The following is a 47,933-nucleotide window of genomic DNA, read 5'->3' as shown; positions in this document are numbered from 1 at the left end:
CCCATACGATTCAAGATTAAAAAACAACCAAATCCAAAAGCGAAAAACCGTACCCAATAAGAGTAATTCTACAGCCTCAACGCCCTATTAAGGGGCTTTTTATAGTTTGCTAAAATGTGTAGCGAAGCGAAACCGAGCAAACTGTAAAAAGTCCCGCTTGAATAGCTTGTTATGTAGTTTTTTGCTTATAGGTTAATAACACTTTACCTAACAAAAATGATATTGGAATAACTAAAATATTACCTACAGTTGAAATCATTAACCAACCCAACAACATTTCAGGTTCGTAGCTATTGTTATAATAAAAACCGAAAATATAATACACCAACAATGCAATATATGTGATTACCCCAGAACCGAATATACGAGTAAACTTGCTACGTTTGTGAGTAACGAACCCAGCAAAAATAGATATTATGATCAATTCGATAATCAAGTGCTAAACCTTTGTAGCTACATAACGCCACGCTAAGCGGCAAAAAATTGTTGGCTAAAATTAGCGAGGAACGAGCAAAAGCCAACTGTTTTTTGTCCGTTCTTTAGCGCCTTGTTATAAGCACGAGGAATTCCGTTTATTTATTGCTATTGCAGCATAAATCAATCTATAAATTTTAAACAAAAAACCTATAAAAAACTGAAAGGTGATTGCAAGAAACGGCATCATTATAATAGCGTACCCATATAAATGGCCTTCTTGTTCGTCACTTTCAAATATACCAACATAGATAGTCATAAGGGTAATAAGACTAATAAATGAATATATAATAGATTGCAACTTCCGTCCTTTCCTCCACGCCTTAACAGGTAAAATAAAAAGAATAAAAATTGCGGCAATAATAAATATAGTGAAACCAATCATAGTGCTTTGGTGTTACCCATAAAAAGTAGACACTGGTTATGCGCAAATGCGCTCATATTCAGCAGGACTGACATAGCCCAATGCTGAATGCCTACGTAAACGGTTATAAAAAACCTCAATGTATTCAAATATACCCGATCTGGCTTCATCAATCGAGCGGTATTGTTCAGCGTAAATTAGCTCTACTTTCAAGCGACTATAGAATGATTCCATCACCGCGTTATCCCAACAGTTACCTTGGCGAACTCATACTCACCACACCACCTTTACTGCGAATTAAGTCTTGGTATTTTACCGCACGATATTGCACACCTCTATCGGAATGAATAATTAAACCAGGCGCTATATTTCGGCGGACAAAAGCCATCTGTAAGGCATCAGTATTAAGTTGTTCAGTCATCGTCACATCTAGCGACCAACCAATAATACTACGAGAGAATAAATCCATGACTGTCGCTAAATAGAGCCATTGGTCTTTCACCCAAATATACGTGATATCGGTTACCCATTTTTGATTAGGCTTATCAACAGCGAACTGTCGCTTTAACACATTTTTCGCGACGTTAATCATCGCAGGGCTATGGCGGCTGTACTTAAACGCTTTGCCGTTACGCGCTCTCAAACCTTCACTATGCATGATGTTAGCCACATAGTTTTTTGAGCAACTAATGCCTAAAGCGGCTAACTCTTTAGCGATACGAGGCGCACCATAACGTGCTTTAAAGTTGGCATAGACATCAAGTACATTCGCCGTTATCAACTTACGCTTTAACTTCCATCGACTATCAGGGCTACTTAACCAGCGATAAAAACCTGAACGTGACACTTTTAAGGCCCGACACATTAACACTACAGTGAATCGTTGTTTGAACTCATTAATCAGCGCGTACTTTACTCTTGGTGCTTCGCAAAGTACGCAGTAGCCTTTTTAGGAACGCGTTTTCTTGTTCTAAATCATGTAGTTTTCGCTTGAGCTTACGGACTTCATCGGTTTCCTTCTTGGAATAATCGACACCATTAAGCGAGTTGAATTGTTTATCTGAGAGACGATTAAACTGACGACGCCAGTTATAGATTTGTTGTGCACTAATACCTAACTCTCGCCCAACAGAGGCTGCGGTATTGCCTTTTTGTTCGGCTCGACGCACAGCTTCTTTACGAAATTCTTCAGTATATGCTTGGGTTTGTTTCTTAGTCATGTGTCACCTCAATGTTAGACATAATCTAACTATAGAAGGTGTCCACTAATTATGGGTAACACTGACACATAACAGCTTTTTAGAAGGACGATGGCCTTGTTTTCTATCGCTAAAATCAGGCCATCGTCCCGTTTAATACCATCAAAATAATATAAGAATGACTAAAATACAAATACTTGTTGTACGGCCGAGTCTTAGTGTGGAATAGCCTGCCCATAAAACAAGTTTCGTCAGCACCTTGCAAAAAGCCGTTTTCAAACTACGAATCAATGGGTCGGAATCAATGGGGTCGTAGTCGTTGATTTACATATAAGAAACCGATAGAAATGGGAATAAGTGGAGGCGTTGCTTGCCCCTGAATCACATTTTATACCTGTTTCATTGCATTCAATGCCATTCAGGGGGGAAATCTTAGTCGGACGACATCAAGTACGAACTGTTTTATACATGGCGATGATGTTAACAATACAATCTAACGCCATTTTTAAATACACAATATGAGCAGTTAATCTCAGCCAAGAAACCAAAAGCTTAAAATAGCTATTGACCCCATAGTCTCTGATTACGGCTTTAACTCTAAGACCATCAGCTTTGCATTATGACCATAGCTTGGACAAATGACTGCATTAGGGATATTTATAAACCCGAATTTACTCCAGAAACCACCTGAATTTTGCACCGCGACCAAGAGTATTTTATTGAACCCTTGTGTTTTGGCTATATCAACGAGGTTTGTCACCAACTTCTTTGCTACCCCTTTGCCTCTTGATTCTCTTGCTAAAGCTAGGTCATGTAAGTACAAATTTAAACTAGCTGTTATAGCGCATTCTTCATGTAATTTAGGAGGTATTTCACTGGGCCACGGGTGTGCTAATAAGTAGGCAGAAATGGTGTCGCCTTCTTTATACACTGCACAAGTTGTGGGTGATAAAAGCCACTTACTTTTGAGAATATTGACATCTTCGGGCTCAATTTCTACATAAGCCTCTGCTTGAATTTTTAAAATATCAACCCAAGCGTTTTCAGTTATTGAATTAATAGACATACTTCTTCCTCTGAGATATAACACCGCCATCATCCGACAACCAGAGCCCTTTTCGGCCAAACTGGCACTTCCGCCAAGCACAAAAAGCGAGTCGGAAGGAGGTCAGCTTGATGGCTTTGCTATGGTTTTATTGTGTATTTATTACGACTACCCAAGTATTGACAGTAATCCAAAAGCCAACAAAGTACACGCGATGAGTGATAATAGTGACCCACTACGTACCATAATCTTAACCGTCAATTCGCTCGTCACGGTTGCTGAAAACCCCGCACCAGCAATTGGAAGGGCTTTACTTGCCCCTGTTACAGATGCAACCGTTATTCCCAGCCAAATAAGTATGAATCCCAATGCTGATCCATACGCCACAAAGGCTTCTAAAAATAAAGGCAGCACAACCAGCGACCAAATAATACCAAAGATTGCCAGCGCCATCCCACACTGAACCGCAGTCATATGACCAGAAAGCGCCATACGAGAATTTTTTACCGCTGGTATCAACGCACCTTGTATTAAACCAACAAGGAAAAAGACGACACCAATAAAGATGAGCTGTGCACCTATTTGTGTAAGTTCAATCATAATGTTCCTTCTGGATGCATAACGCTAGGTGCTGTGACACGAGGTGCTTTACAGACGTTGCCAATGTAAAGCGCGGAATTTTGTTCATGTTGGCTTTTAAAGTTTTGTAAGGTATTCATTGTTAATCCCCATTGAAAAAACATATGGTAAACAACGAAATACTAAAATTCATTCACCTAGATTCATTTTTTAATTTACTCAATGTCTGAGGAGCCACACCGAGATAAGAGGCAATATGATATGACTTAACTTGACTAAATATATAAGGGTATTCGTTAAGTAAACGATCATATCTTTGGGTAGCAGTCTCTGACATGAGAGAAAGCACTCGTTTGTATGTTGCAGAATAATAGGTGTCATGTATCCATATTCTCGCTAAACGCTCCCATTTTTTTTCTTGTGATATAAACTTATTAAGCGCTTCCAGAGACGTTACATAAAAAACTGAATCTTCAAGAGTTTCAAAGTTAAGCATTGACCCTGTTTTTTCAGAAAAGCTCACACTATCGTCCATAAAGTTGTTTAAACCATGCTTACTTTTTCCACGAAAATAGAGTTGCCAAGTGTGCTCTTTGCCATTCATGTCACTTAAATACGACCTGGCTAAACCACTTTTAATAAACCATATCTCACTAAACACGTCGCCTGCGTGATGTACAGTCGTTCCTTTTTTGACATGTTTTATGTCAAATATTCCGCAGGCATAAGCCCACTCATCATCATTGACAGGAATATAATACTCAATCATTTTTCTAAAATATTTCATAGAATTACAGTTGTTGGTTTTTTAATATAACGCCGCAAATAATGAGCTAACAATAATTGGCTAAAATAAGCGACGAAGGAGCATATTCCTTTTAAAGCATTTGTTAGATAACCTACTTATCCCAAGCTTCCAGCCCCATATGCTCTTTAACTTTTTCATTTAACTTTGCATAGTCTTTAAATAATTTGGCAAATGGAGGTTCTTTTCCAGCGAAGTAACCTATCTGTGCTACATATACAGATTCATTATCCTGTGTCACATACCTTGTCACCCAAGCTGGATGAGCATGATGGTTTATCGTAGTAAAAGCGATATTTGCACGTTGAGCATCATCAGAAAAAACGACCAAATTCTGTTCTTTATAAATTCTTTTAGTTTCACCGAACTCCGTACTGATTAAATTGAAGTAATTTTGCCATTGTTCAACTGAGATTTTTGCGCGAGGAAAAGGCTTTATATCTGCGGTATTTCCGCTCAATGAAACAAATAACAAAACTAGAAATATACACTTATTCATCTGACTACCTAACGAGCCTGTAGAGTTACTCGTTTTAATTTATTTTTTATTGATGCCTCAACCTTAGCCGAGTTCCTATTTTGATTCAATTGTTTACTGACTTTCTACTTTGATCGTCATTATTTTATCAAGGGATGCTTTATCGCTCTTAACGGCGGGTTCCAGTGGCTTTATTTGGGTTAAAGATGTCCACTCCTTCTTAATATATCCCACAATCAATAGAGCAGTAGTCGTTGATTCAAAATGAGTCCCGATGACCAATTATCTGGAGCAATTTGGAACAGCGAAGCTGATTGACGAAAGGCAGGAAACTAGATGTCATATCAGCATGATGGCAGGCGACATGACGTGCTTCACTCTAGGTATTAACTCACTTAAATTCGAGTGAAAAACAGTGAACCTTTTAGGGTACACCACAGCTAAATGTATTAATAAATATACTCATAAATCGTAGACGAAATATCGGAGCTATATGATTACACCCTGTATTTGTATTAATACATTGGTATTAATACAAATGTATTGAATTAATTGATTTACCTAATCCTTTCTATAAAGTAGTCAGCGCTGGTGCAGCTAGGCACCAGAAATTTAATTAATGTATGCTTAAAGGAGTTATGTTGTGAATTACATTAAAACAATGGTTCGTTCTGTATTATCTATTTCTGTTTTAACCGCATGTTTAAGTCAAGCGAGTGATTTGTCTTATACCTTTACAGATATTGGGTCGTTAGGTGGGCCACAAACCGCTGCATTTGACATCAATAACGCAGGGCAGATTGTAGGTTGGTCAACGCGAAGCAAACAAAAAGCGTGTGTCAAAATATCAGGCGATCCGGTGACATGTCGTTTTGCATTTGTTTATCAAGCTGGCATGATGACTGATTTAGGATCATCTCACCCAGATTCCATCGAAAGTACGGCTGTTGCCATTAATAAGCACGGTGACATCGTTGGCAATGAGCATTTTATCGGTAATATTAATGGGATGCGTCACTCAAGCTATCACGCTTTTTTTGTTGAGCAAGGCCAAGTTGTCCCTTTGCCATTTAGCTCAACCAAACAGTCACCTTCAAGTCAAGCGTTTGATATTAATGATCATGGCTATATTGTAGGTTGGATTGAAAACAATGATGATAAAGATGTCATGGTTGAGTGGCAAAATACACACAGTGACGCGCAAATAAAACACGAGCATAAAGCGTTTTTTCGCAGAGCCTCTGCCACCAATAATTTAGGTGATGTGGTTGGTATGGAATATGAACGCTATTCTTACAAACCAAATCGCGCCTTTATTCAAACAAGTAAAGGTGTGTCGTTATTATTAAAATCAGATTCTATTTGGACTGAAGCCAATGAGATCAACGATTATGGTATGATCGCAGGCGCTCAAGCCCCAAAAGCATTTAGACCTTCTCAAGCGACAATTTGGTATCCGTCGATCACCGGTGGTCTTGCAGCTCATGTGGTCGGTGGTATCGGCGACAGTGAACGAGAACTCTCTGCATTTAAAGATATAAACAAACGAGGAACAGCCGTTGGTATGTCATCAAACCCTGACCGAGGTTCATTGGCCATCGTGTATTATAAAGGCGAGCTCATCGATTTAAATACAGTCACAGATGTACCAGGAACATTACTTGAAGCCACGGCAATCAATGATCATGGTGATATTGTGGGCTTATACCGTGATGTAAATAATCACACGCGTGGCTTTGTACTTAAGCAACGATGATCACTTCATTTAGTTAGGCCATAAATATGGGCTAACTGACGAATTTGCTATACACCTTCATATTATAAAAGTATGGAGGTGTTATAAAAGATACACCGTCAATCCTGTATAATTTTGCAACTGCTAAATAAGGTATGATCTAAACTCTTTGCTTAGCCAGATGATTAATAATTAACCTCAGGTTGGGATAAGGGTTTTGGAATAGGAAATATTTTGTAAACAAACTTACGTACAATCCAATGATGATATTTTATTCAATATCAAGGCGCTTTTATGCAGTAATAGCGGGCTATTACAAATGAACGCAACGCCGAGAGTGAGAAAAATAGCTTTATTGGGCAAATTCGCTCATCCAGAGCTGAGGTTAATTAGTAACACTCAGCCTGTGTTACCTTTTTTAACGCCTCTAAATCTACCCCGACGTTTTGTAAAACCCTGATTGCCGTTCCATACTGCATAGATAATACCACTTCAATCACATGGATACTCTTAAGCGGTGTTTTCCTCATTTTGTTATTCTCGTAGAGCTTTTTCATAACCATTTGGCCTGAAGGCTTAGTATCATATAGTGCAATGCTAGGGTTAGTCTCTTTGGGCGTATCACTTGCAAGGTTTATCACTTCGCTCTCAACCCCCATACTCGCTAACACACTATTATGTTGCGCTTTCAATGCTTCTTTTACATCAATATGATTAACGCCTAGTTTTGCCAATACTTTTTGCGCCGAGCCATCTTGTAAATCTAAGCTCGCCAACAAAAAGTGTTCTGCCCCCGGTTTGTTTTCTCCATATTGTTGCGCATATTGCTCAGCGCCTAGACATAATTGACTGATCGTTTTCATATCTTGAATTTTCATTTTTATATTTCTAAAAAAAGAACTGATCATGCTACGTCTCCTTTTTATTGATAAATGCGGCATGGCGTTTGTGTGCCGCTTGCCGCGTTATATCCAGTGCTTGTGCTATCTGCGCCCATGTCCAGCCCTGCGCTACCGCCTCTTCTACAGCTCGTCGTTCGAGCTGATCGGCAAGTAACCGCAAAGACGTTACGGCAGCCAGTGCCTCTTCAGGGTTGTTTGGGTTAGGAAGAGATTTTATATCTGTCATGTGTCAAATTTAATTGACAAGTATTATTTTGTCAAATCTAATTGACACAATGAATGAGGTAACTTTTATCATCACCATACTCAGCGAAACAATTTATAACAGTCTTCATGTAACTGCGATGAGAAATCAAACTTGAGTTAGGGTTTAATAAAGGTTGTTACTTCACAGCATACACATAACTCATGTGAATTAACTGTTTTGTATTTTCTAACATGCCCGCTATTTGAATGTCTCCTCAAAACACCCGCTCTCGAAACAAGCTACATGTATAGCGCATATACTCTCCATCATTTACGTTTTCCACTCGAAGATAACCATTATTTTTAAGCTAATAACCGCCTTAAGCACAATGAATTTACAGTTTGATAAATTTTATTTATTAAACTGTAAGATTATTTCAAATTTTTCTTTTCTAACTTCTTAGATACGTAAATAACATCAATGCATCGTTGATAAGCGCCGATTTATGGCTTTTAGCTAAATAGATCGCGTATATATCTCGGCTATAATCCAACGCGCCTGTTACATGGAATAACCGCCCTTTTCTAATTTGTTCAAAGCACATTTGTCTTGGCAGATATGCACACCCTCCTGCATCAAGAATAAAATTGAGTGCAATACGGGGTTGACTCATATTGTGACGTATAACCGCAGTATCGCCATACTCCCGTGTGAATTGACTGTTTACAGCTTCCCCATAATCGACCATCACCATGTTTTCTATTTTTATTATATCTGCATCTCGCTCTGTCGAGACCAGCTGTAATGGCACCGTCGCGACTTTTTCAGTCACAATATCTTCAATGTAAGGAGGCTCAAACAAGAAGGCAATATCTATAAGCCGGCTTGTGATTTGTCGCCGTAACTCTAGTGGAGAATATGTATGAGTATATAAGTGTACATCATCTAAGTTACGATGAATTTTTTGTAACCAATCTTGAAGCACAATATCCCAAATTGACATCATTGAGCCAACAAAAAGTTGTTGAGATGCGGCTTCAGCCACACCCACTTCTTGTTTGATTTTTTGCCACATAATGACCATTTCATTAGCATGCTTTACTAACTTATGCCCTTCAGCCGTTAACTTAAGCCGCTTTTGCGTCCGGTCAAATAAGAGTACCCCTAAGCTTTCTTCCAACTGCTTTATACGACTGCTTACAGCTGCTTGGGTAAGAAACAGGTTCTCAGACGCAACCCTAACATGCAGCGTTTGGCTCACTTCTAAAAATGTCGTTAATAGTTCTATTTTCATATTTTTAATAAAATTATTTTATCAAACTATGCTTTTTATTTTGATTCTCTTTTTGATCTTTTTCAACTAATTTTCGCTCCACACTACGAAGGAGTTAAAAATGAAAATTGCTATTTTATCTAGAAATGAAAACTTGTACTCAACTCGCCGTTTAAAAGAAGCTGCTTTATCGCGAGGTCATGAAGTCGATGTTATTGATACATTACATTGCTATATGGATATCACCAGCAGTCGACCTGCAGTGCGCTATCACGGCGAAGAGCTACCACAATATGATGCAACTATTCCACGGATTGGCGCATCGATTACTTTCTATGGTACTGCCGTCGCTCGGCAGTTTGAAATGATGGGAACATTTAACGTCAATGAGTCTGTTGCAATAAGCCGCTCTCGAGATAAATTACGGTCTTTACAACTTCTTTCTCGTAAAGGTATTGGCCTGCCTCGTACCGGTTTCGCAAGTAAACCTGACGATATAAAAGATCTCATCAAAAATGTAGGGGGCGCACCTTTAGTGATTAAGTTGCTTGAGGGAACCCAAGGTATTGGTGTGGTATTAGCTGATACCGCAAAAGCAGCAGAAAGTATCATTGAGGCATTTATGGGACTAAAAGCAAACATTCTAGTCCAAGAATTTATCAAAGAAGCAGGCGGTGCTGATATTCGATGCCTCGTTATCGGAGGCCGAGTAGTTGCAGCTATGAAACGCCAAGGTGCTGAAGGCGAATTTAGGTCAAACTTGCATCGAGGTGGTAGCGCACAACTGGTAAAGCTAACCAAAGAAGAACGGGAAACTGCAGTTAACGCGGCAAAAGTGATGGGATTGAATTTCTGTGGAGTCGATTTACTTCGCTCAAATAGTGGCCCCATGGTGATGGAAGTTAATTCCTCCCCAGGACTGGAAGGTATTGAGCTTGCTACAGGTTACGACGTTGCCAGTAAATTGATTGAATTTATCGAAAAAAATGCAAAATTCAATACCAATAAAACCAAAGGCAAAGGCTAACTAAGCCAAAATACATGAGATGAACATGAACGAACTAAAAATTGGTGAACACATTATCCGACCAGGAGAAACGCGTAAAGTGAATCTGCCTGTAGCAAAGCTTTATACCGGTGCAGATGTAAACTTACCCGTATATATAATTAGAGGAAAAAAAACAGGGCCCACTATATTTATTAGTGCAGCGGTACACGGAGATGAACTAAACGGTATAGAGATCATAAGGCGCCTCATCAATATTAAAGGGTTTAAAGTCTCAACAGGTACCATCATTGCTGTTCCAATGGTTAATGTGTATGGCGTTGTAAACCAAAGTCGATACATGCCAGATAGACGAGATTTGAATCGCGCTTTTCCAGGATCTTCAAAAGGATCGCTTGCAGGACGTGTGGCTAACATCTTTCTAAAAGAGATTGTTGCCCAGTGCGACTACGGTATTGATTTACATACTGGTGCAATAAACAGATCCAACCTACCACAAATAAGAGCGCAGCTGTCAGACCCCCATACTTTGGAGCTGGCTAAGGCATTCGGGGTGCCCGTTGTATTAAACTCAGACATCATAGAAGGCTCGCTTCGAGATGCAGCAGTGGCCACTGGAACTAAGGTTTTACTCTATGAAGGTGGAGAAGCATTACGCTTTGATGAGTTCTCTATAAGAGCAGGGATCAAAGGTATCCTAAACGTCTTACGCTACCTGGGTATGATCTCTAAAAAACAGAAAATGAGAGTGAAACAAACACCATTTATTGCCAATAATAGTAACTGGGTACGTGCTTCAAGCAGTGGCATTGTCACACACCATTATCAACTTGGCGATCAGGTGAAAAAAGCGCAAATTCTAGCCACCATCGGAGGGCCTTTCGGGGAAACGTTAGGTGAAGTCATCGCCACTAAAAGCGGTGTTATAATTGGAAAACAAAATATTCCATTGGTACAAGAAGGTGAAGCAATGTACCACATTGCGTATTTTTCAGAGGACGACGAACATATTGCAGATCATATCGAAACAATAGAAGAACAATTGATAAACAACCTTTCGATAAATGAGGAAATTTTATGAGTACTAGACCCATTATTGGTCACGTTGAGAGTATTAACTTACCTGAACTAGGCATTGAACAGCTTCTTGTTCGAGTTGACACGGGCGCACAAACATCATCATTACATGTAGATAATATCCAAAAAACATATATTGATAATAAGCCTGCCGTGTCATTTGATATACACCCTGAGATCCACAACGTACAGAAGAAGGTGGGATGCCAAGCTATACTTCATGATATTCGACAAGTTAAATCTTCTAACGGAGGCCGAGAGCAGCGTTATGTCATTCAAACGTTAGCAATTCTTGGATCACATTCATGGAATATTGAAATAACACTAACGGATCGTTCTGATATGACCTACCTAATGCTATTAGGTCGTCAGGCATTGGCCAATCATTTTTACATAGATGCGGCTAATGCCTTTTTAATGTCGAATAAATAATGCTTTCAAAAAAAGGTCATTAATATGCTAGAAACAATCAGTCACTGGTTAAGCTACCCTTTATTTACATTTAATGAACGGGCTATAACATTAATTGAAGTACTCACAATACCACTGTGGCTAATCATCAGTTGTTGGGTGGCCCATATAGCGATTTCTAAACTTGGAAACAAGCTAAAGCACACGAATAAAGACCCAAACATTGTGCACTTAATACAGCGAGTTTTATATATAGTGGTGTTTGCCGTTATATTTATCACCACTTTATCGATGCTTAATATTCCGGTTACCGCTTTTGCGTTCTTATCTGGGGCAATTGCTATCGGCTTTGGCTTCGGTGCGCAAAATATCATTAATAATTTTATTAGTGGTTGGATCTTAATGGGTGAAAAACCAATACGCATAGGTGATTTTCTCGAAGTAGAGGGTGTGAAAGGCATCGTTGAGGAAATTAACACCCGCTCCACGCGTGTAAGGCGAGTCGATGGTGTTCACATGCTTATTCCAAATAGTAAATTACTAGAAAATACAGTAACTAATTGGACTCTCAAAGACAAACTCGTTCGCGGTACAGTGTCTGTCGGTGTTGCCTACGGCAGTAACTGTCAAAAAGTAAAAAATATTATCTTAGATGCCGCCCGAGCTCAGCCTGATATATTATTAACCACAGGGAAAGAACCAACGGTATTCTTTCAAGATTTTGCAGATAATGCTCTCGTGTTTGAGGTCTATTTTTGGGTGAACTCACAAGTAGAAGGTGGGCTACGCCTTGTTGCCAGCAACATACGCTTTGAATTAGATAAAGCTTTTAATGAGCATGGTATTGTTATCGCATTTCCTCAGCGCGATGTACATATTGATGGCGTTATAAAGCTGAAACGTCAATAATGGTAATGTATTATGGAGTTAGAAGATGAAAGACAATACGACTCAATTTGAGCATTTACTTGGTGTACAAGGTTCTCATTTTAAATGGGTCCATTTACTCATAGATAACGATACCCCGACTGAAGTTTTGCAGACATTAAGTATTCCCAATGCAATTCAAGATAGTCTAGTTGCGCAAGAAACGCGTCCAAAATGCTTAAATATTGAAGGCGGTGTTTTTATTTGCCTCCGTGCCATCAATTTTAATCAGCAAGCGCAACCTGATGATATGGTTTCCTTACGAATTTGGATGACCAAAGATATGGTTATTTCAATTGACAAGCAAGCGCGTAGCTTACGATCAATCAGTGAGATCAATGATGCTGTCAATTATGGCGTCGTGTTTAAACACCCTGCCGATTGGTTCCATATGTTGTTAGAAAAGATCTCTGATAAAATAAGCGATCAAATAGAAACACTAGACATTGGGTTAGATTTAATTGAAGAGCAAGCCTGTTTATCGATGGATGATGTTCATCGCCAAAATGCCATTGATATTCGTAAAAAAGCGGCACAAATGAAGCGCTTTATTGCTCCGCAAAGAGACGCTTTGGAAGTATTTAGTCGATCTAGTGAATTTATCAATAAGACCCATCGTTTTAAAATAAAAGAGCAAGCAAATAACATACTAAGATACCTAGATTCGTTGGAAATAATACGCGAAAGAACAGTGCTAATTCAAGACGAATATAGGCACACAACAGCCGAACGTCAGAGTGAACGTATGTATGTGTTATCACTCGTGACAGCAATATTTCTACCTTTGTCATTTTTAACTGGTGTGTTTGGCATGAATGTCGGTGGTCTACCAGGCATTGATAATTTACATGCCTTTAAAATATTAATGATCACAATGTCATGTATCGCAGTAGTCATATTTTTACTCATGCGATACAAAAAGTGGTTTTAACCGAACTAAAGTCATCGCTAAATTACTTTAAGAATAGGTAGAATTTAATGGAATACAGCACTAACTCCCATCTGCTATCACTCTGATCTCTCTTTGCCTACTCATTGAATTATGTGTGCAAGAGCCGCGCGATGGCATTCGATTGAACGTCGCTGCAGGTTCATTACCAATGGCTATTTCAACTTCAAAGTGAAATGGCTGGGTATTTTCTGGCGCGTAATTTTCTTTTGAGAAAAAATAGCAAGGATCGCCACCGGCTCCCCAACGCACTCCTTTTTTTATCAAATATGACGCGCCGGGTATATCTGTCCATTGACGTCCGGGCTGCAAATATTGGTATCTCTGCCTAACCTCTATCGTTCTGCCCATCATCAGTGGTCGTCGCACTATGTAATCGGGGTTAAAGGTTGAATGATCATCCCGGATCACTGTGCCCTGAGAGCCATTAGGTGGCTGTACAAAGCTTTGCTGAACACGACTTAATAATTGATTAAAGGGCGGATCATACGCTCTTGCTGTTGGATACCATATGTGTTCACGCGTTAGACAATGACTGAATGTGTTATCATCCCCATTGGTACTTTCAAAACTAAATTGATGTTTAAACATATATCGGGCGTTATCAATACGAGTCATGCCGTGAGTCTGGTGACGAAATTGCCACCATTGTAATTCAAAACCAGAAAATCGCATTGTGTAGTTTGTCGGTCGTGCATAACTATCGATATTTAATAACGTCCCTATGTACATCAAAGCTAGCCGATATCTTTGTAATTTATCCACAGGTAAAATGTGAATTTGCGCTTCAATATTCATTGCGGTGCGGTTATTGATATTGCGTATATCAGGGCTATTTTGCGCATTACCCCCTAGCAGTATGATGATGTTGTTCAGTGAAGAGACTGATTGTCGAAAGCCTCCATGCGCTCCCTCAACCAATGTCATAAAGTTTCTCATTGAAATATTTGGCATAATTAGCTGTCCATAATTCAGTAGCCCACAAATGTGAAGCCGATCACATTTGTTACAATAATTTAACTTACAAACTAAATGAGAATAAAATATGAAGCAACTAAAATAGTTTTAAAAAAACCTAAATAGCCTGAAATTCCTACACAACTCAATAAGAAAAGTAAAAATATTTATAAATCACAATAAAATTTATGTGCTTTGTCCTTTTTTCATTAACATAGCCACTTTTTCAATGCCATGCGCTGGAGTCCACGTTTTAAAGACTATAAAACCCTGTTTACGATATAAATTAATGGCTGGCGTATTCACTGCAGCCGTTTCTACAATGGCTTCAGGTCGCTGATATGTACTAATAATAAAATTCAGTAACTTATGAGCAATGCCTTTGCGGAAAAATTGGGGGGAAACCGTTAAACTCTCAATGCTTAATAATGTGTCGGTTACCGAAATTTCAATCACGGCGGCAAGCACATTGGCTTCAAAATAACCATAAAATAACGTCGTTGCCGATTCTATGTTTTGTACACTACGAGACAGTGGCGGGAAATGTATCGTGCCAATCAGCGCCGCTTCAATTTTATAAGAATCTTGAAAAACACCGTATATTTGGCTCGCGACTGAGTGTTGCGAATGATTAAGCTGTTCTATCATTAAATTTCATGAACCTTCTAACCTGGGCTGCTTTACCTCTGTATTCCAACCTGACGCTACTCTTAATTTAAACAAAGTGATAAAACGCCATCGTTAGTATACAGTCCTTCATTTTTAACTTAAGTGATATTAACGGGATCCAAAGCTGTATTCCTCAAACCCCTTTGTCAAAATATGACTTTGATACAAACATGGCAGTGATGAAAACAAAAAAGCATAGCTTGCACTATGCTTTTTATCATACAACTCACTGGAAAAATGGTACGCTGCTTATAAGCGAATACCACCATCAATTTCTATCACACGGCCTGTGAAAAAGTCATTTTCAATAATGTACTTCGCAGTATGCGCAATTTCTTGCGCCTCACCAAGTCGACCGACAGGCTTCATTTTAACCAGTCGCTCTTTCGCTTCTGGTTTCATCGCATCAGTCATTTGCGTACGAATAACGCCTGGAGCAATTGCACCTACACGTATACCAAAACGGCCCAGTTCTTTTGCCCACGTTGTAGTCAATGCTACTACGCCAGTTTTAGCGGCAGAATAGTTAGTTTGGCCCATATTACCGGCACGTGCCACACTCGACATATTGACAATTACACCGCCCTCACCGCCTTCAACCATTTTCACTGCCGCTTCTCGACCACACAAGAAAACACCCGTCAGGTTCACATCAATCACTGATTGAAATTGCGATAAAGACATTTTATCAATAATCTTGCCTTCTTTTGCTTTAAGTAATAAACCGTCACGTAAAATGCCAGCATTATTAATCAAAACGTCAATACGACCAAAATCATTTGCGATACTGTTAAATACGTTTTCAACATCCGCTTCAACACTGACATTGGCCACGTAAGTGCTAACCGTTGTACCTAACTTGCTTAACTCAGCAGATGCCGACGCCAAAACGTCTTCTTGCATATCGATCAGTGCCAAATTTGCGCCTAGCTCAGCCATTTGTGTGGCCATCGCAAACCCTAAGCCTTGCGCACCACCTGTGATCACTACCGTTTTATCTCTAATATCCATAATGAATCTTATTTTTCGCTAAAAAGTTTAAAAATCGCGCTAAAATCTTCTGAGCCTTTGCCTTGATTTTGCATCAAGTTGTACAAATTCTTCGCAAGTGCGCCCATCGGCGTTGCCGAATTGGTCTGTTGTGCAGCTTGCTGTGCTAAGCCTAAGTCTTTAGCCATTAAGTCAACCATAAAGCCCGGCTTATAATCATTAGAGCTCGGGGCATTCTCAAGTACATCTGGACATGGATTATATAATTCTAATGTCCAATTTCGACCAGAACTGTTGAGCATGATCTCACTCAGTACTTTGGGGTCTAAACCATGATCAATCCCCATCTGCAATGCTTCACTGGTCCCTGCCATTAATATACTTAGCAGCATATTATTACAGATCTTCGCGACTTGACCCGCGCCAATTTCACCCGCATGAAAAATATTTTTACCCATATCAGGGAGCACTTTATTGGCGCCATCAAAATCGTTTTGGCTACCACCAACAATAAAGGTCAGTGTCCCAGCCGCAGCACCTGCGACTCCGCCCGACACTGGGGCATCAACAAAACTCACGTCAGCATCACCCAGTGCCTTACCTACAAACTGCGCAGACTCCGCGTCTATGGTTGAACAATCGATAACCAGTGTGTCGGTGCTTAAATGATTAATTAACCCATTCTCACCACAATAGATAGCACGCACATGCTTGCCAGCTGGCAGCATACTGATCACATAATCTGCACCATCACATACCTGTGTTACATCACTTGCTGTGGATGCGCCTTGCTCCGCAAGATGTGCCATTGCATCATCACTTAAATCAAATACCGTTACCGTATGTCCTGCTTTTACTAAATTGCAGGCCATTGGGCCACCCATGTTTCCTAAGCCAATAAATCCAATCTTTGCCATATTGTTCTGCTCCCTACATATTTGCTAACGGGTGTGCGTCGTCACTCCAACGCGCGCTCGTAAATGCTGATACAATCTCATCTGATACTGAACTTATTGCATCAAACTGCCATTGTGGCGCACCATCTTTATCAATGAGTAATGCGCGAACTCCTTCTTGAAACTCACCCGCTTCACCCGCTTGTACAGACATGCGCAGCTCAAGTAAAAAACATTCTTTTAAAGATTTGCCTTTACCAAGCTTGAGCTGCTCACTCACCAACACCGCACTTAATGGTGAGCCATGTTTTAACGACTTTTGCGCTCGACTTAACCATTTATTATCATCGCTTGGAATTGATAAAATATAGTCAACTTGCGCTTGCAGATCATGACAATTATTCACGTGCGAAATTTGCTCTATATTCGCCTGAATCTCACTTTTTGGGGGCTCACCTGAAATGTTAGTCAATTCGGTTAGCATATTTGTTAGCATGTTATGGTTTGAACTGGTAGTTGTCCCCCACTCTATTCCCAATAAGCCAGCCAATAACTCACCATACTTTTCAGCATCAATAAAGTGATCTGCCAAACCAACAAATTGTGCATCAGCAGCATTGATCGATGCACCCGTTAGTCCTAAAAACAACCCAACACCTTCTGGCATTTTATTCAAAAAGTAGCTACCGCCGACATCTGGGTATAAGCCTATGGTGATCTCCGGCATTGCAATGCGTGCTGTTTCAGTCACTACCCTATGACTTGCGCCTGCCATTAACCCTAATCCACCACCCATGGTGATGCCATTGCCCCACAATAAAATTGGCTTTTCATAAGTATGAATTTGGTAATCTAAGCGGTACTCTTCGCTGAAAAATGTTTCAATGTAAGTATTTTTATCATTGGCAGCCATTGCATTATAAAGGCTCACCACATCACCGCCGGCGCAGAATGCTTTCTCTCCTTCGCCTTTCATAACAACCATAGCTATTTGGTCATCTTGTGCCCAAACATCTAATTGTTTCGCTAACAAACGGATCATGTCTAAATTAAGTGCATTTAAAGCTTTCGGTACGTTCAGCGTCGCAAAAGCCACTTGCATACCGTTGTCGCTTTGCGCAAGTTCAAATACAACGGGCGCATCAGCTTGATTTAATAACTGCAGCTTTGCCATTAGCCATTCACCCAATTTGCTTTACGCTTTTCTAAAAATGCATTAACGCCTTCTTTTTGATCTTGCGTATCAAATAAAGTAACAAATAACTCTCGTTCTAACGGTAACGCACTATTAATGGTCCCTGTACGCCCTTTTTGGATCAATGCTTTACATGCTGTCACAGCAACAGGGCTCTGATCAGCTACTTTGGTAGCCAAAGCAATGGCAGCTTCTAAAGACGTACCTGTCGCCACAACTTCTTCTAATAACCCTATCTCAAGTGCTTTGTCTGCTTTAAGGCGCTCGCCACATAAAATAATGCGTTTTGCCCAGCCTTCACCCACTAACCACGACAGGTTTTGTGTGCCACCTGCACAAGGTAATAAGCCCACTTTCGCTTCTGGCAATGCCATTTGTGCTTGCTCTTCACCAATGCGAATATCACATGCCAGTGCGACTTCTAAACCTCCACCCATTGCAAATCCGTTAATCGCGGCAATCGATACCCCCCTAAAGTCACTCAAAGTTTCAAACGCTTCGCCGAATACACGAGACATATCCGCCGCAACACCTTTGTCACCACTTGCAAACACATTTAAATCAGCGCCTGCTGAGAAAAACTTCTCACCTTCACCTGTAATAACCAGCGCGTAAATATTTTTGTCTTGATTAAGATCTATAACCAGTTCTTTTAAGCCCACTAATGTGTCACGAGTCCAAGTGTTCGCTGGGGGGTTGCTCATCGTGATTACGGCTGTATTACCTTGCTTTTCAAGTTTAAGTTGTGCTGTCATGGGAACTCCTTACAATACGCTCGCGGCGCCTTGGGCTAAAATTCGACGTGCTATAATGACACGCATGATTTCATTAGTACCTTCGAGAATTTGGTGTACACGAACATCACGTACGTGTCGCTCTAGTGGGTATTCTTTTATATAACCATAACCACCATGGATCTGTAATGCATCATCACACACTTTAAAGCCAACATCAGTTGCAAAGCGTTTTGCCATGGCACAGTATGTGGTTTTTTCACTATCATTAGTGTCTAACTTAAAGGCTGCCAAACGTACCATTTGACGCGCAGCGACAAGCTCGGTATTCATATCAGCGATTTTAAATTGCAATGCTTGAAATGCTGCTAACGGCTTACCGAACTGCTCTCGTTCTTGCATATATTCTTTTGCCGTATTCAATGCTTGTTGTGCCGTACCAATGGAACAGGTCGCAATATTGATACGCCCACCATCTAAGCCTTGCATAGCGAATGTAAACCCTTCCCCTTCTTGACCGAGTAAATAGCTCGCAGGAATACGTACATTTTCAAAGCTAACTAATCGAGTAGGTTGCGCATTCCAGCCCATTTTCTCTTCGGCTTTACCATATTCAACACCAGCTGCATCAGCAGGTACTAAAAATGCAGAAATGCCTTTAGGACCGGCTTCACCAGTGCGGGCCATTACCACCAACACATCGGTTTCGCCCGCACCTGAGATAAACATTTTTGAACCATTGAGTACGTATTCATCACCGTCTAACACTGCTTTAGTTTTAAGTGATGCCGCATCTGAACCAGCTCCTGGTTCTGTCAAACAATATGATGCCAGTAACTCACCCATTACTAATTGGTCAATGAAAGTGTCTTTTACGGTATCAGTGCCGAAACTGGCAATCATCCAAGTTGCCATATTATGAATGGTTAGCATCGCCGTTGTGGCGGTACAGCCCATAGCCAGTTGTTCAAAAATAATACTAGAGTCTAAACGTGATAAGCCTAAACCACCGGCCTCTTCTGGGGTATATAAACCACAAAAGCCCAGTTCGCCGGCTTTTTTGATAACTTCTTTTGGAAATATATGTTCACGATCCCATAATGCTGCATTGGGTGCGAGTTCACTCATTGCAAATTGATGGGCGGTTTCGGCGAATGCCTGTTGATCTTCGTTCAGATTAAAGTCCATAGAGACCTCTTTTGTTGTCTAATGCAAGCCCACCTAACGTAGGCTTGATTGTTTTAATTATTGATGCGCTAACCTGAAATCTGGTTAGGCTACTACTTAGTTTCTGTAACTCTATGTGGTTACTTGTTTGATAACTAAATAAATTATTTAAGATTAATACTCATATTCGGACCAGATACAGCGCCATCTTCAAACCAGCGAGATGTTATGGTTTTAGTTTCAGTGTAAAAACGTACACCTTGTTTACCATAGGTATGTTGGTCACCATAGAAAGACCCTTTCCAACCTGTGAATGAGAAAAATGGCAATGGCACAGGGATCGGTACATTGATACCCACTTGACCAACTTCAATATGATGCTGGAACTTACGTGCTGCTGCACCACTTGATGTAAATAATGAGGTACCGTTACCATATGGGCTATTGTTGATCAGTTCGATCGCTTCTTCTAATGTATCTACAAACATACACGCGAGCACAGGACCAAATATTTCTTCTTTATATAAGTCCATCTCAGATGTTACATCAGTAAATAAAGTTGGGCCAACCCAGTTGCCATTCTCATAGCCTTCAACGGTAAAATCTGAACCGTCAAGTAAACACGTCGCACCTTGTTGTTTTGCCCCCTCAATGAGAGATAAAATACGTGCTTTTGCCGCGCCGGTTGTTTGTGGACCATATGCAGCTTCAGGATCATTCCACACACCCGGGCGTACTTTGGTAAACGCTTCTTTTAAATCAGCAACCCACTCTTTAGAATCACCCACAAAGACCGCTACTGAAATACCCATACAACGTTGCCCTGCAGCGCCAACAGACGAACCAACCAAATTATTGATCAGCTGCTCTTTTTTAGAGTCTGGCATGATCACCATATGGTTTTTAGCGCCTACACATGCTTGAACACGTTTTAAGTTTTGCGTGCCTTTTGAGTAAATATATTGACCTACACCACACGACCCAACAAATGAAATAGCGCGTACTTCTGGTGCTTCTAAAATTTGATCTACTTGCGCTTTGGTACCATGTACAACTTGAAGTACCCCTTTAGGTGCTCCCGCCTCTTCAAACAGTTCAACCAAACGCATCGGTGTGAGTGGATCTTGCTCTGATGGTTTTAAAATAAACGTGTTACCACACACGATTGCAAGCGGAAACATCCACAATGGGATCATTGCTGGGAAATTAAATGGGGTAATACCTGCACACACACCCAATGGTTGCATATAAGAGTAGGTATCAATATTACGTGCAACGTTACCAACCGTTTCACCCATCATCATAGAAGGTGCATTTGCAGCTTGTTCTACAACTTCAATACCACGCCATACGTCACCTTTGGCATCTTCAAAAGTTTTGCCTAACTCATGACAAATAATCGTCGCTATTTCATCATGATGCTCTTTAAGTAACGCAGCATAACGCATCATCACCCGCGCACGTTCCGAAATAGGCACTTCTTTCCACGTTTTAAAGGTTTCCTGTGCTGAGGTAATTGCAGCTTGAACTTCCGCCTCGGTAGCACACGGAACTTTTGCCAATACTTCTTGATTGGCAGGGTTAACTACGTCAATCCAAGTGTCAGATGATGATTGTGAAAATTCGCCGTTGATGTATAAAGGTACTTGGTGCATGACGCACTCCTCCCCAGAGTAAATGAGATAAGGCACCGCTGGTTAGTAATATTTTTTATACCAGTTATTCGATGCCCGAATTTTTTAAATTAATGTCAAGTAAGCGTTACACTTCGACTGCCAATGCAACCGCCTCACCGCCACCAATACACAAAGAAGCAATACCTTTTGATAAGCCTCTATTACGTAGTGCGTGAATAAGTGTCACTAAGATACGTGCACCACTTGCGCCAATTGGGTGACCCAGTGCACATGCACCGCCATTCACGTTTACTTTGTTGATGTCTAAGCCCATTTCGTTGATAGCAAGCATAGTAACCATCGCAAACGCTTCGTTAATTTCCCAAAGGTCGACGTCTGTTTTGCTCCAGCCGGTGCGTTCAAGTAACGTATTCATTGCACCAACGGGGGCTAATGTAAATTCTTCAGGTGCTTGTGAATGTGTTGCATGTGCCGAAATTTTACACAAAGGCGTTAAACCTTGACGTTGGGCTTCTGACTCACTCATTAAAATTAATGCCGCTGCACCATCCGAAATGGATGATGAATTCGCCGCGGTAATGGTGCCGTCTTTTTTAAATGCAGGGCGTAAGCTTGGGATCTTGTCAGGGCGTGCATTGCCTGGTTGCTCATCAATGCTAATTTCAACGTCGCCCTTGCGAGTGCTAATGATGTGCGCGGCAACTTCCGCGCTAAAGCTACCGTTTTCAATTGCTGCGTTGGCTTTGCTTAATGAACCCAATGCAAATTCATCCATATGCTCACGCGTAATACCATATTGGTCGGCGGTATCTTGCGCAAAACAGCCCATCGCTTTGTTATCGTAGGCATCTTCTAAGCCATCTGACATCATGTGATCTTTAATTTCACCATGTCCCATGCGCATGCCACCACGGGCCTTCGGGATAAAATACGGTGAATTTGTCATGCTCTCCATGCCACCGGCAATTGCAGAGGAAATGCTGCCAGCTTTAATTAAATCATGAGCTAGCATGGCTGCTTTTAAACCTGAGCCACACACTTTGTTGATTGTTGTTGCGCCTGTTGAACGCGCAAGTCCGCCGTGCAACATTGCTTGACGTGCTGGTGCTTGACCTAATCCTGCTGGCAGTACACATCCCATGATAACTTCATCAATAGATGCATCTGACAAACCCGTTTCAGACATCACACTTTTAATCGCAGTTGCGCCCAATTCGGTGGCACTTGCACCAGATAAAGCGCCCATAAAGCCACCCATAGGGGTGCGTTTTGCGGCTACGATGACAACAGCATCATTACTCATTTTTTGCTCCTATTCACAAGCGATTTAGCTTGAACAATAAATTTTATGTTTCGAGCATACATAATATTTACGTTTACGCCAACGTAAATCTAAAATCAAACAAACTTCATTGGCCTAATTTGTAAAGTTATGCTGCACACAATCCTTGCCAAACACGTAATTTCCTTATTGCAGCCTCGCTTTTCATATCTAGAATGGCTATTTACAACTGCTACCAAAGTATGATTTAAACGTTCAGCTTTACCTTTACGTAAACTTCACTTATATTGGTCTAATCAGTCACAGAAGTAAATGTGTAAACACCATGCAAGATAACAATAACGAACCTACTTTTTCTATTAGTGATTTAGCTAAGGAATTTGACATTACCACGCGAAGTATTCGCTTTTATGAAGATCAAGGATTACTTTCTCCTGAACGTCATGGACAGACTCGAATTTATTCCAAACGTGACAAAGTTCGTCTCAAGCTCATTCTGCGTGGCAAACGTTTAGGATTTACGCTAGCCGAAACAGGTCGTTTGTTTGAGCTATACGACGCAGATAAGTCTAGCGCAAAACAGTTAGTTACCATGTTGAATTTAATTGAAGAGAAAAAAGCCGATTTAAGTCAACAGATGGACGATATAAAAGTTGTATTGATGGAATTAGTGACCGCAGAACGTCGCTGCCGCGATACCTTAGGTAATTTAGAAGAATAACTCTCACAGGATTATTATTATGAGCACCGTATCTTTATACAAAGAAATGAATTTTGGATTAGGCGAAACTGCGGACATGATCCGCGATCATGTGAATGGCTTTGCTACCGCTGAAATTGCCCCCTTGGCTGAGAAAACAGACATAGACAACAGCTTCCCAAATCAGCTTTGGCCTCAGTTTGGCGAAATGGGACTGTTAGGTATCACCGTGCCAGAAGAATTCGGTGGTGCAGGTATGGGTTATCTTGAGCATGTTATTGCAATGGAAGAGATCAGCCGAGCGAGTGCATCAATTGGTCTTAGTTACGGCGCGCATTCGAATCTCTGTGTGAACCAAATTAATCGTAATGGTAATGATGCCCAAAAACGCAAATACCTACCTAAGCTAATCAGTGGTGAGCACATTGGCGCATTGGCGATGAGTGAACCTAACGCCGGTTCAGATGTTGTTTCAATGAAATTGAAAGCACAAAAGAAAGGCGATAAATATATCCTCAATGGCAATAAGATGTGGATCACCAATGGACCTGATGCAGATGTATTGGTGATATATGCAAAAACAGACTTAGATGCCGGCTCAAAAGGCATTACCGCATTCTTAGTAGAAAAAGATTTCCCTGGTTTCTCAACTGCGCAAAAGCTTGATAAATTGGGCATGCGTGGCTCAAACACCTGTGAGTTAGTTTTTGAAGATTGTGAAGTGCCTGAAGAAAATATTTTAGGTGGCTTAAACGAAGGCGTAAAGGTGCTTATGAGTGGCCTAGATTACGAACGCGTGGTATTAGCTGCCGGCCCATTAGGCATTATGCAAGCCTGTATGGATATCGTCACGCCTTACATTCACGAACGTAAGCAATTTAATAAATCAATTGGTGAGTTTCAGCTTATTCAAGGCAAGGTCGCTGATATGTATACACAAATGAATGCAGCGCGTTCATACGTATATACCGTTGCACGTTCATGTGATCGTGGCGAAACCACGCGTAAAGACGCTGCGGGTGCGATTTTATATGCCGCAGAGCTTGCGACAAAAATGGCACTTGATGCCATACAAATTCTCGGTGGAAATGGGTATATCAATGAATATGCAACAGGCCGGCTACTACGCGATGCTAAATTATACGAAATTGGGGCCGGGACATCTGAAATTCGCCGCATGCTAATTGGTCGCGAATTATTCACTGAAAGCCGTTAAGGATATAATTATGACTGTACTTAACTCCTCTGTTAATCCCCACGACAGTCAGTTTAAAGCGAACAGCGATGCGATGGCATCGCTGGTTAAAGATTTAAACGACAAAGTAGCAACACTTTCTCAAGGTGGTGGTGATGCCCTTATTGCACGCCACCAAGGTCGTGGTAAGTTATTTGTACGCGACCGAATTGATACACTTATTGATGAAGGTTCGCCATTTTTAGAGATTTCCCAATTCGCCGCCTTTGGCGTGTACGAGCAAGATATTCCATGTGCAGGCGTTGTGGCTGGTATCGGTCGAGTTAAAGGCGTCGAATGTATGATTGTTGCCAACGATGCCACGGTAAAAGGCGGAACCTATTTTCCAATAACGGTGAAAAAACATTTACGTGCACAAGAAATCGCCGAACGTTGTCACTTACCTTGTATTTATTTGGTTGACTCTGGTGGTGCAAATTTACCCGAACAAGATGAGGTATTCCCAGACAAGTTACATTTCGGCCGAATTTTCTATAATCAAGCACGTATGTCAGCAAAAGGGATCCCACAAATTGCAGTGGTTATGGGCCTATGTACAGCTGGTGGCGCATATGTACCAGCAATGGCTGATGAAAGTATTATCGTAAAAGAACAAGGGACCATCTTCTTAGCGGGCCCACCTTTAGTAAAAGCGGCCACCGGCGAAGAAGTCAGCGCGGAAGATTTAGGTGGCGCTGATGTGCACTGTAAAACTTCTGGTGTGGCAGATCATTATGCAGAAAATGATGAGCATGCACTTTCGATTGCACGTCAATGTATCCAACGTACTAACCACCAGCGACCAACAAAGCCCATTTTGAAAGATGTGAAACCACCTCGCTATGATATTCGCGAGGTATACGGCATAGTTGGTACTGACCTGAAAAAGCCATTTGATGTACGAGAAGTCATTGCACGCGTAGTTGATGATTCACAATTTGATGAATTTAAACGTTATTTTGGAGAAACCCTCGTCACTGGCTTCGCGCAAATATACGGGCACCCTGTTGGCATCGTCGCAAACAACGGCATTTTATTTTCGGAGTCAGCACAAAAAGGCGCCCACTTTATTCAGCTATGTGCACAACGCGATATCCCCCTGCTATTTTTGCAAAACATCACTGGGTTCATGGTAGGTCAAAAATATGAGGCTGAAGGTATCGCCAAACACGGTGCTAAAATGGTAACTGCGGTATCTTGTGCAGATGTGCCAAAATTCACGGTATTGATCGGGGGCTCGTATGGCGCAGGTAACTATGGTATGTGTGGCAGAGCTTACGAGCCAACGATGATGTGGATGTGGCCCAATGCCCGTATTTCAGTTATGGGTGGAGAGCAAGCGGCCGGCGTTTTGACTCAAGTTCGCCAAGATGGTTTAGCCCGTAAAGGTCAAAGCATGAACGAAGAAGAAGTTGCTGAGTTTAAAAAACCCATTGTCGAGCAGTATGAAAAACAAGGTCATCCGTATTACGCCAGTGCTCGCCTATGGGACGATGGCATTATAGACCCAGCAGATACACGCACCGTATTAGGCTTGGCTCTTGATGCTGCAGCTAACGCACCGAGCCAAGAATCTAAGTTCGGTATTTTCAGAATGTAACGGGAGCACACTATGTCTGTCACTTTAACCATAACAAAAACAAAAGTGGCGATTTTAGAATTAAGTCGCCCTGAAAAACATAATGCGTTCGATGATGCTGTGATAGCCGAGCTCATTAAGTGTATTGAGCATGCGAACTCGTTAGATATTCGTGCTTTAGTATTAAGAACCGATGGCAAACACTTTTCTGCTGGTGCTGACCTTGGTTGGATGAAATCAATGGCTGGCAATAACTTTGATGAAAACGTGGCGGATTCAAAGCAGCTTGCAAAACTTATGTCGGTATTGGCGAATTGCCCACACCCAACGCTTTGCCTTGTGCAAGGCGCAGCATTTGGTGGCGCACTTGGGTTAATTGCTTGCTGCGACATTGCGGTCGCTACTGAAAACGCGAAATTCTGTCTAAGCGAAGTAAAGCTTGGCTTGATCCCAGCTGTTATTAGCCCTTATGTGATCAAAGCAATTGGTGAGCGCCAAGCCAGACGTTACTTCCTCACTGCTGAAGTATTCACGGCAAATACTGCCCTTGATCTAGGACTTATACACGAAATTAGCGATGACTTAGTCCATAGCCAAGCTCAATTCATAGAGCTTCTGTTAAATAATGGCCCAAGTGCAGTTCGCTCTGCCAAGACACTTATCAATGAAGTGGCAGGTAATCCAATTGACGAGACGCTCATTCATCATACCGCTCAGCGTATCGCACAAATAAGAGTTAGCCCTGAAGGGCAAGAAGGCCTCAGCGCTTTTTTTGATAAGCGTGCGCCAAACTGGCAACACGCCGCTAAACAGTAAGGGATCACCATGCTTAAAAAAATCCTTATCGCCAACCGAGGCGAAATCGCATGTAGAATTATAAAAACAGCGAAACGTCTTGGTTTAAAAACCGTAGCGGTGTATTCCGATGCCGACAAAAATGCACTTCATGTACGCTCTGCCGATGAGGCATATCATATCGGCCCAGCTCCAAGTAAAAATTCTTATTTAGTGGCTGAAAAAATACTCGATGTTGCTAAACAAGCAAACGCAGACTGCATTCACCCAGGATATGGTTTCTTATCAGAGAATGATCAATTTGCGAATGCGTGCGAACAAGCTGACATTGTGTTTATTGGTCCATTAGCAAGCTCTATTGAAGCTATGGGTTCTAAAACCCGTGCCAAAGAGATTATGGCACAAGCCAATGTACCGTTAGTGCCCGGCTATTACGGCCAAAAACAAGCCACCGATTTTTTAGCCAGTGAAGCAAATAAAATTGGCTACCCTGTTTTAATTAAAGCCGCCTACGGTGGAGGTGGTAAGGGCATGCGCGTGGTTCGACAAGCCCAAGAATTTATTAGTGCATTAGAGGGAGCACAACGTGAGGCACTTGCTGGGTTTGGTAATGACTTGGTGTTACTTGAACGTTATGTAGACACCCCACGTCACGTTGAAGTACAAGTGTTTGCTGACAATCACGGTAACTGTGTATACCTTGGAGACAGAGATTGTTCTTTACAACGTCGTCACCAGAAAGTCATTGAAGAAGCGCCTGCGCCCGGTTTGAGTGATGAATTACGTCAAGCAATGGGAGAAGCCGCGGTACGATGTGCCCAAGCAATCAATTACCGAGGTGCTGGAACAGTCGAATTTCTGCTGTGTGGCGACGAATTCTTCTTCATGGAAATGAACACGCGTTTGCAAGTAGAACACCCAGTAACAGAAATGGTGACTGGCCTCGATTTAGTCGAATGGCAAATTCGCGTTGCCAACAATCAAGCATTACCACTACAACAAGAGCAAGTGACTTTAACTGGCCATAGTTTTGAAGCGCGTATTTACGCTGAAGATCCAACTGAAAACTTTATGCCCTACTCCGGCACCTTAACACATTTGACTTTTCCACAATTAAATGAGGGTCTGCGAGTTGATACAGGTGTCGTGGCTGGCAGTGAAATTAGTTCTTTCTATGATCCTATGATTGCCAAACTCATCGTTCATGCACCCGATCGCTCAATCGCATTACTTAAATTGCATCACGCTTTAGAAGAAGTTCATTTGGCTGGCGTGAAAAGTAACATTGCATTTTTACATCATTTATCGGGTCATCCAACATTTACAGCTGGCGCACCAGATACACACTTTATAGACAGTCAAACTGACACACTCACACAACAGGAATTGCCTGAAACTGAGTTACTTGCGCTAGCTGCCCTAGCCTACACAAAACATAAAAATGCAAGTAATGCAGCAACACCGTGGCAGTCAGAAACTGCATTTAGATTGAATCAACGTAATAGTATGAAGGTCCCCTTTACTGAGCATAATGTCTCCGTGACGCTTAACGACTCACATCATACATTGCATATCGATGATGACATATTAGCCGGCTCAGCAATTTTGCTAAACAATCAGCTAACTGCACAAATTAATGGTAAGCAATATACTGCCAGCGTATTAATTACCGAGGATGCAATTACGGTAATGTATGGTGCGATTGCACACCGATTTGAGCTCAAATCTAAGCATTTTATTAGTGAACACGAACATGAAGCAGCACCTTTAGCCGCACCACTTAATGGGACCGTTGTAAAACATTTACAAAAAGTGGGTAGCCAAGTTGAAAAAGGCGACCCTGTGGTTATCATCGAAGCCATGAAAATGGAATACACTCTGAACGCACCTTTTACAGGAACGTTGAGTAGTTATTGTTTTGATGAAGGCGAACTTGTCAGTCATGGTGCAATGCTTGCCATTGTTGACGCTGTGGAGGGTTAAGTGATGCCATATCCAGCACACGTAAAAATTGTAGAAGTAGGCGCACGAGACGGACTACAAAATGAATCAACTGTTTCAAGCGAAGATAAAATACAACTCATCAACGCATTGAGTGTCGCAGGGCTCAAACATATTGAAGCTGGTGCGTTTGTATCGCCAAAATGGGTACCTCAAATGGCTGACTCTCTGGATGTCATTAACGGCGTGTCTGTTGCTCCAGATGTCGTGCTAAGCGCATTAACACCGAATTTGCGAGGAGCACAAGCCGCACTCTCAGCCAATGTTAAAGAGTTTGCAATATTCACTGCAGCAAGCGAAACTTTCACACAAAAAAACATTAACTGCTCTATTGAGCAAAGCATTGAGCGCTTTAAAGATGTGGTCCAACTAGCACAACAACATGGGATCAAAGTGCGTGGCTATGTAAGTTGTGTGCTTGGATGCCCTTATGAAGGCGATATTGAGCCTGAAGCTGTTTTAAAGGTTTGTAAACAATTGTTGGCTCTTGGGTGCTATGAAATTAGCTTAGGTGATACTGTCGGCGTGGGTACCCCAAACAAGGTTAAATCAGTGATTTCTTTATTGCTGCAACATATCCCCATAGACAAGCTGGCCGTGCACTTTCACGATACTTATGGCCAAGCTTTAGCGAACATTCACAGTGCCCTTGAATTAGGTATTGCCACCATCGATAGTGCTGTTGCCGGTTTAGGTGGGTGTCCTTATGCACAAGGTGCGTCAGGAAATGTTGCCACAGAGGATGTAATTTACTTACTGCAAGGGCTTGGCATTGACCCCCAAATTGATTTAGAAAGGCTAGCAAAAGCTGGATGGGCAATTTGTGACGCACTCAATAAGTCACCTGTAAGTAAGGTTTCTTTAGCATTACAAGCAAAATGCGCATCGTAATAACAACCCAGTGTTGATACACACTAATGCTAATTTTAGTATGTGTGTCACACTGAAGATAAAACAACAATGAGGAGTGGGCTAATGGCCGGTTTCGATAAAGTAGTGACAAGCTACGCCGAAGCGATGGAAGGCATCAAAGATGGTGATACCATCATTGCAGGCGGTTTTGGACTGTGTGGGATCCCTGAAGGTTTAATTAATGAAATTAAACGCAAGCAAACCAAAGAACTTACTGTTGTGTCAAATAACTGCGGCGTTGATGATTTTGGTTTGGGTATTTTACTACACGATCGTCAAATTAAAAAAATTGTTGCATCATATGTTGGCGAGAATGCTTTGTTTGAACAACAATTGCTTGACGGCATTATTGACGTGGAACTTACTCCACAAGGAACCTTGGCCGAGAAGATGCGTGCAGGCGGAGCCGGTATTCCAGGTTTTTATACTGCTACTGGCTATGGCACACCGGTTGCTGAAGGTAAGGAAGTCAAAGAATTTAATGGTCGCCCATACATCCTTGAAGAATCAATAACCGGCGAGTTTGCGATTATCAAAGCTTGGAAAGCCGATCGTTATGGTAACTTGGTATTTCGCCATACAGCCATGAACTTCAATCCAATGGCCGCCACTGCAGGTAAAATGACCGTGGTTGAAGTTGAAGAAATTGTTGAACCCGGTGAATTACAACCAAGTGAAATTCATACCCCTGGTATCTATGTAAATCGCGTAATTAAAGGTAACTTTGAAAAACGCATTGAACGTGTCACGACGAGTAAGTAAGGAGAATTAAAATGGCTTTATCACGTGAACAAGTTGCAATGCGTGTTGCGCAAGAGTTGAAAGATGGCTACTACGTCAATCTAGGAATTGGGATTCCTACCCTAGTCGCTAATTTTGTGCCTGCCGGCATCGAAGTTATGTTGCAGTCAGAAAACGGGCTTTTAGGTATGGGTCCGTACCCAAATGAAGACCAAGTTGACGCAGATATGATCAATGCGGGTAAAGAAACCGTGACAGCTGCGACAGGTGCGGCTATTTTTAATAGTGCTGAAAGTTTTGCCATGATACGTGGTGGTCATGTAGACTTGACGGTTCTAGGTGCATTTGAAGTAGATCAACAAGGCAATATTGCGTCTTGGATGATCCCGAAAAAGTTAATCAAAGGCATGGGGGGTGCAATGGACCTTGTTGCAGGCGCACAAAATATTATTGTGACAATGACCCATGCCAGTAAGCACGGCGACTCTAAGTTACTAGAAGCATGTACACTTCCCCTAACTGGAGTGAATTGCGTTAAGAAAATAGTGACTGATTTAGCCGTACTTGAAGTGAAAGATGGCGCGTTTTATTTATTAGAACGTGCGCCAAATGTAAGTGTTGACGAAATCATTAGTAAAACAGCTGGTAAGCTCATCGTTGAAGGTGACATCCCAGAAATGCAGTTTACGGATTAATTGTCATATTACATAGTAGTTTAAAATGTACCGACCTCATTCCCAGTGCTTAGGCACTGAGTTACCCAAAACCCCTCGTTAGAGGGGTTTTTTTTATCTTTAGTATCGAGCCCTATCTGCTTTTAATTGGTAAAGAACCAACGTAAAAAAGTCATATAGCGAAGGGAGAAGCACCGCTAAAAACCACTCATTGGGCGGCAACAAAATCTAACACTGTTGCATTTATACAATAACGGTCTGTACCATTTGGCCCTTCATTTGCAAATACATGCCCCAAATGAATTCCGCTTGATTTCGAACGTATTTCCGTGCGCGTCATACCAAAACTTGTATCTTCATGATAAGTCACACTGCCCTTAACTGGATACTTAAACGATAGCCAACCAGTACCTGAATTAAAACGATCTTTGGTATCAAACAACGATGCACCACTTAACTTATCAATAAATACCCCTTCTGGGGTGTTTTTGAAAATATCGTATTCTTTGCAAAATGGACGTTGTGTTCCCTTTTGAAACGCGACTGAGTACGCTTCACTGTCCCCTAGTTTAAAAGCACCTAATGCTTTGTAAAAGTGAGTTTTATCCATAAACCCTTGATGACCAAATACTTCTTTACCATTCTCAAGAAACAAAATTGTTGGGGTCGCCCATGTTGCTGACTTTATTTCTAAGTTATGTAGTTCATCTGCATACCTAAAGTGTAAGCGGACATCGCCTTGATAATCATTGAGAACTATCTTTTTTAACTTTTCACAGTATGGGCAATAGTTTTTCGAATCGATAACAACAATGTGCTTACCAGATAATAAAACATCATTGTTTTTCTCTTGCGTATTTACTGGTTTGAAAACCACGCCTGTTGAATGATCAGGGCAATACCCATTAGGATTTTTAACAAGGTAATTCTGATGATACTCTTCAGCCGGATAAAACTTTTTTAGCGGCTTTATAATGGTTTTAATGTCGCCATAACCTTTCGCTGATAACAGTATTTGATACTGCGCTTTTAAATCAAAAGCAATATCCCGCTGGGTTTGTTCACTGAATAAAATAGTAGAACGATATTGCGTGCCAATATCATTGCCTTGGCGATTCTTTTGCGTTGGGTCATGACTTTCAAAATAGCGCTGTAATAAAGTATCGGTAGTCAAAATATTTGCGTTATATGTGACTTTCACTACTTCAGCAAAATTACGTTCATCAAAGCGCCGGCTGCGTTTAATGATCTCTTGATAGCTGGCTTTGAAACCCGTGCCATCTGCGTACCCTGACTCCGCGTCAATGACGCCGCGCATTGCTTCATACCGTTTCTCTGCCCCCCAAAAACAACCAGACCCTAAAACAAGTGTTTTAACATGCATACTGGCTTGCTCTGGCTTGGGCATCGGCATGTCAGTGGCATTCACGTTCAATGAACTGACCACAACCACAGCCGTCAAAAGCGTTCTTTTCAAACTATTCGACATGTAATATGTACCCTTATTTGTTTCGCGTTTGGCTACCCTCTCCAATACGCTTTATATTCTTACTATGCTTGAATAGACCTTCTGACGGCGTTTTTGATTTCAGTTAATGCAATAAATTTATACTACGAAGTAATAAAAACAAACCATACTAAACGCTCATACTGCTTAAAGGTTGGTGGTAATTTAACTGTAATAACTGGCGGTTCAACGACTATTAGTTACTACCTTTACTTTTTTCAGGTAAAAGCTATTTTGATTTTTTACTTAGGATTTATCATGAAACTATCTTTTTCTTTGAGTGCTCTATCATTCGCTGTATTAAGCTCAGCAAGTGCTTTTGCTGCTGACTTTAATTTTACATCTCATTTAGTTAAAGGTGATGCACTTGTCGTTTTTCAAAATTCAGATGGTAATGCCAATCTTAAGTTTTTAGATAGCAACACGCGAAAGCAATTAGAGCGTGCAACAAAAGCTGATGCATTTACAGGTGAGTATGGTAAAACCGTTGAAGTTATTGCGCCTATTGATAGTAAGTACAGTCGTATACTCATTGTTGGTCTTGGTAAGAAAGAGACATTAACCAACGCCAAAATGGCTAAGCTAGGTGGTAACATCCATGCGAAATTAGAGTCGAAAAAAGTAGTCTCTGCTTCACTCGCACTCGCATCTATCGGCAACGGTAAAGACAATAGCGAATTGGCTGCACAATTCGCCCACGGCGCAAACTTGCGTGACTATACGTTCGAAGTTTATAAAAAAGAGCCACAAACATTTAATGTTAGCTATAACATTCATGTCGCTAACGATACACGTACTCGTGAACAATATCAGCAACTTGCGCACGTTGAGCAAGGTGTTTTTTTAGCCCGAGATTTAACTTCTGAAGTGGCAACAGAAATGACTCCAGTTGATTTTGCTAAAGCGGCAAAAGATCTAGAGCAATATGGTGTTAAAGTAACTATTTTAAAACCTGCGCAATTGAAAGAGCTTGGAATGGGTGCCCTCGAAGGGGTTGGTCGAGGTAGTAAGGAAGGTGCGCGCCTAGTCGTTGCACATTATGAGGGCAACTCAGACACACCAATTGCACTTATCGGCAAAGGAATAACGTTCGACTCTGGTGGTTACAGCATAAAAAAAGGTGCCTCAATAGCTCGAATGAAATCCGATATGGCAGGTGCAGCAGCTGTACTGGGTACCATTAAAGCAATGGCACTAAATAAAGCGGACATGAACGTTGTCGCTGTTATGGGCATGGCAGCAAACATGGTATCACAATATGCCATCGCGCCTGGGGATGTATTACGTACAGCTGAAGGGTTAAGTGTTGAAGTGGTCAATACAGACGCAGAAGGGCGCCTCGTATTAAGCGATGCCATGTGGTATGCCCGTAAGCACTTCAAGCCAGAGATAATGGTTGATGTTGCCACCTTAACTGGGTCAAAGATTCGTGCTGTCGGGAATCGATATTCAGCAATTTTCTCAGATGATGATCAGCTGATAAATGAATTTACACTCGCTGGCAAGCAGGTTAACGAACAAGTTTGGCGCTTACCCCTAGGTTACAAAGATACCCTGTCTTCTGATATTGCCGACTTTAAAAATATTGGTTCTAGTGGCCCTGGAGCAACAACCGCAGCGACTTTCTTGCAACAGTTTGCAGGTGAAACTCGCTGGGTTCATATAGACATCGCCGGTAATGCGTTATCGAGTTCCGCGAAGGGAGAAGTGCCTTTAGGTGGAACTGGGTATGGCGTTCGCTTATTAAGCGAGTGGCTACTAAAAAACCAATAACCAATATCACAAAGTGATTAACGAACATCGTTAGGTAAAAAAGCCATGCATTGCATGGCTTTTTTGTATCTGTCAGTAACAAATTCGATATACTGTCCACAATAATAACAATGATATGGAAACTCAATGACCGAGCAACATTGTTACCTGCTTGGGGAGCATACGATTGTATTTACACTCACTACACCGAGTCCATCCTATGAGGAGCAGCGCCGTTTATTTGCGCTCACAGCTAGACTACTGCAAAGCGATGCGTTCTTTGACGTAGTTCCTGCAAAATCGTCAGTCACGGTCTATCTAAAATCACCCAAAGATCACCCTCTTTGGATAGCAAAGATCAATGCCCTATGGGACGAGTGTGAAGTGACCAGCTATACACCGACCACTCACACGTTAACTGTAAAGTATGGCCGCAATTTTGGCCCTGATCTGACCGCATTGGCAAATACGTTACAAATAACTGAAAAACAAATTATCGAACTTCATTCATCCATACTGTACCAAGTTGAGTTTATAGGGTTTTTACCTGGTTTTGCGTACTTGGGGACACTCCCGAAAGCGCTACAATTACCGCGGAAAGAAACCCCTAGAACTCATGTACCTAAAGGTTCTGTGGCTATAGCACAAGAACTCACCGCCGTTTATCCCAGTGCTTCTCCTGGTGGATGGCACTTAGTGGGGCAATGCGATACTCCCTTGTTTGACCCTCTGCGCGCACAACCTAGTGTGCTCATGCCTGGAGACCAAGTTAAGTTCATGCCGTCAAAGGAAGGATTATGTTAAACATCATTAAGTCTGGCGTGTTGTCCTCAATTCAAGACTTAGGCCGTGTAGGTTATAGGCATCTAGGTGTGAGTCAATGCGGTGCACTCGACCCAATTGCATTCCAGCTGGCAAATTTACTTGTCAACAATGCACAAAATACCCCCGTGATTGAAATAACCATTGGCCTCGCTCAATTTCAATTCACCGCACCTGTTAATTTCGCCATAACTGGGGGTGACTTGTCAGCCAAATTGAATGGCCAGCCTTTATATTCAGGGTGGCGTTATTTCGCCAACGCTGACGACACTCTCACTTTTTCAACCAGTAAAAGTGCTCAAAGAGCTTATTTAGCGATTCAAGGCGGTATCGAAATTTCCGAAGTACTCGGTGCCAAATCTACCGATATACAAGCAAATTTTGGCGGATTTAATGGTAGAGCTTTAAATGCCAATGACCAACTTACTTTTACGCCTTGCCCTACGGCGCTTTCTCGCATAGGCGCACAACAGCCTGCATACACCAATGAGGTAAGAGTACTTAAAGGGCCACACTGTGATAAACTGCCAGACGGCGCTTTTGAGCATTTATTGACAACCACTTGGCATGTCAGTGAGCTAAATAACCGTATGGGATCCCGGCTTACGGCAGAAAATACAGTACAGCACAATACGACGATTGCAAGCCAAGCGGTACACCCAGGCGTGGTACAGTTGCCACCAAATGGAGAACCCATTGTGCTATTGAATGACTGTCAAACAACCGGTGGTTATCCAATTATTGCCATTGTTATAAATGCTGACCTTCGTTTATTTAGTCAATTAGGCACTCAACAGACAGTCCAATTTATACAATCGAATGTTTCACACGCATATAAGGCAAGTGAAAAGCAAACCGCTCACCTAGCGCAGTTTACGCTAGCGAAAAATAATAAAATAGAGTAACAATTATGACAGATTTAAATCTATTACCACTTAGTGGCATAGCGATCGTGGTACTTGGCTTTGCACTGCGATTTAATCCTCTACTGGTGGTAACTGCTGCTGGTATCGTCACTGGCTGGGCAGTCGATATGGACTTCTTAGCACTGATTGAAACCTTTGGTGAGAAATTCATGAACTCTCGTCAACTCGCGAGTTTTCTTCTGATTTTACCTGTTATTGCGTTGCTTGAGCGATATGGCTTGCAGCAACGTGCCCAAAGCTGGATTGCGAGTATAAAAAGTGCAACGACTGCACGCATTTTATCCGTCTATTTCGTAGTACGAGAATGCTCTTCTGCGCTAGGCTTACTGAGTCTAGCGGGACAACCTCAAACGGTTAGACCTTTACTCGCCCCGATGGCATTAGGCGCTGCGACAAACCTACATGGCGAATTACCTAAAGAAGTCAAAGATATGATCAGTGCACATGCGGCCGCATGTGATAATATTGCTATGTTTTTTGGAGAAGATATCTTCATCGCTTTTGGCGCGGTGTTACTCATGGATGCTTTCCTAAAAGAAAATGGTATTACTGGTATTGAACCGCTCCATATTGGCTTATGGGCCATCCCGACAGCAATCGCCGCTTTACTCGTTCACTTATTTAGATTAGCTAGGCTCGAAGCAAAAATTAGTCGTGAGATTGCTTTTTATAAGAATCAACCTCAGACTAGGTTAACGGAGGAGCTATCATGAGTGCTCCGTCAAATGTTGTAAATACACCCCCCGCTATCATATCAATCGAAAACATATATTTACTTATTGGCTTTGTTGTTATGTTTTTAGTAATGAGAACGTTACAAGATAAAGGCCATCCGAAAAAATACAGTACCGCACTCTTTTGGCTATTATTTGGCAATGTGTTTTTATTTGGTGATCTTTCAATTTCACTGCTTGGTAAAGCCATTACTTATCAGTGGGTTGGTGTGAGTGTTATGGTCATTGCACTGCTCGCTGGGTTTGGGCGTGTATCGATGGGCACTTATGACACACCATCAGATGAGGCTAAATCACATAGTGCAGAAACAATTGGCAATAAACTATTTATGCCAGCAGTTATGATCCCTATCGTCACCGTCATTTGTACCTTACTTCTCGGAGACTTAAATATCGATGGCTGGTACATATTCGACCAGCGTCATCTTACATTAGCTTCTTTAACCCTAGCGTGTGGTGTTGCCTTGTTAATTGGCTGGAAATTTACTTCTGGCAGCCCAATACGCGCACTCACTGAATCTCGTCGATTAGTAGATTCTATCGGGTGGGCTGCTATCTTACCGCAAATGTTAGCGATGCTCGGTGGTGTATTCATAGTGGCTCAAACTGGCACCGCCATCCAAGATCTCGTCACGTTATTTATTTCACCCGATAACCGCTTCATGTTAGTTGTTTTGTATTGTGTTGGTATGGCGTTATTTACCATGATCATGGGTAATGCTTTTGCTGCATTTCCGGTCATGACAGCAGGCATTGCCGTGCCTTTCTTAATTCAAGGGCATGGTGCCTCTGCCGCACCACTCGTTGCAATTGGTATGTATTCAGGTTATTGCGGCACACTAATGACACCAATGGCTGCAAATTTCAATATTGTCCCTGCCGCATTGTTAGATTTAAAAGATAAATATCAAGTTATCAAGGTGCAAATCCCAACCGCATTAACTTTGCTCGCAATTAATATTTTACTAATGTATGGAGTAATATTTAATGACTAACTCACACAAACCTTGTGTTCTTATCACTGGCTTCGCTCCTTTTGGCGGTGAGTTAATTAATCCTTCATGGCTAGCGGTACAAGCGTTAGAAGGAATCGCTATTGACGGGTTAACTATCCGCACCAAAGAGCTCCCATGTGAATTCGATACATCTTTAGATGTATTACGTGGTGCAATTAATAAATATTCTCCACAGTTAGTATTATGTGTCGGTCAGGCCGGGGGGCGAGCCGACATATCACTAGAACGAATTGCAATTAATGTGAACGATGCCCGTATTGCAGATAACGCGGGTAATCAGCCAATTGATACACCTGTCATTCCACTGGGGCCCGCTGCCTATTTCACCAACTTACCAATTAAGCGTATTTTACTTGCCCTGCACAAATCGGATATTCCCGCTGCCGTTTCAAATACTGCTGGGACATATGTATGTAATCATGTGATGTATGGATTAATGCATGAAATTACGCTGCACCACTACAATATAAAAGGTGGCTTTATACATATCCCCTATTTACCATCCCAAGCTGTGCATCACAATGGTGCATCAAGCATGGCTCAAGAAACGGTCATGTCAGCAATTAAAGTCATTATTGCGGCCGCGATCAGCAATGAGTCTGATTTAAAAGTTGCAGCTGGCACAACGCACTAAACCACCTTCCATATTGGTGCAATATCCTCATTTATTGCACCAATATAGTCATTAAACTCCCTTTAAAAAACCCACTTAACTGTGTGACTTCTCTATGTATTTCTGGTAAATCTATAATAAGGAAAACACGGTATTAAACCGTCGTTCTTCATCAACAAAATAAATAATTAGCACTTTAGCTAACCAACGCAGGAATGAGGTATTTTATGTGTTCTATTTTTGGGGTATTAGAATTAAAATCTGATCCAATACAATTACGGAGTCAAGCAATAGAGATGTCGAAAACGCTCCGACATCGAGGCCCTGATTGGTCTGGCGTATATGCAACAGATAAAGCAATATTGGTACACGAGCGGTTAGCTATTGTCGGCGTATCAAGTGGGGCACAGCCACTATATAACCCCGAAAAAACCAACATACTTGCAGTCAATGGAGAAATATATAACCATAAAGAACTCGCTCAAAGCCTCACCACTGATTTTTCTTTTCAAACTGAATCTGACTGCGAAATTATTCTCGCGCTATATAAACAAAAAGGCCCGGAATTTTTGGATGACTTGAACGGTATTTTTGCATTTTGTTTATATGACGAAACGCAAGACAGTTATTTAATAGGCCGAGATCACATTGGTATTATCCCTCTTTATACGGGCCGAGATCAGCATGGTAACTTTTACGTTGCCAGTGAAATGAAAGCACTAACACCGATTTGCACCTCAATAGAGGAATTTCCTCCTGGGCATTACTTATATTCTAAAGAAGGAACGTTACGCCCTTACTATCAACGTGATTGGCAATCTTATGACGCCGTAAAAACTAATTCAGCGAACCCGTTGGATGTTAAAAATGCACTAGAAGCGGCAGTAAAACGCCAACTCATGTGTGACGTTCCGTATGGAGTGTTATTGTCTGGCGGCTTAGATTCATCCGTTATTTCGGCAATTACTCAAAAGTTTGCAGCTAAACGTATAGAAGACAATGATGCATCTGATGCATGGTGGCCAAAGTTGCACTCCTTTTCTATTGGTTTAGCTGGATCACCTGACCTTGCTGCTGCACAAGTTGTGGCCGATGAAATAGGCACTGTCCACCACCCTATAGTTTTTACGGTCCAACAAGGTATTGATGCATTAAGAGAAGTTGTTTATCACTTAGAAACTTATGATGTCACCACAATTAGGGCATCAACGCCGATGTACTTAATGTCTAGACAAATAAAAGCAATGGGTATAAAAATGGTACTTTCTGGCGAAGGCGCTGATGAATTATTTGGCGGCTACCTTTATTTCCACAAAGCCCCGAATGCAAAAGAGTTTCATGAAGAACTGAATCGAAAAGTATCTAAGTTACACATGTTTGATTGCCTTCGGGCTAATAAATCCATGGCCGCTTGGGGTGTAGAAGCGCGAGTGCCTTTCTTAGACAAAGAGTTTGTTGATATCGCGATGCGCAGTAACCCCGACTATAAAATGTGTAAAGATGGTCGTATTGAAAAGCATATTCTACGCGAAGCGTTTGATGGTTACTTACCTGACAGCGTACTTTGGAGGCAAAAAGAGCAATTCTCTGATGGAGTTGGATATAGTTGGATCGATTCATTAAAAGCCCATGTCAACGATCAGGTATCAGATCAAGACTTAGCCAATGCTAAATACCGCTTTCCAATCAATACTCCAGACAGTAAAGAGGCTTACTTTTACCGAGTAATATTTGAAGAACATTTCCCGGGCGATGCTGCCGCAAATTGTGTACCTCATGGTAAATCAGTTGCATGTTCAACACCAGAAGCGCTTGCATGGGATGCTTCATTTCAAAACAATGCAGATCCATCTGGTCGTGCTGCCAATGTGCATAACGAAGCTTATGAATAAACGCGAATACCTATAAATATTAAAAAGGGCCTAAGGCCCTTTTTAATATAATCTTTTCGCTCGATAAAGTCAGACTAGATAAACTTCTTAATAATAAAATCAACCTTCACGCGTTTAGCTTGACCAAGTAACTTTCGAACCGGTAATGGATAATCATTTAATGATTCAATATCATCTGGGCCAGTAAGCAAACGACATTTATCTAAAATAGTCTGTTTTTCTTGCTCAATACCCGGTAATACCTGTTTTTGCGGGTCTTCAATCAAAATGCCATTTTCAATATCAAGCCCCCAAGCTCTAGGATTCAAATTATGCCCACTTAGCAAATGTGTATGATTATCTTTGCAAATTCCCTTTAAATGGAATGAGTTTACCCCATCTTTCCACAAATAGACTTTTAATTGACCCGAAGTAATGTGACGCTTTTGGCTTTTGAGAAACTTCTGTAAAATCGTCTCATACAAGTAAGGTAAAGCGCCAATTCGGCTAAAGGGTTGTTCTGGGCAAATATAAAAGTCATTTGCCGTTTTATCACCCACCACCACTGTTACCTGCTTCCCTTGCTTTAATAATCGCCTAAGTGAACGCAAAAGAGGCGCCGGAAAGTTAAAATAGGGGGTGTATAAAATGAGCTCATGTTCCGTTGTATCAAATAGATTTTTAATTAAACGGTTAAGCTTATTTGTACGACGACCAAACCCTAAAAACGCACGAATATTAAGACCATTTTGATTGCTTGCTTCAGACAAATCATATTTGGCTTTTTTCAATTCTCGCATTAACTTTTTTTGTGCTAATTTGATATCATTAAATTTAGGTAATGGTCGACTATCTATTCTAGGTACCCCCTCACTGCTGATCAAATATCGGTCTGTAAAATCACAGAAACTATCGGCAAGTTGAGACTGATTTATTAAAAAATAACGATCTAAGCGATATTTTGAATCTTTGTGTAAATACACATCATTTAGACTTGCACCGCTGTACATAACGGTGTCATCCATTACAAATCCTTTTAAGTGTAAAACACCAAAAAGTTCTTTTGCTTTAACAGGCACGCCATATACTTTGACATTACTTTGAAAGTCACTCAATGCTTGGCAATATAAACTCGCATTGCCATCTGATTTTTGTGCGCCAATCAATCCGCGCTGTGCACGATGAAAATCGACTAATACATTGACTTTGAGATCTGGATTTGCAAGGGATGCATCATGTAGTGCAGTTAAAATCTCTCTCCCCGCATCATCATCTTGAAGATAAAGTGCCGTGATATAAATACGACGCTGTGCATCCTTTATCAACTGTAACAATTGTCCATGATACTGCTTTGCATCTGTCAGAATTTGAATGTTTTTAGCCTCTAATTCAAACCCTGGAGTTTCCTGCCAAAAAGCCATAAATACCTATAGTTGAGAGTCAATCCTGCGGACTAACGAAATATACTTCTTTAAAACATATCAAAAAAAACCCACTTGGTCATGAATAAGCGTTCATTTTCGTGCCAATGGCGCAAAAAACGCTCAAGTACAGTATTTTTGACATCTTCCTGATTTATCAAAAAATGAAATGTTGATTTTATTTTACATCTTGCTTGAATTTCTTAGAATCAACCTCATTCAATCAGAGTATATAACATTTTAGGAAATCATAATGAGTGATGGTAAACATTGTAAACTGCTTATTTTAGGATCTGGCCCTGCGGGCTATACCGCGGCAGTTTATGCAGCACGTGCAAATTTAAACCCGGTGCTAATCACAGGCATGCAACAAGGTGGACAATTAACCACGACAACAGAAGTTGAAAACTGGCCTGGTGATGCACATGGTCTGACTGGTCCTGCATTAATGGATCGCATGAAAGAGCACGCTGAACGATTTGAGACTGAAATCATTTTTGATCATATTAACAAAGTAGATGTTTCAAAACGTCCATTCACTTTAACAGGTGATCAAGGTACCTACACTTGTGATGCATTGATCATTGCCACTGGTGCATCGGCAAAATATCTAGGTCTTGAGTCTGAAACCGCTTTCCAAGGTCGTGGTGTATCCGCTTGTGCGACCTGTGATGGTTTCTTCTACAAAGGCCAAAAAGTGGCGGTTGTTGGTGGCGGTAATACCGCTGTTGAAGAAGCGCTTTACCTATCAAATATTGCAGATGAAGTACATGTTATTCACCGTCGCGATTCATTTCGTAGCGAAAAGATCCTTGCAGATCGTTTAATGGATAAAGCTAAAAATGGTAACGTTACACTGCACTTAAACCGTAACCTAGATGAAGTACTCGGCGACGACATGGGCGTAACAGGCATTCGTATCAAAGAAACAAATTCAGAAAAAACGGAAGATCTTGATCTAGCAGGTGTCTTTATTGCAATAGGTCATAAGCCAAACACAGATATGTTTGAAGGACAATTGGAAATGAAGGATGGTTACTTGGTTGTCCAGTCTGGATTACACGGTAACGCTACTCAGACGAGCGTTGAAGGTGTTTTCGCAGCTGGTGATGTATCTGACCATATTTACCGCCAAGCAATCACATCAGCCGGTACAGGCTGTATGGCTGCATTAGATGCTGAGCGTTACTTAGATAATCTATAAGTTACATTGAATGGGGGCCTCTCCCCCATTTGATTTTTTTTGAATTTGCGTTATTTTATTTCCAATTTTACAATTACCGTAATTCGTAACTTTTACTATGACGCAGCAAATTATTCATTTATCCAGTGATAACTGTCAGTTTCCCCCATGTAACCTAGCACTCACAAATCCAGATGGCTTATTAGCCGTAGGTGGGTGTCTATCATTAACTCGACTTCGCACAGCCTATAGCAAAGGAATTTTCCCATGGTTCAATGAACGAGAGCCAATTATGTGGTGGTCGCCAAGTGAGCGTGGCGTCATTGAGTTAGATGAGTTTCATATTAGTAAATCACTGCGAAAAGCGATGCGTCGAATAAAACCTAAGGTTACAATTAATCACGCTTTTTCTGATGTTATTACAGCATGCCGTACTCAGCGTCTAAACAGTGAAGGGACTTGGATAAATAGCCAAATACTTCAAGCGTATATGGATGCGCATCACGCCGGTTTTGCACATAGCCTTGAGCTATGGAATGAAGAACACCTGATTGGTGGCTTATATGGCATTATGCAATCTGGCGTATTCTGCGGTGAATCCATGTTTTTTAATCAACCTAACGCTTCAAAACTCGCTATGTGGGCATTGGTTAATTGGTTGAAGCGACACAATGCGCATTTCATTGACTGCCAGTTAGAAAATCCTTATTTAAACACGCTCGGTGCAAAAGTTATCCCACGGACTGAATTTTTGACTAAACTTAACAAAGCAAACGCGTTCGATATGCCTGCCAACATGTGGCTAACACAAACCTTGGAAAACATATATGACTGAACACTTTCCATCAAAAATTGGTTTAAGTCAGCAATTTAGTTGTAGTTATTTACCTGAGCAGCAAGAACAATTACTCGTTATTTTAGATCACAATTGTTATACACCAGAGCGTTTTGAAGGTTTATTAGAATTAGGGTTCCGACGCAGTGGTGACCAAATATATCGCCCGCATTGCCCCAAATGTAATGCATGTCAATCACTGCGACTGCCCACCTATGATTTTACGCAATCTAAGTCACAAAAACGTAAGTGGAACAAACTAAATAATGAATTTAGTATTGTAGAAAGTCATGAAGAACGCCCTAACTACTACCCACTCTACGAAAAGTATATTTCACTACGGCATCAAGATGGCAGCATGTTTCCACCTAACCATTTACAATACGAAAGCTTTTTGTTCTGCCGTTGGTTACCCATCACTTTCATTGAGCTTTGGCACTTTGATAAACTGGTCGCGGTTGCCGTAACCGATACGATGCCAAATTCTCTCTCTGCCATTTACACTTTTTTTGATCCTGATTACGAATCATATAGCCTTGGAACTGTCATGATATTAGCGCAAATAGATTATGCGCAGAGGGCGAAAAAGCAGTATCTATATTTAGGATACCAAATTGATAGCTGCAAAAAGATGAAATACAAGTCGCACTATAAACCTGCACAACGTTTTATCAATGATATTTGGGTTAACAGCGATACCAACACGACGAAAAAGACAGCAAATAAATAACCCGTTCATTATCGCTATTCGTTAAATTTCGTACCAAAAAAGTCGTTTTACTACTTTAATCGGCATCATAGCCTAATAAAATAACAATTTTTTGACCCTTTCCTTTACTTATTGCAAGCTTTTGGGCAAAATCTCCTGCGTTTAAATATTCAAAGAGGTGTTACGCTACACATGGCGAAAGAAGACGTAATTGAAATGCAAGGCACAGTCCTTGATACTTTACCAAATACAATGTTCCGCGTTGAGTTAGAAAATGGTCACGTGGTTGTTGCTCATATTTCTGGAAAAATGCGCAAGAACTACATCCGTATTCTTACAGGTGACAAAGTAACGGTTGAAATGACCCCTTACGACCTAACCAAAGGACGCATTGTCTTCCGTGCTCGTTAATCGAACCGTGTAGAACTGTTCTTGGAACAGGTTGTAATACGTCGCTCATAGACGTGTTTAATCAGCCTACTCAATGGTTGTTATAAAAAGTCTATTGAGCAGGGCTTAATATAGCCCAAAACAAAAAGCCTAGCATTGCTAGGCTTTTTGACATTAGTTACATAATGAATGCTTATGCAGAAACAAGCGCGTTTTCATAAGTAAATGCAATTTTGTTATCCTTAATACACACTTTAACTGATCCACCATCGACTAACTCGCCAAATAGTATTTCGTTAGCTAAAGGCTTCTTAAGCTGCTCTTGAATAACACGTGCCATTGGACGTGCCCCCATCGCCTTATCGTAGCCTAAATCTGCCAACCAAGACCGTGCTGCCGATGTGAGCTCTAAGTTCACAGACTTACGATCAAGCTGCGCCTGTAACTCAACAATAAACTTATCGACCACCTGTAACGTCACTTCTTTATCAAGATGATTAAACCAAATAATATTATCTAAACGATTTCTAAACTCTGGTGTAAACACTTTATTGATTTCAGATAACGCATCATGCGAGTGATCTTGTTCCTGAAAACCAATAGACTGACGAACGGTTTCCTGAACACCAGCATTAGTTGTCATAACTAATACAACATTTCTAAAATCAGCTTTTCGGCCATTGTTATCTGTCAGCGTACCGTGATCCATAACTTGAAGTAATATGTTGTAGATATCCGGGTGAGCTTTTTCTATTTCATCTAGTAAAACCACTGAATGAGGATGCTTTATCACAGCATCAGTTAACAATCCACCTTGTTCATAACCTACATAACCAGGAGGCGCACCAATTAATCGGCTCACAGCATGGCGCTCAGAGTACTCTGACATATCGAAGCGTATGAATTCGACCCCCATACATTTGCCGAGCTGCTTCGTCACTTCTGTTTTACCAACTCCGGTTGGTCCCGCGAACAAAAATGAGCCTATTGGCTTATCTTCATTTGCAAGCCCTGAACGAGATAGTCTAATCGCTGACGTAAGTGCATCGATTGACTGGTCTTGTCCAAAAACCAACATTTTTAAATTGCGGTCCAAGTTTTTGAGGGTGTCTTTGTCGCTTGAAGAAACACTTTGCTGTGGGATCCTCGCAATTTTTGACACAATCATTTCAATATCAGATACACCAATGGTCTTTTTACGGCGTGACACCGGAAGCAAACGTTGATTCGCTCCAGCCTCATCAATAACATCAATTGCTTTATCTGGTAGCTGGCGTTCATTTATATACTTTGCACTTAACTCAGCGGCAGCTCGCAACGCTTTTTGCGTATAACGAATGCCATGATGTTCTTCATAACGCTCTTTCAGCCCATATAGAATTTTTGTTGTATCTGCCACACTTGGTTCCACAACATCAATTTTTTGGAAACGGCGAACCAATGCTCTGTCTTTTTCAAAGATATTTTTAAACTCGTTGTATGTTGTCGAACCCATACAGCGCAATTGGCCACTCGATAACAGCGGTTTAATTAAATTAGAGGCATCCATGACTCCGCCAGATGCTGCACCCGCCCCGATTATTGTGTGAATTTCATCAATGAATAAAATAGCATGAGGTTTTGCTTGCAGCTCTTTCAGTAGTGCTTTAAAACGTTTTTCAAAGTCTCCTCGGTATTTAGTACCCGCTAACAGCGCTCCCATGTCCAGTGAATAAACAACCGCATCTTCGATAACATCTGGCACTTGGTTGTTCACAATTCGATATGCCAACCCTTCGGCTATCGCTGTTTTACCAACACCAGCTTCACCCACAAGCAAAGGGTTATTCTTTTTACGACGACATAGCACCTGAACCGTTCGTTCGACTTCTTCATCACGGCCCACTAATGGGTCGATCTGACCAGCTTGTGCCATTACATTCAGATTCGCAGTGAAGTTTTCTAATTTAGATTTCTCTTCATTTTGAATGTCATTTGATTCTTCATGTATTTCTTCATGATCGTCATGATCCGACTCATCATCGTCTGACTTAGCGATACCATGGGATATAAAGTTAACAATATCTAACCGACTAATATCACTTTTCTTAAGCAAATATACAGCTTGACTCTCTTGCTCTGAAAAAATAGCCACAAGTACATTTACACCTGTAACTTCACTACGCCCTGACGATTGAACATGGAACACAGCACGCTGTAACACTCGCTGAAACCCAAGTGTAGGCTGAGTCTCTCTATCTTCTTCTAAATCTGGTAAGACCGGCGTTGTCTCATCTATAAACTCTGACAGCTCTCGCTTTAGAGTTTCAGTATTAACACCACAGGCGCCTAACGCTTCTCCTGCAGATGGATTATCAATAAGCGCCAAAAGTAAGTGCTCTACTGTCATAAATTCATGACGGCGTGTACGAGCTTCACGAAATGCGGCGTTTAAGGTTATTTCTAGATCTTTGTTTAGCATTGGCAACCCCCAAACGAGAATTAAAAAGGTTATTCTTGCTCACAACTACAAAGCAACGGGTGTTCATTGTCGCGAGCGTAACGATTGACCTGCTCAGCCTTTGTGTGCGCTATATCGGC

At 41.3% G+C, this 47,933-nt stretch carries 48 protein-coding genes and 1 pseudogene (1 of these 49 only partly in view); 26 read left to right on the top strand and 23 right to left on the bottom strand.

The genetic code is table 11. The features are described from left to right. Positions 1 to 895: 895 nt before the first annotated feature. The 3 genes from J8L98_RS15715 to J8L98_RS15705 are packed head-to-tail and all read right to left on the bottom strand — an operon-like array spanning position 896 to position 2,058. Positions 896 to 1,072 (bottom strand): IS3 family transposase, encoded by a 177-nt coding sequence (locus J8L98_RS15715; RefSeq protein ID WP_247682581.1) that lies wholly within the window; start codon positions 1,070 to 1,072, stop codon positions 896 to 898. A 19-nt stretch (positions 1,073 to 1,091) separates the two neighbouring features. Further along, positions 1,092 to 1,739, bottom strand: a complete 648-nt coding sequence (locus J8L98_RS15710; protein WP_348771909.1) for an IS3 family transposase — start codon at positions 1,737 to 1,739, stop codon at positions 1,092 to 1,094. After that, positions 1,735 to 2,058 carry a transposase gene (locus J8L98_RS15705; protein ID WP_210997211.1) on the bottom strand — a complete coding sequence of 108 codons (324 nt, stop codon included), beginning with the start codon at positions 2,056 to 2,058 and terminating at the stop codon, positions 1,735 to 1,737. The genes J8L98_RS15710 and J8L98_RS15705 overlap by 5 nt, the downstream gene beginning before the upstream one ends. Positions 2,059 to 2,430: 372 nt before the next feature. Between J8L98_RS15705 and J8L98_RS24890 the strand changes: the two are divergent. Next, positions 2,431 to 2,553: pseudogene (locus tag J8L98_RS24890) on the top strand (IS110 family transposase); the annotation flags it as partial. Between the two features lie 67 nt (positions 2,554 to 2,620). Here J8L98_RS24890 and J8L98_RS15700 read toward each other — a convergent pair. The 4 genes from J8L98_RS15700 to J8L98_RS15685 all read right to left on the bottom strand — a co-directional run bounded on the left by J8L98_RS15700 (position 2,621) and on the right by J8L98_RS15685 (position 4,965). Continuing rightward, positions 2,621 to 3,103, bottom strand: coding sequence for a GNAT family N-acetyltransferase (locus J8L98_RS15700; RefSeq protein WP_210997210.1), 483 nt, complete (start codon positions 3,101 to 3,103; stop codon positions 2,621 to 2,623). 147 nt (positions 3,104 to 3,250) lie between these two features. Then, on the bottom strand, positions 3,251 to 3,682 hold the full coding sequence (locus J8L98_RS15695; RefSeq protein ID WP_210997209.1) for a hydrogenase: 432 nt from the start codon (positions 3,680 to 3,682) through the stop codon (positions 3,251 to 3,253). Between the two features lie 172 nt (positions 3,683 to 3,854). Then, positions 3,855 to 4,448, bottom strand: coding sequence for a Crp/Fnr family transcriptional regulator (locus J8L98_RS15690; protein WP_210997208.1), 594 nt, complete (start codon positions 4,446 to 4,448; stop codon positions 3,855 to 3,857). Positions 4,449 to 4,560: 112 nt separating this feature from the next. Further along, complete coding sequence (locus J8L98_RS15685) at positions 4,561 to 4,965, bottom strand: hypothetical protein (protein WP_210997207.1); 405 nt, start codon at positions 4,963 to 4,965, stop codon at positions 4,561 to 4,563. A 622-nt stretch (positions 4,966 to 5,587) separates the two neighbouring features. Here J8L98_RS15685 and J8L98_RS15680 point away from each other — a divergent pair. After that, positions 5,588 to 6,700 (top strand): DUF3466 family protein, encoded by a 1,113-nt coding sequence (locus J8L98_RS15680; protein WP_210997206.1) that lies wholly within the window; start codon positions 5,588 to 5,590, stop codon positions 6,698 to 6,700. A 368-nt stretch (positions 6,701 to 7,068) separates the two neighbouring features. Here the strand turns inward: J8L98_RS15680 and J8L98_RS15675 are convergent, their stop codons facing one another. The 3 genes from J8L98_RS15675 to J8L98_RS15665 all read right to left on the bottom strand — a co-directional run bounded on the left by J8L98_RS15675 (position 7,069) and on the right by J8L98_RS15665 (position 9,062). Then, positions 7,069 to 7,587 carry a Clp protease N-terminal domain-containing protein gene (locus J8L98_RS15675; protein WP_210997205.1) on the bottom strand — a complete coding sequence of 173 codons (519 nt, stop codon included), beginning with the start codon at positions 7,585 to 7,587 and terminating at the stop codon, positions 7,069 to 7,071. A gap of 1 nt (position 7,588) precedes the next feature. After that, positions 7,589 to 7,807: a helix-turn-helix domain-containing protein gene (locus tag J8L98_RS15670; RefSeq protein ID WP_192507705.1), complete on the bottom strand. Its 219-nt coding sequence runs from the start codon at positions 7,805 to 7,807 to the stop codon at positions 7,589 to 7,591. Between the two features lie 412 nt (positions 7,808 to 8,219). Beyond that, on the bottom strand, positions 8,220 to 9,062 hold the full coding sequence (locus J8L98_RS15665; RefSeq protein WP_210997204.1) for a LysR family transcriptional regulator: 843 nt from the start codon (positions 9,060 to 9,062) through the stop codon (positions 8,220 to 8,222). Positions 9,063 to 9,162: 100 nt separating this feature from the next. Here J8L98_RS15665 and rimK point away from each other — a divergent pair, with 100 nt between their 5' ends. From rimK to J8L98_RS15640, 5 genes are read left to right on the top strand one after another with little or no spacing between them, the layout of a single operon-like run. Beyond that, complete coding sequence (rimK, locus tag J8L98_RS15660; protein ID WP_210997203.1) at positions 9,163 to 10,068, top strand: 30S ribosomal protein S6--L-glutamate ligase; 906 nt, start codon at positions 9,163 to 9,165, stop codon at positions 10,066 to 10,068. Positions 10,069 to 10,093: 25 nt separating this feature from the next. Then, entirely contained in the window at positions 10,094 to 11,128 is a 1,035-nt protein-coding gene (locus J8L98_RS15655; RefSeq protein ID WP_210997202.1) for a succinylglutamate desuccinylase/aspartoacylase family protein, read from the top strand. Beyond that, positions 11,125 to 11,556, top strand: coding sequence for a RimK/LysX family protein (locus J8L98_RS15650; protein ID WP_210997201.1), 432 nt, complete (start codon positions 11,125 to 11,127; stop codon positions 11,554 to 11,556). The genes J8L98_RS15655 and J8L98_RS15650 overlap by 4 nt, the downstream gene beginning before the upstream one ends. Before the next feature lie 24 nt (positions 11,557 to 11,580). Beyond that, positions 11,581 to 12,444 (top strand): mechanosensitive ion channel domain-containing protein, encoded by an 864-nt coding sequence (locus J8L98_RS15645; protein WP_210997200.1) that lies wholly within the window; start codon positions 11,581 to 11,583, stop codon positions 12,442 to 12,444. Positions 12,445 to 12,469: 25 nt separating this feature from the next. Then, on the top strand, positions 12,470 to 13,393 hold the full coding sequence (locus J8L98_RS15640) for a zinc transporter ZntB (RefSeq protein ID WP_210997199.1): 924 nt from the start codon (positions 12,470 to 12,472) through the stop codon (positions 13,391 to 13,393). A gap of 60 nt (positions 13,394 to 13,453) precedes the next feature. On the opposite strand, the gene J8L98_RS15635 is transcribed toward J8L98_RS15640, so the two are convergent. From J8L98_RS15635 to J8L98_RS15595, 9 genes are all read right to left on the bottom strand, one after another. Continuing rightward, on the bottom strand, positions 13,454 to 14,365 hold the full coding sequence (locus tag J8L98_RS15635) for a hypothetical protein (protein WP_210997198.1): 912 nt from the start codon (positions 14,363 to 14,365) through the stop codon (positions 13,454 to 13,456). A gap of 189 nt (positions 14,366 to 14,554) precedes the next feature. Beyond that, positions 14,555 to 15,016 (bottom strand): N-acetyltransferase, encoded by a 462-nt coding sequence (locus J8L98_RS15630; protein ID WP_210997197.1) that lies wholly within the window; start codon positions 15,014 to 15,016, stop codon positions 14,555 to 14,557. A 270-nt stretch (positions 15,017 to 15,286) separates the two neighbouring features. Beyond that, on the bottom strand, positions 15,287 to 16,048 hold the full coding sequence (locus J8L98_RS15625) for an SDR family oxidoreductase (RefSeq protein ID WP_210997196.1): 762 nt from the start codon (positions 16,046 to 16,048) through the stop codon (positions 15,287 to 15,289). A gap of 8 nt (positions 16,049 to 16,056) precedes the next feature. After that, entirely contained in the window at positions 16,057 to 16,944 is an 888-nt protein-coding gene (mmsB, locus tag J8L98_RS15620) for a 3-hydroxyisobutyrate dehydrogenase (protein ID WP_210997195.1), read from the bottom strand. A gap of 13 nt (positions 16,945 to 16,957) precedes the next feature. Further along, positions 16,958 to 18,097: an enoyl-CoA hydratase/isomerase family protein gene (locus J8L98_RS15615; RefSeq protein WP_210997194.1), complete on the bottom strand. Its 1,140-nt coding sequence runs from the start codon at positions 18,095 to 18,097 to the stop codon at positions 16,958 to 16,960. Continuing rightward, entirely contained in the window at positions 18,097 to 18,873 is a 777-nt protein-coding gene (locus J8L98_RS15610; protein ID WP_210997193.1) for an enoyl-CoA hydratase, read from the bottom strand. Before J8L98_RS15610 ends, J8L98_RS15615 begins: the two co-directional genes overlap by 1 nt. 9 nt (positions 18,874 to 18,882) lie before the next feature. Next, complete coding sequence (locus J8L98_RS15605) at positions 18,883 to 20,040, bottom strand: acyl-CoA dehydrogenase family protein (RefSeq protein WP_210997192.1); 1,158 nt, start codon at positions 20,038 to 20,040, stop codon at positions 18,883 to 18,885. A gap of 143 nt (positions 20,041 to 20,183) precedes the next feature. After that, the gene (locus J8L98_RS15600; RefSeq protein WP_210997191.1) at positions 20,184 to 21,674 is read right to left on the bottom strand and encodes a CoA-acylating methylmalonate-semialdehyde dehydrogenase; all 1,491 of its coding nucleotides are present in this window, start codon (positions 21,672 to 21,674) and stop codon (positions 20,184 to 20,186) included. Positions 21,675 to 21,780: 106 nt separating this feature from the next. Next, positions 21,781 to 22,959 carry an acetyl-CoA C-acyltransferase gene (locus J8L98_RS15595; protein WP_210997190.1) on the bottom strand — a complete coding sequence of 393 codons (1,179 nt, stop codon included), beginning with the start codon at positions 22,957 to 22,959 and terminating at the stop codon, positions 21,781 to 21,783. Between the two features lie 304 nt (positions 22,960 to 23,263). Between J8L98_RS15595 and J8L98_RS15590 the strand changes: the two genes are divergently transcribed. The 8 genes from J8L98_RS15590 (at position 23,264) to J8L98_RS15555 (ending at position 31,595) form a co-directional block, all read left to right on the top strand. Continuing rightward, entirely contained in the window at positions 23,264 to 23,659 is a 396-nt protein-coding gene (locus tag J8L98_RS15590; RefSeq protein WP_010363179.1) for a MerR family DNA-binding transcriptional regulator, read from the top strand. Between the two features lie 19 nt (positions 23,660 to 23,678). Continuing rightward, positions 23,679 to 24,854, top strand: a complete 1,176-nt coding sequence (locus J8L98_RS15585; protein WP_210997189.1) for an isovaleryl-CoA dehydrogenase — start codon at positions 23,679 to 23,681, stop codon at positions 24,852 to 24,854. Between the two features lie 10 nt (positions 24,855 to 24,864). Beyond that, a complete protein-coding gene (locus tag J8L98_RS15580; protein ID WP_210997188.1) occupies positions 24,865 to 26,472 on the top strand; it encodes a carboxyl transferase domain-containing protein in 1,608 nt (535 codons plus the stop codon). A 12-nt stretch (positions 26,473 to 26,484) separates the two neighbouring features. Beyond that, a complete protein-coding gene (locus tag J8L98_RS15575) occupies positions 26,485 to 27,267 on the top strand; it encodes an enoyl-CoA hydratase/isomerase family protein (protein ID WP_210997187.1) in 783 nt (260 codons plus the stop codon). A 9-nt stretch (positions 27,268 to 27,276) separates the two neighbouring features. Continuing rightward, positions 27,277 to 29,229 (top strand): acetyl/propionyl/methylcrotonyl-CoA carboxylase subunit alpha, encoded by a 1,953-nt coding sequence (locus J8L98_RS15570; protein WP_210997186.1) that lies wholly within the window; start codon positions 27,277 to 27,279, stop codon positions 29,227 to 29,229. Then, complete coding sequence (locus J8L98_RS15565) at positions 29,230 to 30,138, top strand: hydroxymethylglutaryl-CoA lyase (RefSeq protein ID WP_192507719.1); 909 nt, start codon at positions 29,230 to 29,232, stop codon at positions 30,136 to 30,138. 84 nt (positions 30,139 to 30,222) lie between these two features. Beyond that, a complete protein-coding gene (locus J8L98_RS15560) occupies positions 30,223 to 30,921 on the top strand; it encodes a CoA transferase subunit A (RefSeq protein WP_192507720.1) in 699 nt (232 codons plus the stop codon). A gap of 11 nt (positions 30,922 to 30,932) precedes the next feature. Beyond that, entirely contained in the window at positions 30,933 to 31,595 is a 663-nt protein-coding gene (locus J8L98_RS15555) for a 3-oxoacid CoA-transferase subunit B (RefSeq protein ID WP_192507721.1), read from the top strand. A gap of 187 nt (positions 31,596 to 31,782) precedes the next feature. Here the strand turns inward: J8L98_RS15555 and msrA are convergent, their stop codons facing one another. Then, the gene (gene msrA / locus J8L98_RS15550) at positions 31,783 to 32,988 is read right to left on the bottom strand and encodes a peptide-methionine (S)-S-oxide reductase MsrA (RefSeq protein WP_247682580.1); all 1,206 of its coding nucleotides are present in this window, start codon (positions 32,986 to 32,988) and stop codon (positions 31,783 to 31,785) included. 351 nt (positions 32,989 to 33,339) lie between these two features. Between msrA and J8L98_RS15545 the strand changes: the two genes are divergently transcribed. The 7 genes from J8L98_RS15545 to asnB all read left to right on the top strand — a co-directional run bounded on the left by J8L98_RS15545 (position 33,340) and on the right by asnB (position 40,836). After that, a complete protein-coding gene (locus J8L98_RS15545) occupies positions 33,340 to 34,854 on the top strand; it encodes a leucyl aminopeptidase (protein WP_210997184.1) in 1,515 nt (504 codons plus the stop codon). 126 nt (positions 34,855 to 34,980) lie between these two features. Beyond that, positions 34,981 to 35,637, top strand: coding sequence for a 5-oxoprolinase subunit PxpB (pxpB, locus tag J8L98_RS15540; protein WP_210997183.1), 657 nt, complete (start codon positions 34,981 to 34,983; stop codon positions 35,635 to 35,637). Further along, a complete protein-coding gene (locus J8L98_RS15535; RefSeq protein ID WP_210997182.1) occupies positions 35,631 to 36,560 on the top strand; it encodes a biotin-dependent carboxyltransferase family protein in 930 nt (309 codons plus the stop codon). The genes pxpB and J8L98_RS15535 overlap by 7 nt, the downstream gene beginning before the upstream one ends. Positions 36,561 to 36,565: 5 nt before the next feature. Next, positions 36,566 to 37,294, top strand: coding sequence for a DUF969 domain-containing protein (locus J8L98_RS15530; protein ID WP_210997181.1), 729 nt, complete (start codon positions 36,566 to 36,568; stop codon positions 37,292 to 37,294). After that, positions 37,291 to 38,310 (top strand): DUF979 domain-containing protein, encoded by a 1,020-nt coding sequence (locus tag J8L98_RS15525; protein WP_210997180.1) that lies wholly within the window; start codon positions 37,291 to 37,293, stop codon positions 38,308 to 38,310. The genes J8L98_RS15530 and J8L98_RS15525 overlap by 4 nt, the downstream gene beginning before the upstream one ends. After that, positions 38,303 to 38,965: a pyroglutamyl-peptidase I gene (gene pcp, locus J8L98_RS15520; RefSeq protein WP_210997179.1), complete on the top strand. Its 663-nt coding sequence runs from the start codon at positions 38,303 to 38,305 to the stop codon at positions 38,963 to 38,965. Before J8L98_RS15525 ends, pcp begins: the two co-directional genes overlap by 8 nt. 206 nt (positions 38,966 to 39,171) lie before the next feature. Then, a complete protein-coding gene (gene asnB / locus J8L98_RS15515) occupies positions 39,172 to 40,836 on the top strand; it encodes an asparagine synthase B (protein WP_210997178.1) in 1,665 nt (554 codons plus the stop codon). A gap of 74 nt (positions 40,837 to 40,910) precedes the next feature. Here asnB and pssA read toward each other — a convergent pair whose 3' ends face one another. Next, positions 40,911 to 42,236 (bottom strand): CDP-diacylglycerol--serine O-phosphatidyltransferase, encoded by a 1,326-nt coding sequence (gene pssA / locus J8L98_RS15510; RefSeq protein WP_210997177.1) that lies wholly within the window; start codon positions 42,234 to 42,236, stop codon positions 40,911 to 40,913. A 253-nt stretch (positions 42,237 to 42,489) separates the two neighbouring features. Here pssA and trxB point away from each other — a divergent pair, with 253 nt between their 5' ends. From trxB to infA, 4 genes are all read left to right on the top strand, one after another. Continuing rightward, entirely contained in the window at positions 42,490 to 43,440 is a 951-nt protein-coding gene (gene trxB, locus J8L98_RS15505; RefSeq protein WP_192507731.1) for a thioredoxin-disulfide reductase, read from the top strand. 97 nt (positions 43,441 to 43,537) lie between these two features. Next, complete coding sequence (gene aat, locus J8L98_RS15500; protein WP_210997176.1) at positions 43,538 to 44,254, top strand: leucyl/phenylalanyl-tRNA--protein transferase; 717 nt, start codon at positions 43,538 to 43,540, stop codon at positions 44,252 to 44,254. Next, positions 44,247 to 44,984 (top strand): arginyltransferase, encoded by a 738-nt coding sequence (locus tag J8L98_RS15495; protein WP_210997175.1) that lies wholly within the window; start codon positions 44,247 to 44,249, stop codon positions 44,982 to 44,984. The genes aat and J8L98_RS15495 overlap by 8 nt, the downstream gene beginning before the upstream one ends. 171 nt (positions 44,985 to 45,155) lie before the next feature. Beyond that, positions 45,156 to 45,374 (top strand): translation initiation factor IF-1, encoded by a 219-nt coding sequence (gene infA / locus J8L98_RS15490; RefSeq protein ID WP_058029687.1) that lies wholly within the window; start codon positions 45,156 to 45,158, stop codon positions 45,372 to 45,374. A 172-nt stretch (positions 45,375 to 45,546) separates the two neighbouring features. Here infA and clpA read toward each other — a convergent pair whose 3' ends face one another. Together clpA and clpS are read right to left on the bottom strand one after the other, a co-directional pair. Then, positions 45,547 to 47,814, bottom strand: coding sequence for an ATP-dependent Clp protease ATP-binding subunit ClpA (gene clpA, locus J8L98_RS15485; protein ID WP_210997174.1), 2,268 nt, complete (start codon positions 47,812 to 47,814; stop codon positions 45,547 to 45,549). A 29-nt stretch (positions 47,815 to 47,843) separates the two neighbouring features. Next, positions 47,844 to 47,933 carry the final stretch of an ATP-dependent Clp protease adapter ClpS gene (gene clpS / locus J8L98_RS15480; RefSeq protein WP_192507735.1) on the bottom strand. It continues 228 nt past the right edge of the window, so only the last 90 of its 318 coding nucleotides appear in the window; its start codon lies off the right edge, out of view; its stop codon occupies positions 47,844 to 47,846.

The organism is Pseudoalteromonas sp. MMG013 (assembly GCF_018100885.1).
GTDB lineage: Bacteria > Pseudomonadota > Gammaproteobacteria > Enterobacterales > Alteromonadaceae > Pseudoalteromonas > Pseudoalteromonas aurantia.
Note: the sequence above shows the minus strand (reverse complement) of the source record. Positions and strands in the feature narration are given on the sequence as shown.

Excerpts from the sequence above, each read along its gene's own strand:
- J8L98_RS15715 (WP_247682581.1), bottom strand. The coding sequence starts at position 1,072 with ATGGAATCATTCTATAGTCGCTTGAAAGTAGAGCTAATTTACGCTGAA.
- J8L98_RS15705 (WP_210997211.1), bottom strand. The coding sequence starts at position 2,058 with ATGACTAAGAAACAAACCCAAGCATATACTGAAGAATTTCGTAAAGAA.
- J8L98_RS15700 (WP_210997210.1), bottom strand. The coding sequence starts at position 3,103 with ATGTCTATTAATTCAATAACTGAAAACGCTTGGGTTGATATTTTAAAA.
- J8L98_RS15695 (WP_210997209.1), bottom strand. The coding sequence starts at position 3,682 with ATGATTGAACTTACACAAATAGGTGCACAGCTCATCTTTATTGGTGTC.
- J8L98_RS15690 (WP_210997208.1), bottom strand. The coding sequence starts at position 4,448 with ATGAAATATTTTAGAAAAATGATTGAGTATTATATTCCTGTCAATGAT.
- J8L98_RS15685 (WP_210997207.1), bottom strand. The coding sequence starts at position 4,965 with ATGAATAAGTGTATATTTCTAGTTTTGTTATTTGTTTCATTGAGCGGA.
- J8L98_RS15675 (WP_210997205.1), bottom strand. The coding sequence starts at position 7,587 with ATGATCAGTTCTTTTTTTAGAAATATAAAAATGAAAATTCAAGATATG.
- J8L98_RS15670 (WP_192507705.1), bottom strand. The coding sequence starts at position 7,807 with ATGACAGATATAAAATCTCTTCCTAACCCAAACAACCCTGAAGAGGCA.
- J8L98_RS15665 (WP_210997204.1), bottom strand. The coding sequence starts at position 9,062 with ATGAAAATAGAACTATTAACGACATTTTTAGAAGTGAGCCAAACGCTG.
- rimK (WP_210997203.1), top strand. The coding sequence starts at position 9,163 with ATGAAAATTGCTATTTTATCTAGAAATGAAAACTTGTACTCAACTCGC.
- J8L98_RS15655 (WP_210997202.1), top strand. The coding sequence starts at position 10,094 with ATGAACGAACTAAAAATTGGTGAACACATTATCCGACCAGGAGAAACG.
- J8L98_RS15650 (WP_210997201.1), top strand. The coding sequence starts at position 11,125 with ATGAGTACTAGACCCATTATTGGTCACGTTGAGAGTATTAACTTACCT.
- J8L98_RS15645 (WP_210997200.1), top strand. The coding sequence starts at position 11,581 with ATGCTAGAAACAATCAGTCACTGGTTAAGCTACCCTTTATTTACATTT.
- J8L98_RS15640 (WP_210997199.1), top strand. The coding sequence starts at position 12,470 with ATGAAAGACAATACGACTCAATTTGAGCATTTACTTGGTGTACAAGGT.
- J8L98_RS15635 (WP_210997198.1), bottom strand. The coding sequence starts at position 14,365 with ATGCCAAATATTTCAATGAGAAACTTTATGACATTGGTTGAGGGAGCG.
- J8L98_RS15630 (WP_210997197.1), bottom strand. The coding sequence starts at position 15,016 with ATGATAGAACAGCTTAATCATTCGCAACACTCAGTCGCGAGCCAAATA.
- J8L98_RS15625 (WP_210997196.1), bottom strand. The coding sequence starts at position 16,048 with ATGGATATTAGAGATAAAACGGTAGTGATCACAGGTGGTGCGCAAGGC.
- mmsB (WP_210997195.1), bottom strand. The coding sequence starts at position 16,944 with ATGGCAAAGATTGGATTTATTGGCTTAGGAAACATGGGTGGCCCAATG.
- J8L98_RS15615 (WP_210997194.1), bottom strand. The coding sequence starts at position 18,097 with ATGGCAAAGCTGCAGTTATTAAATCAAGCTGATGCGCCCGTTGTATTT.
- J8L98_RS15610 (WP_210997193.1), bottom strand. The coding sequence starts at position 18,873 with ATGACAGCACAACTTAAACTTGAAAAGCAAGGTAATACAGCCGTAATC.
- J8L98_RS15605 (WP_210997192.1), bottom strand. The coding sequence starts at position 20,040 with ATGGACTTTAATCTGAACGAAGATCAACAGGCATTCGCCGAAACCGCC.
- J8L98_RS15600 (WP_210997191.1), bottom strand. The coding sequence starts at position 21,674 with ATGCACCAAGTACCTTTATACATCAACGGCGAATTTTCACAATCATCA.
- J8L98_RS15595 (WP_210997190.1), bottom strand. The coding sequence starts at position 22,959 with ATGAGTAATGATGCTGTTGTCATCGTAGCCGCAAAACGCACCCCTATG.
- J8L98_RS15590 (WP_010363179.1), top strand. The coding sequence starts at position 23,264 with ATGCAAGATAACAATAACGAACCTACTTTTTCTATTAGTGATTTAGCT.
- J8L98_RS15585 (WP_210997189.1), top strand. The coding sequence starts at position 23,679 with ATGAGCACCGTATCTTTATACAAAGAAATGAATTTTGGATTAGGCGAA.
- J8L98_RS15580 (WP_210997188.1), top strand. The coding sequence starts at position 24,865 with ATGACTGTACTTAACTCCTCTGTTAATCCCCACGACAGTCAGTTTAAA.
- J8L98_RS15575 (WP_210997187.1), top strand. The coding sequence starts at position 26,485 with ATGTCTGTCACTTTAACCATAACAAAAACAAAAGTGGCGATTTTAGAA.
- J8L98_RS15570 (WP_210997186.1), top strand. The coding sequence starts at position 27,277 with ATGCTTAAAAAAATCCTTATCGCCAACCGAGGCGAAATCGCATGTAGA.
- J8L98_RS15560 (WP_192507720.1), top strand. The coding sequence starts at position 30,223 with ATGGCCGGTTTCGATAAAGTAGTGACAAGCTACGCCGAAGCGATGGAA.
- J8L98_RS15555 (WP_192507721.1), top strand. The coding sequence starts at position 30,933 with ATGGCTTTATCACGTGAACAAGTTGCAATGCGTGTTGCGCAAGAGTTG.
- msrA (WP_247682580.1), bottom strand. The coding sequence starts at position 32,988 with ATGCCGATGCCCAAGCCAGAGCAAGCCAGTATGCATGTTAAAACACTT.
- J8L98_RS15545 (WP_210997184.1), top strand. The coding sequence starts at position 33,340 with ATGAAACTATCTTTTTCTTTGAGTGCTCTATCATTCGCTGTATTAAGC.
- pxpB (WP_210997183.1), top strand. The coding sequence starts at position 34,981 with ATGACCGAGCAACATTGTTACCTGCTTGGGGAGCATACGATTGTATTT.
- J8L98_RS15535 (WP_210997182.1), top strand. The coding sequence starts at position 35,631 with ATGTTAAACATCATTAAGTCTGGCGTGTTGTCCTCAATTCAAGACTTA.
- J8L98_RS15530 (WP_210997181.1), top strand. The coding sequence starts at position 36,566 with ATGACAGATTTAAATCTATTACCACTTAGTGGCATAGCGATCGTGGTA.
- J8L98_RS15525 (WP_210997180.1), top strand. The coding sequence starts at position 37,291 with ATGAGTGCTCCGTCAAATGTTGTAAATACACCCCCCGCTATCATATCA.
- pcp (WP_210997179.1), top strand. The coding sequence starts at position 38,303 with ATGACTAACTCACACAAACCTTGTGTTCTTATCACTGGCTTCGCTCCT.
- asnB (WP_210997178.1), top strand. The coding sequence starts at position 39,172 with ATGTGTTCTATTTTTGGGGTATTAGAATTAAAATCTGATCCAATACAA.
- pssA (WP_210997177.1), bottom strand. The coding sequence starts at position 42,236 with ATGGCTTTTTGGCAGGAAACTCCAGGGTTTGAATTAGAGGCTAAAAAC.
- trxB (WP_192507731.1), top strand. The coding sequence starts at position 42,490 with ATGAGTGATGGTAAACATTGTAAACTGCTTATTTTAGGATCTGGCCCT.
- aat (WP_210997176.1), top strand. The coding sequence starts at position 43,538 with ATGACGCAGCAAATTATTCATTTATCCAGTGATAACTGTCAGTTTCCC.
- J8L98_RS15495 (WP_210997175.1), top strand. The coding sequence starts at position 44,247 with ATGACTGAACACTTTCCATCAAAAATTGGTTTAAGTCAGCAATTTAGT.
- infA (WP_058029687.1), top strand. The coding sequence starts at position 45,156 with ATGGCGAAAGAAGACGTAATTGAAATGCAAGGCACAGTCCTTGATACT.
- clpA (WP_210997174.1), bottom strand. The coding sequence starts at position 47,814 with ATGCTAAACAAAGATCTAGAAATAACCTTAAACGCCGCATTTCGTGAA.